General features: G+C 34.7%; 48 protein-coding genes and 3 tRNA genes (2 of these 51 cut by a window edge). 18 read left to right on the forward strand and 33 right to left on the reverse strand.

Annotation, left to right across the window (positions count from 1 at the left end; genetic code table 11):
• Both DR980_RS09740 and arsC read right to left on the reverse strand, forming a co-directional pair.
• Nucleotides 1-1,822: the 5' portion of an outer membrane beta-barrel family protein gene (locus DR980_RS09740; protein ID WP_113635552.1), read on the reverse strand. It extends 701 nt beyond the left edge of the window; the window shows 1,822 of its 2,523 coding nt (coding positions 1-1,822); its start codon is at nt 1,820-1,822; its stop codon lies off the left edge, out of view.
• A gap of 96 nt (nt 1,823-1,918) precedes the next feature.
• Nucleotides 1,919-2,263: an arsenate reductase (glutaredoxin) gene (gene arsC / locus DR980_RS09745; RefSeq protein ID WP_113635554.1), complete on the reverse strand. Its 345-nt coding sequence runs from the start codon at nt 2,261-2,263 to the stop codon at nt 1,919-1,921.
• 96 nt (nt 2,264-2,359) lie between these two features.
• On the opposite strand from arsC, the gene DR980_RS09750 reads away from it, so the two are divergent.
• Both DR980_RS09750 and DR980_RS09755 read left to right on the forward strand, forming a co-directional pair.
• Nucleotides 2,360-3,271 (forward strand): CPBP family intramembrane glutamic endopeptidase, encoded by a 912-nt coding sequence (locus tag DR980_RS09750; protein ID WP_113635556.1) that lies wholly within the window; start codon nt 2,360-2,362, stop codon nt 3,269-3,271.
• Nucleotides 3,272-3,311: 40 nt separating this feature from the next.
• Nucleotides 3,312-4,361, forward strand: a complete 1,050-nt coding sequence (locus DR980_RS09755) for an AMP-binding protein (RefSeq protein WP_113635558.1) — start codon at nt 3,312-3,314, stop codon at nt 4,359-4,361.
• A gap of 75 nt (nt 4,362-4,436) precedes the next feature.
• Here the strand turns inward: DR980_RS09755 and DR980_RS09760 are convergent, their stop codons facing one another.
• From DR980_RS09760 to prfB, 5 genes are all read right to left on the reverse strand, one after another.
• On the reverse strand, nt 4,437-5,069 hold the full coding sequence (locus DR980_RS09760; RefSeq protein ID WP_146779235.1) for a hypothetical protein: 633 nt from the start codon (nt 5,067-5,069) through the stop codon (nt 4,437-4,439).
• A 149-nt stretch (nt 5,070-5,218) separates the two neighbouring features.
• Nucleotides 5,219-6,847: an acyl-CoA carboxylase subunit beta gene (locus DR980_RS09765; RefSeq protein ID WP_113635562.1), complete on the reverse strand. Its 1,629-nt coding sequence runs from the start codon at nt 6,845-6,847 to the stop codon at nt 5,219-5,221.
• A gap of 166 nt (nt 6,848-7,013) precedes the next feature.
• Complete coding sequence (lpxD, locus tag DR980_RS09770; RefSeq protein WP_113635564.1) at nt 7,014-8,012, reverse strand: UDP-3-O-(3-hydroxymyristoyl)glucosamine N-acyltransferase; 999 nt, start codon at nt 8,010-8,012, stop codon at nt 7,014-7,016.
• 67 nt (nt 8,013-8,079) lie between these two features.
• On the reverse strand, nt 8,080-8,826 hold the full coding sequence (locus tag DR980_RS09775) for an energy transducer TonB (RefSeq protein ID WP_113635566.1): 747 nt from the start codon (nt 8,824-8,826) through the stop codon (nt 8,080-8,082).
• A 95-nt stretch (nt 8,827-8,921) separates the two neighbouring features.
• Nucleotides 8,922-10,017 (reverse strand): peptide chain release factor 2 gene (prfB, locus tag DR980_RS09780; protein ID WP_113635568.1). Its coding sequence is split into 2 segments (ribosomal slippage): nt 8,922-9,953 and nt 9,955-10,017, totalling 1,095 coding nucleotides; the frame shifts between segments, so codons are not numbered across the junction.
• A 191-nt stretch (nt 10,018-10,208) separates the two neighbouring features.
• Here prfB and DR980_RS09785 point away from each other — a divergent pair.
• The gene (locus DR980_RS09785) at nt 10,209-11,231 is read left to right on the forward strand and encodes a threonine aldolase family protein (RefSeq protein WP_113635570.1); all 1,023 of its coding nucleotides are present in this window, start codon (nt 10,209-10,211) and stop codon (nt 11,229-11,231) included.
• 91 nt (nt 11,232-11,322) lie between these two features.
• Here DR980_RS09785 and DR980_RS09790 read toward each other — a convergent pair whose 3' ends face one another.
• Complete coding sequence (locus DR980_RS09790) at nt 11,323-11,643, reverse strand: YbaB/EbfC family nucleoid-associated protein (RefSeq protein WP_113635572.1); 321 nt, start codon at nt 11,641-11,643, stop codon at nt 11,323-11,325.
• Between the two features lie 145 nt (nt 11,644-11,788).
• Here DR980_RS09790 and DR980_RS09795 point away from each other — a divergent pair, with 145 nt between their 5' ends.
• Together DR980_RS09795 and DR980_RS09800 are read left to right on the forward strand one after the other, a co-directional pair.
• Nucleotides 11,789-13,849: a S9 family peptidase gene (locus tag DR980_RS09795; protein WP_113635731.1), complete on the forward strand. Its 2,061-nt coding sequence runs from the start codon at nt 11,789-11,791 to the stop codon at nt 13,847-13,849.
• Between the two features lie 69 nt (nt 13,850-13,918).
• On the forward strand, nt 13,919-14,959 hold the full coding sequence (locus DR980_RS09800) for a PLP-dependent cysteine synthase family protein (RefSeq protein WP_113635574.1): 1,041 nt from the start codon (nt 13,919-13,921) through the stop codon (nt 14,957-14,959).
• Between the two features lie 83 nt (nt 14,960-15,042).
• On the opposite strand, the gene DR980_RS09805 is transcribed toward DR980_RS09800, so the two are convergent.
• The 5 genes from DR980_RS09805 to gcvT all read right to left on the reverse strand — a co-directional run bounded on the left by DR980_RS09805 (nt 15,043) and on the right by gcvT (nt 22,523).
• A complete protein-coding gene (locus DR980_RS09805; RefSeq protein WP_113635576.1) occupies nt 15,043-17,115 on the reverse strand; it encodes a hypothetical protein in 2,073 nt (690 codons plus the stop codon).
• A gap of 452 nt (nt 17,116-17,567) precedes the next feature.
• Nucleotides 17,568-18,281 (reverse strand): YebC/PmpR family DNA-binding transcriptional regulator, encoded by a 714-nt coding sequence (locus DR980_RS09810; protein ID WP_113635578.1) that lies wholly within the window; start codon nt 18,279-18,281, stop codon nt 17,568-17,570.
• A 61-nt stretch (nt 18,282-18,342) separates the two neighbouring features.
• Nucleotides 18,343-19,377, reverse strand: a complete 1,035-nt coding sequence (locus DR980_RS09815; RefSeq protein WP_113635580.1) for an LIC11966 family surface protein — start codon at nt 19,375-19,377, stop codon at nt 18,343-18,345.
• 14 nt (nt 19,378-19,391) lie between these two features.
• Entirely contained in the window at nt 19,392-21,434 is a 2,043-nt protein-coding gene (locus DR980_RS09820; protein ID WP_113635582.1) for a carboxy terminal-processing peptidase, read from the reverse strand.
• A gap of 6 nt (nt 21,435-21,440) precedes the next feature.
• The gene (gene gcvT / locus DR980_RS09825) at nt 21,441-22,523 is read right to left on the reverse strand and encodes a glycine cleavage system aminomethyltransferase GcvT (RefSeq protein ID WP_113635584.1); all 1,083 of its coding nucleotides are present in this window, start codon (nt 22,521-22,523) and stop codon (nt 21,441-21,443) included.
• 303 nt (nt 22,524-22,826) lie between these two features.
• Here gcvT and DR980_RS09830 point away from each other — a divergent pair, with 303 nt between their 5' ends.
• The 3 genes from DR980_RS09830 (at nt 22,827) to DR980_RS09840 (ending at nt 24,914) form a co-directional block, all read left to right on the forward strand.
• On the forward strand, nt 22,827-23,681 hold the full coding sequence (locus DR980_RS09830; RefSeq protein ID WP_113635586.1) for an NAD(P)H-hydrate dehydratase: 855 nt from the start codon (nt 22,827-22,829) through the stop codon (nt 23,679-23,681).
• Nucleotides 23,682-23,758: 77 nt separating this feature from the next.
• Nucleotides 23,759-24,553, forward strand: a complete 795-nt coding sequence (locus tag DR980_RS09835; RefSeq protein WP_113635588.1) for a HipA family kinase — start codon at nt 23,759-23,761, stop codon at nt 24,551-24,553.
• On the forward strand, nt 24,531-24,914 hold the full coding sequence (locus DR980_RS09840; protein ID WP_113635590.1) for a DUF3037 domain-containing protein: 384 nt from the start codon (nt 24,531-24,533) through the stop codon (nt 24,912-24,914). Before DR980_RS09835 ends, DR980_RS09840 begins: the two co-directional genes overlap by 23 nt.
• Nucleotides 24,915-24,992: 78 nt before the next feature.
• On the opposite strand, the gene DR980_RS09845 is transcribed toward DR980_RS09840, so the two are convergent.
• The 4 genes from DR980_RS09845 to DR980_RS09865 all read right to left on the reverse strand — a co-directional run bounded on the left by DR980_RS09845 (nt 24,993) and on the right by DR980_RS09865 (nt 29,497).
• Nucleotides 24,993-26,183: a BaiN/RdsA family NAD(P)/FAD-dependent oxidoreductase gene (locus DR980_RS09845; RefSeq protein ID WP_113635592.1), complete on the reverse strand. Its 1,191-nt coding sequence runs from the start codon at nt 26,181-26,183 to the stop codon at nt 24,993-24,995.
• A gap of 133 nt (nt 26,184-26,316) precedes the next feature.
• A complete protein-coding gene (locus DR980_RS09850) occupies nt 26,317-27,846 on the reverse strand; it encodes a S10 family peptidase (protein ID WP_113635733.1) in 1,530 nt (509 codons plus the stop codon).
• A 282-nt stretch (nt 27,847-28,128) separates the two neighbouring features.
• Nucleotides 28,129-28,632 carry an SRPBCC family protein gene (locus DR980_RS09860; RefSeq protein ID WP_113635597.1) on the reverse strand — a complete coding sequence of 168 codons (504 nt, stop codon included), beginning with the start codon at nt 28,630-28,632 and terminating at the stop codon, nt 28,129-28,131.
• A gap of 355 nt (nt 28,633-28,987) precedes the next feature.
• Nucleotides 28,988-29,497: a GNAT family N-acetyltransferase gene (locus tag DR980_RS09865; RefSeq protein ID WP_113635599.1), complete on the reverse strand. Its 510-nt coding sequence runs from the start codon at nt 29,495-29,497 to the stop codon at nt 28,988-28,990.
• 243 nt (nt 29,498-29,740) lie between these two features.
• Here DR980_RS09865 and DR980_RS09870 point away from each other — a divergent pair, with 243 nt between their 5' ends.
• On the forward strand, nt 29,741-30,280 hold the full coding sequence (locus tag DR980_RS09870; RefSeq protein WP_113635601.1) for a lipid-binding SYLF domain-containing protein: 540 nt from the start codon (nt 29,741-29,743) through the stop codon (nt 30,278-30,280).
• A 62-nt stretch (nt 30,281-30,342) separates the two neighbouring features.
• Here the strand turns inward: DR980_RS09870 and DR980_RS09875 are convergent, their stop codons facing one another.
• The 5 genes from DR980_RS09875 to thrA form a co-directional block, all read right to left on the reverse strand.
• Nucleotides 30,343-30,834 carry a hypothetical protein gene (locus tag DR980_RS09875; RefSeq protein ID WP_113635603.1) on the reverse strand — a complete coding sequence of 164 codons (492 nt, stop codon included), beginning with the start codon at nt 30,832-30,834 and terminating at the stop codon, nt 30,343-30,345.
• 389 nt (nt 30,835-31,223) lie between these two features.
• Complete coding sequence (locus DR980_RS09880) at nt 31,224-32,177, reverse strand: hypothetical protein (RefSeq protein ID WP_113635605.1); 954 nt, start codon at nt 32,175-32,177, stop codon at nt 31,224-31,226.
• A gap of 238 nt (nt 32,178-32,415) precedes the next feature.
• Nucleotides 32,416-33,705 (reverse strand): threonine synthase, encoded by a 1,290-nt coding sequence (thrC, locus tag DR980_RS09885; protein WP_113635606.1) that lies wholly within the window; start codon nt 33,703-33,705, stop codon nt 32,416-32,418.
• A 126-nt stretch (nt 33,706-33,831) separates the two neighbouring features.
• Complete coding sequence (locus DR980_RS09890) at nt 33,832-34,758, reverse strand: homoserine kinase (RefSeq protein WP_113635608.1); 927 nt, start codon at nt 34,756-34,758, stop codon at nt 33,832-33,834.
• A gap of 84 nt (nt 34,759-34,842) precedes the next feature.
• The gene (gene thrA, locus DR980_RS09895) at nt 34,843-37,290 is read right to left on the reverse strand and encodes a bifunctional aspartate kinase/homoserine dehydrogenase I (RefSeq protein ID WP_113635610.1); all 2,448 of its coding nucleotides are present in this window, start codon (nt 37,288-37,290) and stop codon (nt 34,843-34,845) included.
• Between the two features lie 705 nt (nt 37,291-37,995).
• Here thrA and hutH point away from each other — a divergent pair.
• The 3 genes from hutH to DR980_RS09910 are packed head-to-tail and all read left to right on the forward strand — an operon-like array spanning nt 37,996 to nt 41,582.
• Complete coding sequence (gene hutH / locus DR980_RS09900; RefSeq protein WP_113635612.1) at nt 37,996-39,510, forward strand: histidine ammonia-lyase; 1,515 nt, start codon at nt 37,996-37,998, stop codon at nt 39,508-39,510.
• 49 nt (nt 39,511-39,559) lie between these two features.
• Nucleotides 39,560-40,204 (forward strand): DUF47 domain-containing protein, encoded by a 645-nt coding sequence (locus DR980_RS09905; RefSeq protein WP_113635614.1) that lies wholly within the window; start codon nt 39,560-39,562, stop codon nt 40,202-40,204.
• A 31-nt stretch (nt 40,205-40,235) separates the two neighbouring features.
• Nucleotides 40,236-41,582 carry an inorganic phosphate transporter gene (locus DR980_RS09910; RefSeq protein WP_113635616.1) on the forward strand — a complete coding sequence of 449 codons (1,347 nt, stop codon included), beginning with the start codon at nt 40,236-40,238 and terminating at the stop codon, nt 41,580-41,582.
• Between the two features lie 70 nt (nt 41,583-41,652).
• Here DR980_RS09910 and DR980_RS09915 read toward each other — a convergent pair whose 3' ends face one another.
• From DR980_RS09915 to DR980_RS09940, 6 genes are all read right to left on the reverse strand, one after another.
• On the reverse strand, nt 41,653-41,934 hold the full coding sequence (locus DR980_RS09915; protein ID WP_113635618.1) for a GNAT family N-acetyltransferase: 282 nt from the start codon (nt 41,932-41,934) through the stop codon (nt 41,653-41,655).
• Nucleotides 41,935-41,940: 6 nt separating this feature from the next.
• Nucleotides 41,941-42,333: an OsmC family protein gene (locus DR980_RS09920; RefSeq protein WP_113635620.1), complete on the reverse strand. Its 393-nt coding sequence runs from the start codon at nt 42,331-42,333 to the stop codon at nt 41,941-41,943.
• A gap of 2 nt (nt 42,334-42,335) precedes the next feature.
• Nucleotides 42,336-43,220, reverse strand: coding sequence for a pirin family protein (locus DR980_RS09925; protein WP_113635621.1), 885 nt, complete (start codon nt 43,218-43,220; stop codon nt 42,336-42,338).
• A 60-nt stretch (nt 43,221-43,280) separates the two neighbouring features.
• The gene (locus DR980_RS09930) at nt 43,281-43,796 is read right to left on the reverse strand and encodes a DUF421 domain-containing protein (RefSeq protein ID WP_113635623.1); all 516 of its coding nucleotides are present in this window, start codon (nt 43,794-43,796) and stop codon (nt 43,281-43,283) included.
• An 85-nt stretch (nt 43,797-43,881) separates the two neighbouring features.
• Complete coding sequence (rimK, locus tag DR980_RS09935; protein ID WP_113635625.1) at nt 43,882-45,264, reverse strand: 30S ribosomal protein S6--L-glutamate ligase; 1,383 nt, start codon at nt 45,262-45,264, stop codon at nt 43,882-43,884.
• Between the two features lie 137 nt (nt 45,265-45,401).
• Nucleotides 45,402-47,948 carry an ATP-dependent Clp protease ATP-binding subunit gene (locus tag DR980_RS09940; protein ID WP_113635627.1) on the reverse strand — a complete coding sequence of 849 codons (2,547 nt, stop codon included), beginning with the start codon at nt 47,946-47,948 and terminating at the stop codon, nt 45,402-45,404.
• A gap of 256 nt (nt 47,949-48,204) precedes the next feature.
• Between DR980_RS09940 and gyrA the strand changes: the two genes are divergently transcribed.
• Complete coding sequence (gene gyrA, locus DR980_RS09945; protein ID WP_113635629.1) at nt 48,205-50,826, forward strand: DNA gyrase subunit A; 2,622 nt, start codon at nt 48,205-48,207, stop codon at nt 50,824-50,826.
• A gap of 46 nt (nt 50,827-50,872) precedes the next feature.
• Nucleotides 50,873-52,141 (forward strand): tetratricopeptide repeat protein, encoded by a 1,269-nt coding sequence (locus DR980_RS09950; protein WP_113635631.1) that lies wholly within the window; start codon nt 50,873-50,875, stop codon nt 52,139-52,141.
• A 49-nt stretch (nt 52,142-52,190) separates the two neighbouring features.
• On the opposite strand, the gene DR980_RS09955 is transcribed toward DR980_RS09950, so the two are convergent.
• Together DR980_RS09955 and DR980_RS09960 are read right to left on the reverse strand one after the other, a co-directional pair.
• Nucleotides 52,191-52,952 carry a C40 family peptidase gene (locus tag DR980_RS09955; RefSeq protein ID WP_113635632.1) on the reverse strand — a complete coding sequence of 254 codons (762 nt, stop codon included), beginning with the start codon at nt 52,950-52,952 and terminating at the stop codon, nt 52,191-52,193.
• A gap of 70 nt (nt 52,953-53,022) precedes the next feature.
• Entirely contained in the window at nt 53,023-54,201 is a 1,179-nt protein-coding gene (locus DR980_RS09960) for an acetyl-CoA C-acyltransferase (protein ID WP_113635735.1), read from the reverse strand.
• A gap of 228 nt (nt 54,202-54,429) precedes the next feature.
• On the opposite strand from DR980_RS09960, the gene DR980_RS09965 reads away from it, so the two are divergent.
• The 4 genes from DR980_RS09965 (at nt 54,430) to ddpX (ending at nt 55,459) form a co-directional block, all read left to right on the forward strand.
• Nucleotides 54,430-54,513: transfer RNA gene (locus tag DR980_RS09965), tRNA-Ser, on the forward strand.
• Nucleotides 54,514-54,535: 22 nt separating this feature from the next.
• A tRNA-Pro gene (locus tag DR980_RS09970) sits at nt 54,536-54,610 on the forward strand.
• A 21-nt stretch (nt 54,611-54,631) separates the two neighbouring features.
• A tRNA-Arg gene (locus DR980_RS09975) sits at nt 54,632-54,705 on the forward strand.
• Between the two features lie 94 nt (nt 54,706-54,799).
• Nucleotides 54,800-55,459 carry a D-alanyl-D-alanine dipeptidase gene (gene ddpX / locus DR980_RS09980; protein WP_113635634.1) on the forward strand — a complete coding sequence of 220 codons (660 nt, stop codon included), beginning with the start codon at nt 54,800-54,802 and terminating at the stop codon, nt 55,457-55,459.
• A gap of 4 nt (nt 55,460-55,463) precedes the next feature.
• On the opposite strand, the gene DR980_RS09985 is transcribed toward ddpX, so the two are convergent.
• The 3 genes in view from DR980_RS09985 to DR980_RS09995 are tightly spaced (at most 2 nt apart) and all read right to left on the reverse strand, a layout consistent with a single transcriptional unit that may run on beyond the window.
• Nucleotides 55,464-56,030, reverse strand: coding sequence for a hypothetical protein (locus DR980_RS09985; RefSeq protein ID WP_113635636.1), 567 nt, complete (start codon nt 56,028-56,030; stop codon nt 55,464-55,466).
• A 2-nt stretch (nt 56,031-56,032) separates the two neighbouring features.
• Nucleotides 56,033-57,217, reverse strand: coding sequence for a class I SAM-dependent methyltransferase (locus tag DR980_RS09990; RefSeq protein ID WP_394335937.1), 1,185 nt, complete (start codon nt 57,215-57,217; stop codon nt 56,033-56,035).
• On the reverse strand, nt 57,217-57,671 hold the end of the coding sequence (locus DR980_RS09995) for an AI-2E family transporter (protein ID WP_113635638.1). 637 nt of this gene lie beyond the right edge of the window; 455 of the gene's 1,092 nt are visible here — the last part of the coding sequence; the start codon falls outside the window, past its right edge; it ends in the stop codon at nt 57,217-57,219. The genes DR980_RS09990 and DR980_RS09995 overlap by 1 nt, the downstream gene beginning before the upstream one ends.

Here is a 57,671-nt window from a genome sequence, read left to right on the forward strand (position 1 = left end):
TTACGTATAAGGAAGTATTGAAAGTTAGTTTTTCCCATCTTTTAATGTAACCAAAATCAATTGCATCTGAAAATGCTGGATCTAAATCTGGATTTCCAACAAAAATATTGATGTTACTTGATAAGTTACTGAACGGATTCAACATCCTTCCTCTTGGTCTTTGAATTCTTCGGCTATAACTTAAAGAAGCGCTGCTTTCGTCTGAGATTTCATAAGTGAAAAATGCACTTGGAAAAAAGTTATTATACTTTTTAGTATTGAAATCGTTAGTTGCTAATTGATTGATTTCAATATTAGAATCTTCAAAACGCAATCCAAATAAAGCTGAAAATTTATTGATCTTCACTCCGTATTGAGTGTAAATCGCATTTACTTTTTCTTTATATTCTAATGTATTCGTGAAATTTTGATTGATTACGCCATCATTATCAACTCTGTAATCTGTAAGTAATTCGGAGAAATCACCACGGTAACCTGCTTCAAACTGACTTCCTTTTCCAAAAGGTAAAACATAGTCCATTTGAAGCAAATTTCTGCTTTGAGTTTGATTGTTGATCGTATTGTCAAATTTTACTACACTTGTGTTTGTTGCCGTGTCGGTAATCAAAGCATCATTAATGTCATCATTTGTAGAGAAAGAACCGTCAATTGTTAATTTATGACCGTCTTTTTTGAATTTTTTAGTGAAGTTAGTTGCAAATTCTACGTTTTCACTGTCACTATTTTCTAAATTTATACGGTTACGAGTGTAGTCATAATTAAATCCTGCATCATAGTTATTCTGGAAAACGTTATCCACATTGATTCCGTTACTTTTTCTGTAGTTGAAAGTATTAGTCCATGAAACGCTTTCGCTTAAATACCATTCCATTCCAAAGTTTCCATTGTAACCTTTATTGTCTCTTTCGTTTTCTCTAGTTTCATTTACATAATTTCGAGTTGTATTATCCTTATTTAAATATCTCGAATTTGTAAATGCATTTCCAGGATTACTACGGTCATTGTATCCTTGTGTTGTAAAAAGATTGAAATTCTTTGATTTATAATTTAAAGTTCCGCTTAAACCATAATTTTCAGGATATCCAGCAGACGCAATTATTGTTCCGTTTAAACCTTGATTTTTTCCTTTTTTAAGGATGATATTTAATAAACCTCCACCACCTTCAGCATCATAACGTGCAGACGGATTAGTAATTACTTCTACTTTTTCAATAGCATCAGCAGGAATTAATCGTAATGCTTCAGCAATGTTAATAGCATTTGAAGGTCTTCCATCAATAAGAACTCTTACATTTTCGTTTCCACGAAGGCTTATGTTACCTTCGACATCCACAGCAACAGAAGGAATATTATCCAGAACATCACTTACAGTTCCGCCTTTTACCATAAGGTCATTTCCTACGTTGTATACTTTTTTATCTAATTTGATTTCAACCGTTGTTTTTTCGGAACGAATGATAACCTCATTCAATTGATTGGCATCTTCTTCTAAACTGATTAGTCCTAAACTGGTAGTTTTTTGAAGATTTTTTTGTTTGAACTCATTTAATTTAAATGAGATAAACTCGATTTTTATGTCGTAAATACCTGGGTTAACTTCAATGTCAAATTCTCCAGTCGCATTAGTAATTCCACCAGCTACTGGTTTTGGATTATTAGGTGCTAAAAAAGTAATTGTAGCATATTCGAGCGGTTGTTTGCTTATTTTTTCTACTACTTTTCCAGAAATTTTGATTTTTGGAACAGCAGGACCTTGTTGGGCAAAACTGAATAGGGTTGTGAAAAAGAGAACAAGAATTAAAACGGATTTTATTTTTTTCATTTTTAAAAAAACTTTGGTTACAATCGTTAGATTGCAAAAGTAAGATTTGGTTTAATACTACAAATCACAAATAAATGTTAATTAAAAACCTGTTTTTTATGAAATAAATTCGGATACTCTCTCTAAATCTCTTCCTATAATTGCTTTATTTCCCACAATAACAATAGGTCTTTCAATCAAAATAGGATTAGATATCATGGCTTGAATAATTTGTTCGTCATTCATTTTTTGGTCTTTAAAATTTTCTATCCAAATTTTTTCTTTTTGACGAACTAATTCAATGGGTTTTATATTTAATTTTTCGATAATATCAGACAACTCTTCAAAAGAAGGTGGGTTTATCAAATAATTGATAACTTCAAACTCTTTTTTTGAGTTTTCCACAAAAGCGAGGCAATTTCTGGATTTTCCACAGCGGGAATTATGGTATATTTGTATCATATTTTAAATAAAATAATTTAGGATTGAAAGGATATTCAGTGTAGCAAAAATAACATTTGTTATACTAATTAGGTAAAAATATTAAACTAAAAATGCATGTTTATAGAACAAGGATTAAAATCAGAAAATAAGTTTTGGAAGTATATTGTTGGCTCCCTAATAATCATTTTCGCCTCATTTCTGGGTCAGTTACCACTCCTTATGGCATTACTTTATGAGACATTCGTAAATGGAAAACCTTATCCTAATAGCAATGAGGCAATCATGCGTTTTTTTCAACCCAATTTCACTTTATTCTTGATTATGATTTCGTTTGTATTTATAATGCTCGGAATCATTTTGGTCATAAGATATTTGCACCATCAAACGGTACTTTCTGTCACTACTTCGAGAGCAAAAGTAGATTGGAACCGAATCGTTTTTTCATTTATGATGTGGTCCGCAATAACAATTGTATCGACATTGTTATTTTATTATTATTCTCCAAGTGATTTTGTCATCAACTTTAAACCTGTTCCATTTGCTATTTTGGCGTTAATCGGTATATTTCTTATTCCAATACAAACCAGTTCCGAAGAATATATTTTCAGAGGCTATTTGATGCAGGGATTTGCTAATCTTGCTAAAAACAAATGGTTTCCGTTACTGATGACTTCACTTATTTTTGGGGGGATGCATTGGTTTAATCCAGAAGTCACTAAAATTGGTCCAATTGTTTTGGTTTATTACATTGGGACCGGACTGTTTTTGGGAATTATAACGCTAATGGATGAGGGAATGGAACTGGCTTTGGGCTTTCACGCGGCTAATAATTTAATTGGTGCATTGCTAATCACTTCTGATTGGTCTGCTTTTCAAACGCATTCTATTTTTAAAGATATTTCAGATCCTTCAGCAGGATTAGACGTTATTTTACCAGTTGTCATAATTTACCCAATACTTTTATTTATCTTTAGTAAAAAATACAACTGGACGAACTGGAAAGAAAAATTAACCGGGAAAATATAGTTGATTTAAGCATTAAATAATTTAAAAAAAATACTCACTCATGACCAATACAATAACTTATCAGAATGTTCATAATCTGTTTAAATTGAACGGATTTCATCTGAACCGAAATGATTTATGCCGAGTTGCGTATAGTTTTATCAAAGAAGGCGATGAGTATGAAAAGTCTGTTGGAGATTTTGTACTCGATTGGTTTGACAATAAATCCTATTTGGAACTGAATACATCCGGTACTACGGGAACGCCCAAAATAATCCGAATTGAGAAACAAGCAATGGTCAATTCAGCAATTGCCACAGGTGACTTTTTTGATTTACAACCGGGTGATAAAGCATTACATTGTTTGCCAACGAAATATATCGCTGGAAAGATGATGTTTGTTCGAAGCTTTATTCTTGGTCTTGATATCGATTTTGTAGCGCCAAGTTCGCATCCGATGTTGAAAAATGACACCAAATATGATTTTGTAGCAATGGTTCCTTTGCAAGCCCAAAACTCTTTAGCAGAATTAAATAATGTGAAAAAGATGATTGTTGGCGGAGCAAAGATGAACAATGCTTTAGAAAAAGGACTTTCTAAATTGAAAACGCAGGTGTACGAAACTTATGGTATGACTGAAACTATCACGCATATTGCAGCAAAAAAAATAGGGGAGAAGGCATTTTCAGTTTTGCCTAATATAAAAATTGCTAAAGATGACAGAAATTGTTTGGTTATTGATGCACCTAAAATTTCAGAAGAAGCTATTGTCACCAATGATTTAGTGGAATTAGTTGGTGAGAATCAGTTTGTTTTTTTAGGAAGAATAGATAATGTAATCAATAGCGGTGGGGTTAAATTAATTCCGGAGAAAATTGAAGATAAATTGTCTTCAAAGATTCAATCCAGATTTTTTGTAACTGGAATACAAGACGCTGATTTAGGCGAAAAATTAGTTTTAGTAATCGAGGGTGAAAATCAAACTTTAGAAGATAATATTTTTGATGGTTTAGATAAATATGAAAAACCAAAAGAAGTATTTTATGTAGCAAAATTTTCCGAAACTGAAAATGGTAAGCTGAAAAGAAAAGAAATACTGGAAAGTATATAAATTAGTATAAGTATCAAATTCAAAACAATCTTTTCTGGAAGACACTTTTGAATTTGATACTTTTTTTAATGTAAATCAGTTAATAAATCGGTAATTGAATCTCAAACCTAAACTGTTTTCAGCATGTCCAAGCGCCAGAAATTGGGTTAAATTCATGGAAACTCCAAATTTGTTTTTATTAGGGCTAATGATAAAATACCGACCTACATAAAGTCCAGAACATAAGCCAAATTGTTGATCGCTGGCATATTCTGACACAAAACCCATTCCTATTTTACTGTCCTCGTCGGATAAAACATATCCCACTCCCGTTTCTGCACCCCAAAACCAATGCGAATTCATATTGAATTGAATATTGGGTTTTAGGCTAAAGAGGCTAAAGTTATTGTGACTGGCTCTTTCTTGCAGTGTGCTTTCTGGGGTTAGAATTCGAGTGTTTTTTCGGATGAACCGGTAATCATAATCAAATCGGATTCCTAATTCAACTTTCTTTGAAATCAATTTTCCAGCTCTCGCATTCAAACCAATCGCCAGTCGGTGCGTTCGATACATCTCGATATGAACCGGTAAGGATGCATTCAGTCCCGATTCAAAATAAATAGGTTTCTTTTCTTTTTGAGCATCAGAATTGCCTAATTTGTTTTGTGCATAAATTGTGTGACCTATTAGTAACATTATACTAAATAGTAAAACCAAAATCTTTTTCATTTCTTATTCAAGTTTAAATTAATAAAATGAATTAGGTTAAGATTTTTGAGTATTGTATAATAAATGAGGCTGTTTTACAATTGCTGAAAAGCAAGAGTAAAACAGCCATAAATATACAAAATATTACTGTAAGTATTTGAAAATCAGTATTAAACTTGAATAACTCCTAAATTAAATTTTTTCTCAATTGGCGAGTGATTGGCCGCTTCAATTCCCATAGATATCCAAGTTCTGGTGTCTTTTGGATCGATAATGGCATCAGTCCACAATCTAGAAGCGGCATAATATGGCGAAACTTGTTCGTCATATCTGGCTTTTATTTTATCGAACAATTCTTTTTCTTTGAGTTCATCTACGACTTCACCTTTTGCTTTAAGCGATGAAGCTTCAATTTGTGCCAATACTTTTGCAGCCTGCGTTCCGCCCATAACGGCTAATTCTGCACTTGGCCAAGCAAAAATTAATCTTGGGTCATACGCTTTTCCGCACATAGCATAATTTCCTGCTCCGTATGAATTTCCTACGATTACTGTAAACTTTGGTACAACCGAATTAGAAACGGCGTTTACCATTTTGGCACCATCTTTTATGATTCCGCCATGTTCAGATTTAGATCCAACCATAAATCCGGTTACATCTTGTATGAATATTAAAGGTATTTTTTTCTGATTACAATTGGCAATGAAACGCGTGGCTTTATCCGCACTATCAGAGTAAATTACGCCTCCAAATTGCATTTCGCCATTTTTAGTTTTTACTACTTTTCGTTGATTAGCCACAATTCCTACTGCCCAACCGTCAATTCTGGCATAACCGGTAATAATAGTTTGACCGTAACCGTCTTTGTAGGCTTCAAATTCAGAATTATCAACCAGACGATTGATGATTTCCATCATGTCGTACTGCTCATTTCTGGCTTTTGGCAAAACGCCATAGATTTCATTTTCGTCTAATGCCGGTTTTTCAGCTTTAATTCGGCTGAAACCTGCTTTGTCAAAATCACCTATTTTGTCGACTATATTTTTTATTTTGTCTAATGCATCTTTATCATCTTTGGCTTTATAATCTGTAACACCCGAAATTTCGCAGTGTGTTGTTGCTCCGCCCAATGTTTCATTATCGATGCTTTCGCCAATGGCAGCTTTCACTAAATAACTTCCAGCTAAAAAAATACTTCCCGTTTTATCAACAATCATGGCTTCATCACTCATAATTGGTAAATAAGCACCTCCGGCAACGCAACTTCCCATTACAGCAGAAATTTGAGTTATTCCCATACTGCTCATCAGGGCATTATTTCTAAAAATACGTCCGAAATGTTCTTTGTCAGGGAAAATTTCATCTTGCAACGGCAAGTAAACTCCGGCACTATCCACTAAATAGATGATTGGCAACCTGTTTTCCATCGCAATTTCTTGTGCACGTAAGTTTTTCTTTGCGGTGATAGGAAACCAAGCACCTGCTTTTACGGTAGCGTCATTTGCCACAACAATACATTGTTTTCCTCGGATGTATCCTATTTTTACCACAACACCTCCTGATGGACAACCGCCGTGTTCCGCATACATTCCTTCACCAACAAATGCCCCAATTTCTATACATTTCGCCTTTGGATCCAATAAATAATCGATACGTTCGCGTGCAGTCATTTTGCCTTCTCCGTGTAATTTTTGGATGCGTTTTTCGCCGCCTCCCATTTTAACTACGCTTAATTTTTGACGCAAAGCGGAAAGTAAAAGTTTATTGTGGTCTTCGTTTTTGTTGAAGTTCAAATCCATGATGAAATAGTGTTAAAAAAAGTTTGCGCTAAAATACAAAATCCAACTAAATAAATTTTATTATTTTAAATTGTAAATAATGAAAATCGAATATTTGTTTACTATTAAAACAAAAAAACAGAAGCGAACTTCTGTTTTTTTGTGAATTCAATAAAAAAGCTAGTAATTATTTTTTAGATTCATTTACGAGTCTTTTCAAGATCGCCCATTGCTTCAATGCATCTCGAGCTTCAACAGCTGGATATCCTAACATGGTTTTTCCTGCCGGAATATCTCCTGTTACACCAGAACCGGCGCCTACTATGGCTCCATCACCTATAGTCGTGTGGTCTTTTATAGATGCGCTTCCGCCTATAATAACACCGTTTCCTAATGTCACAGATCCTGCCAGTCCACTATTTCCAGCCATAATACAAAATTTCCCTAATTTACTGTTATGACCTATTTGGACTAAATTATCAATTTTGCAACCATCACCTAAAATGGTAGAACTAAATTTACCTCTGTCAACGCATGTATTTGCGCCAATTTCGACATTGTTGCCAATAATCACATTTCCAATTTGAGGAATTTTCACCAAACCTCTTTGTGGGTCAGGTCTAAAACCAAAACCATCTGCGCCTATTGTAGCATTGGGGTGAATAATACAATCGCTTCCAATGTGACATCTTTCTCTAATAACGGTACCAGACCAAATTACAGTGTTTTTTCCAATGGTGCATTCATCAAGAATAGTCACGTTTGGATAGATTGTTGTGTTATCACCAACGACAACTTTTGGTCCAATATAAGAACCAGCTCCAATGCGGACTCCATTGCAAATAGTTGCTGTTTCGTCTATTATTGCGGTTGGATGAATATCAATGTTGAATAATGGTGAAGGAGGGGCAAAAAGTTCTAATACTTGTGACATCGCCAAATCAGCATTTTTTACTTTTATGAAAGCCCTGTTTTCTCCGGGTTCAATAGTAATATCTTCATTAACAACTGCAACACAAGCCTTTGAGGTAGCCCAAAATTTTTCATATTTCTTGTTTCCAATAAATGAAATTTCAGATTCATTAGCGGCCTCAAGTTGTTCAGGTGCAGTAATACTGTGAAAAGTATTTCCCACTATTTCTCCATTTAGAACTTCATTAATTTCTTGAATTGTGTAGGATTTCATTAAATATGTATCGGATTTGGTTGTTAAATATTTTTCAAATAAAAGAATTTACCCGTAGTTATCCTAATTAATCCTCCATTTTAGTTCTAACAATTTTTGATTGTTTTCCTTCGAATGATTGTAATGTAATCGGAAGTTTGTGCTTTGTTACGCTTGCCTTACCATCAATTTTTCCAGGTAGCCATTTTGGACTTCTTACTAATGTCTTGATCACTGCTAAATCAATTTCTTTGTTCACACTTTTTATTACTTCGAAATGATTTAAAGTACCATCCAATTCTACTGAAAACCCAATTATAACTTGGCCAACACTATTATTTGGTTTTTTAAAATCAGAGGCAATGAAGTCATAAAATGCTTTTTCTCCTCCGGGGAATTCTGCTTTTATGTAGTATGGGAAAAACGCTATTTCTGTTTCGTTTTCATCATAACATTTCCCGTCTACAAAATCCCCGTTTTTATAATTTTCAACTCTTTTAATTTTTCCCGACTCATAATAACGTGTTTGTGGACCTTCTTGTTTTCCTTTTACATAAATCGCCAGCATTTCTTTTGCGCCATTTTTATACCAACGTTCGGATGTTCCGTTTAAAATTCTTTTTTTGTAATTAGAATAATGATCTTTGGAAAAAAGAGAATTATCTAGATAGTACGTTGTTCGTAATGTTCCTTCTGGACTGTCTTCATAAATAGTATAATAAATCGCATTTTCTGGAGACGGTAGCTCTTTAAAGTCTTCAGTAAAGTATACTTTTTTCTGAGCATAAAAAGTTTCGGAGGATAACAAAACGAATAGAAGAAGTAATTTTTTCATTTGATAAAGAGTGATTTTAAAACAAAAGTAATAAAAAAATCCTACAATATAGCGATTTGCTTATTGTAGGATATTTTTTTAATAATAGGATAACATTACTCTTCTTTTTGTCCCATCATCATTAAATAGGCTTTCAGGAATTCGTCAATTTCTCCGTTCATCACTCCATCAACGTTACTGGTTTCATATCCGGTACGAACATCTTTGACTAATTTATAAGGTTGCATAACATAATTTCTGATTTGGGAACCCCATTCTATTTTCATTTTCCCTGCTTCGATATCCGCGCGTTGTGCCTGTTTCTTTTTTAATTCAATTTCGTATAATTGAGATCGTAACATTTGCATGGCACGTTGTCTGTTGTCTTGCTGGGAACGTGTTTCGGAACATTGTATTTGGATTCCGGTTGGTTTATGAAACAATTGCACTTTAGTTTCCACCTTATTTACATTTTGTCCTCCCGCACCGCTGGATCTCGAAGTCGTAATCTCGATATCAGCAGGATTAATCTCAATTTCTATACTGTCATCTACAAGTGGATAAACATATACTGAAGCAAATGAGGTATGACGTTTGGCATTACTGTCAAATGGTGATATTCTTACCAATCGATGTACTCCGTTTTCTCCCTTTAAATAACCAAAAGAATAATCACCTTCAAACTCAAGGGTTACAGTTTTTATACCTGCTGCTTCTCCTTTCTGGAAATTCAGTTCTTTGATTTTATAGCCATATTTTTCGCCCCACATCATGTACATGCGCATGAGCATTTCGGCCCAGTCGCAACTTTCAGTTCCACCGGCACCAGCGGTTATTTGTACCACTGCACTCAAAGTATCGCCTTCGTCCGAAAGCATGTTTTTGAATTCGATGGCTTCAATATGCGCTTGCGTAGCTGTGTAATGTTCGTCTAATTCTTCTCCCGTAAGTTCACCTTCTTTGTAGAAATCGTAAGCGAGCTGCAATTCTTCAGTCATTTCGACCGCTTTATTGTAATCTTCAATCCACTTTTTCTTGTTTCGGAGGTTTTTTACAATGAGTTCAGCTTCTTTGGCATTGTTCCAAAAGTCTGGTGCAAAAGTTTTCTCTTCTTCGTTTGAAATCTCAATTAGCTTGGCATCAACGTCAAAGATACCTCCTCAACGCACCAAGGCGCTCTACAATACCTTTGATTTGTTCGGTAGTTGTCATAAAATTATATTAATTTAATAGGTCTGATTTCAATATTTATCAAAAATGCCGTTGTGTACTACAATTAGTTTAGTTTTAACGGAACTAGTTGGAATTAACAAACGGTATTGTGTAAATTTGTGGCACAAAAATAGAAAAATTTTACGCAGGGGCAAGTCGTGATTTGCCCTTATCAAAAATAAAAAAATAATATGGAAATAAATTTAGTTAGCGATACGATTACAAAACCGTCACGCGAAATGTTGGTTCACATGTTAAATGCTGTAGTAGGTGATGACGTTTACAAACAAGATCCTACGGTTATTGAACTTGAAGCAAAGGTTGCAGAAATGTTCGGAATGGAAGCGGGACTTTTCTTTCCTTCAGGAACGATGGCAAACCAAACAGCGATAAAATTACATACACAGCCTGGAGAACAATTGATTGCTGACAAATATGCGCATGTTTATCATTACGAAGGCGGTGGAGTTTCCTTTAACAGTGGTGTTTCATGTTGTTTATTAGATGGAAATCGCGGAATGATAACTGCGGAACAAGTGGCTGGAGCGATTAATGATCCGGAATTTTACCACAGTCCGTTAACGAGTTTAGTTTGTGTTGAAAATACAACCAATAAAGGTGGCGGCGCATGCTACGAATTGGAAGATTTGCAAAAAATAAAGATGGTTTGTGATGCCAATAATTTAAAATTTCACATGGATGGTGCTCGAATCTGGAATGCTTTGGTAGCCAAAAATCAAGATCCAAAAGCATTTGGGAGACTTTTTGATACGATTTCGGTTTGTTTGTCTAAAGGTTTGGGAGCGCCTATTGGTTCAGTATTATTGGGTGATAAAGCCACGATTCATAGAGCGTTGCGTATCCGAAAAATATTAGGTGGCGGAATGCGTCAGGTAGGTTATTTAGCGGCAGCCGGAATTTATGCTTTGGATAATAATATAGAACGCCTTGCTGAAGATCATCGAAGAGCTAAAGAAATAGGGGAAGTTTTGAAAAACGTAAGCTGGGTTGCATCAGTGGAGCCTGTTGAAACTAATATTTTGATATTCACACTGGTTCCAAATTGTATCGAGAAGAACTTAATTGAATTGTTGAAACAAAAAAATATTTTAATAAGTTCCATGGGTCATGGAAAATTGCGAATCGTTACGCATCTTGATTATAAAGAAGTAATGCACACGTATGTTTTAGAAACGCTACAAAAGTTAGTGTAAGTCTTCTTAGGCAATTTGTTTAAAGTTTAAGGTTTAACGTTTTTATCGCAATCAAAAACGTTAAACCTTAAACTTTAAACTTTAAACTTTTTTATTTAAACAAATTATCCATTCCCGGAATCATTGGCATATCCATTTTTGCAACAGCATCAAGTTCTGCCTCATTGGATTTAGTTGCTTTTTCAATCGCTTTATTCATTACTAAAATCATATAATCCTCTAATTGTTCTTTGTCTTCCAATAATGAATCGTCAATAGTGATTGATTTTATAGTTCTGTTAGCTGTCAGCGTTACTTTCAATAAACCATCCGAACTTTGTTCGTCAATTAGAACAGTATCTAAACGTTTTTTTGTGTCTTCTATCTTTTGTTGGGTCTCTTTAAGTTTGCCCATCATTCCCATTAAATCCATGTTTTAATTTTTTAAATTAATTTGATTTACAAAATTACTATATTGCATAGTCATAATCAATAAAATATTCATGAAAAATAAACTCATCCTCAGTTGTCTTTGTGTTATTTTTGCAGCATCAAATACTAAAATTAAAGCACAAAAAATGTCAAAAAATATTCCAACTCCAATAGCTAAAATAATCCCAAAAACTTTAGAAAAACATAACGAAAAAAGAGTAGATAATTATTTCTGGTTAAACGACAGAGAGAATCCTGAAGTAATCGATTATTTGAATCAGGAAAATACCTATTATGACGCTATGACTGCGGATACGAAAGGTTTTCAGAAAGAATTATACGAAGAAATGAAAGCCCGCATCAAGGAAGAAGACCAATCAGTTCCTTATTTATACAATGGTTATTATTACATAACGCGTTTTGAAACCGGAAAAGATTATCCTATTTATTCCAGAAAAAAAGGAAGTCTTACCGCTAATGAGGAAATTTTATTCAACTGTAATGACTTGGCCAAAGGGCAAACTTACTTTCAATTGGGCGGTTTGAGCGTGAGTCCGGATAATAAATTTGCGAGCTTTGGTATTGATACTGTGGGAAGACGCATTTACACAATACAAATCAAAAATCTTGAAACAGGAGAAATTCTTTCGGATAAGATTGAAAATGCTACCGGAAGTTCAGTTTGGGCGAATGATAACAAAACGATATTTTACACCAGACAAGATAAAGTTACGTTGCGTTCTGATAAAGTTTTCAAACATAAATTAGCCACAGACGCTGCCGATGATGTATTGGTTTTTAATGAAAAAGATGATACATTCAACGTTTCTGTGGGTAAAGAAAAATCAAAAAAATACATTGTTATAGGTTCTGGAAGTACTTTAACTACTGAATATAGAATTTTAAATTCAGATAATCCAGACGGAGAATTTGTGGTTTTTCAACCAAGGGTTCGCGGATTAGAATACAGTATTTCTCATTTTGGTGATTCTTTTTACATCATGACCAATAAGGACAAAGCGACTAACTTCAAGTTGATGAAAACGCCGGAGAACGCTACTGCAAAAGAAAATTGGAAAGATGTAATCGCACATAGAAAAGATGTTTTACTGGAAGATATTGAGATTTTTAGTAATTATCTTGTTGTAGAAGAACGTTCTAATGGTTTGAATCACATTCGTATTATGCCTTGGAGTGGAGAAGGAGAGTATTATTTGCCTTTTGGGAGCGAAACATATAGTGCTTACACAACCACAAATGTAGATTTTGACACTGATATTTTACGTTACAGCTATCAATCATTGGCTACACCATCTTCGGTTATTGATTTTAATATGAAAACCAAGGAGAAAGAAATCAAGAAAGAGCAACAAGTTCTAGGAGGCAAATTTGATAAAAATAATTATATCGAAGAGCGTGTTTGGGCTACAGCAACTGATGGAACCAAAGTGCCAATTTCAATGGTTTATCGCAAAGGATTGAAAAAAGACGGGAATAATCCGGTATTGCTTTATGCGTATGGTTCGTACGGAGTGACAATGGATGCTTATTTTTCATCAACACGTTTGTCGATTTTGGATCGAGGATTTGTTTTTGCAATAGCACACATTCGCGGTGGCGAGGATTTAGGAAGACAATGGTATGAGGACGGAAAATTATTGAAAAAGAAAAACACATTCACTGATTTTATTGATTGTTCCAAGTTTTTGATTCAAGAAAAATATACTTCACCAAAGCATTTATATGCTGAAGGCGGTTCTGCAGGAGGATTGTTAATGGGAGCAGTAGTCAATATGGCGCCGGAATTGTATAACGGAGTGATTGCTCAAGTGCCTTTTGTAGATGTAATTACAACTATGCTTGATGACACTATTCCGCTTACAACTGGAGAATATGATGAGTGGGGAAATCCAAACGAGAAAAAATCGTACGATTATATGTTATCGTATTCGCCTTATGACAATGTAAAGGCTCAAAAATACCCAAATATGTTTGTTTCTACCGGACTACATGATTCTCAAGTTCAGTATTGGGAGCCTGCAAAGTGGGTTGCAAAGCTACGAACCCTAAAAACAAATGATACTGTTTTATATCTTAATACGAATATGGATGCCGGTCACGGTGGCGCTTCAGGACGATTTGAAGCTCTAAAGGAATTAGCAAAAGAATATAGTTTTTTATTAGATTTAGAAGGAATTAAAAACTAATTAGATTTTTTTTGTTAGATTTGCAACATTCGTGTTTAATGTAAAATTGCCACGACTAACTATTTTTTTATGAAAAAAGAAATAACAGCTTATAATAATGTCTTAGAATTAATAGGTAATACTCCACTTATTAAGCTAAATAAAGTTACTGAAAATTTAGAAGGAAATTTTTACGCTAAAGTAGAAGCTTTTAATCCAGGACATTCCTCAAAAGATAGAATAGCATTATACATAATTGAAGAAGCTGAAAAGAAAGGTATTTTATCTCCGGGTGATACCATTATTGAAACCACTTCCGGTAATACGGGTTTCAGTTTAGCAATGGTCAGTATCATAAAAGGCTACAACTGCATTCTTGCTGTTAGTTCTAAATCATCTAAAGATAAAATAGACATGCTTCGCAGCTTAGGTGCTAAAGTGTATGTTTGTCCGGCACATGTTTCTGCTGATGATGAACGTTCTTATTATAACGTAGCCAAACGTTTGCACGAAGAAACGAAAGGTTCTGTTTATATCAATCAGTATTTCAATGAGTTGAATGTTGATGCACATTATAAGTCTACCGGTCCGGAAATTTGGAAACAAACTAACGGAGCAATTACACACTTAATTGCTTGTAGTGGAACTGGAGGAACTATTTCAGGTACTGCAAAATACTTAAAAGAACAGAATCCCAATATTAGAATTCTTGGAGTGGATGCTTTTGGTTCTGTATTGAAAAAATATCATGAAACCAGAGAATTTGATAATGATGAGATTTACCCATACAGAATAGAAGGTCTGGGAAAAAATTTGATTCCATCTGCAACGGATTTTGATATTATTGATAAGTTCATGAAAGTGACGGATGAGGAAAGCGCTCATGCTGCCCGAGAAATCACTAGAAAAGAAGGTTTATTTGTTGGATATACTTCAGGAGCAGTAATGCAAGCGATAAGACAATATGCAGAAGAAGGTGAATTTGATGCCAACAGTAATGTAATCGCAATTTTTCCTGATCACGGTTCTCGTTACATGAGTAAAGTATTTAGCGATGATTGGATGAACGAACAAGGTTTCTTTGACAGCATCAACGAAGAAGAAGTTCAAAAAATTGAAATGATAAAATAAGTTAAAAATTATAAATGAAAAAGTCCCATCTGCTTTTGCGAATGGGACTTTTTTATTGAGTTTATATAAGAACACTTTTTTATTTAATCCAATAATTCAGGATTATTAAGTATCAATTCAATTTTTTTAATAGTGATTGTGATCTGACTCATTTGCAGTTCTATGTTTCTAAAAAAGAGGCTAATATCTCTATTGACCCAACTTTCAGAAATAACTCTTGCACCCAAACTAATTCTTAAAATAGCACTTTCAATTTCAGTAGTATATTTTACATTAACTGCTTGACCAATATGACATTTTTGGGCAGCAAGTCGAATGATTTCTAAAGAAGAACCTTCAAACTGATCAGATAAATCAGAATTTAATAAAGTGTATAATTTCTTTACTTTATCAACAGATAATACTTCATTGTTTTTAAAAATAAAGAAAGGAAAAATAGTACGGATATTTCTTATTCCAAATTCTTTACTGCTGTAGCTCTTGGTTTTTGTTTCGTCCCCATAAATAGGCTGTAAAAAAGTAGCTTCTTTTATGGAGTCATCCACAAAATTGCAAAACATCTCAATACCCATATTTCGATATAAAATAGGTGTTTTGTAATACCTGTCCATTTCAACCACGGCAGCGTTCCAGCGCATATAAGAACCATAGTTGTAGCCGTCAGATAATTCATTGGAACAAAACCAGGAAGTCGGCCAATCAGAACGATTATAATATTGGGTTAAACCTTTGGGTAATGTGTTTTTTACAGATTGAATTAATTTATTGACATTTTTAGGTAAAATTAATGCACCGCAGTATGGAGGGCCAGTGAAGAATTTACTCCCTGTTATGGTGACAATATATCCTTTATTTAAATAATTTTGTATGTCTTTTGGATCTAATCTTAGCTGTGAGCCATCTACAATTATTTGAATTGATAAATCTTCAAGTGTATTTAGTTTTTTAATAAATTCGTCGCTGGGAGATTGATATCCTAGTTTTGATTGGTCCATAGTATGTAACACTATATGCCTGCCTTGATTTTTGGTCTTTATAACGGCATCAAATACTTCCTGATCTAATTGATTAGAAGATTTTAATGCTCCATTTTGATCTCTAAAAGGAATTTGTATTAAATCAACATCTCTAAAACCTTCTATTTTAGTGTCTTTTTTAATTGGATGATTTAAAGCAGTAGTGTTTTCAAAATGACACCCTTTTAAGGCCGCCGCCACACCGCTACCAGTTTCATCAGAAGCAACGAGAATATGTGTAATTTCTTTGTCGGAAATAATTTGCGTTATGGCTGCTATTTGAAGAGAAGAATCAGTACCTGACGGTGAAAAAATTATTTCACATTCCTCATTTAATTTAAATATGTGTCTAAGGTTGTTTTTTAGCAATTCAGAAAACTCGATTGTAGTATCTTGAAAACCTTTTTTTAGGCTATTTCTAATCAATATACTTCTTACTTTATCTGTTTTATCAAAAGCAAAATTAGAAACGCTCGACGCCGTAGAAGAAGCAAAAGTAAATGCATCAGGTCTTGGGAATGGGCGACATCCGTATTTGTTTAGTAAATGAATTTCGTCGATATTCAATCGAAGATCACCACCAGACATCAACATATATTCTGTAGGTTTTGCAAGATTTTCGACAATAGGTTTCCAAGATTCTTTGAGTTCAGTGTTAGAATTTTTTAAACCATGAAAAGATTGAAGCTCTTCATTTATCAGTGAAGATTCAGCATTTAGATGGATGTCATTTTTGATTAAATTAATTAGAACATAATCAAGATTTTCTAATTTTTCTTTATCATCTTTTGGCAGTAAATTATAAAATATTCTGATTACTTCAAGAGCTGCAATATCACATAAAACAACATCTTTTTTCTCGGCGTTCAAAGCTTTGTACCATAGCTGCCATTCGATTCCATATCTTAAATAGACTAAAGCTAAAATAGGTTTGTTCAAAAAAGAGGAACCAATTATAATTGATTTATTAGGTACAATTTTGAAAATAGTAGGCTCACTGGTTGAAGTGATAATGTTAATGTTATTTATCTTTGGTACGGTATTGAATCTTTTTAAAATGCGAACTAAATAGTCTACATTTTCTTTTTCAAATAAACTGGTTCTTTTATATTGATTTTCAATTAGAATATTGTTTGTCATATATGTTATAATTTTAAGCGTTCCTTAGAACGATATTCTGTATTGGGAATAATTTGCTTTCTACTAAACTCATTCAATCAAGAATCATCTTTTGGAGAAAATTTTCACAAAAAATAATTGTGTTTCTAATGGTTTTATGTTTCGCTTGTTTTTGAGGCGTTGCATTTCGCAAAAGTTAGCAAAGATAAGAAACTTGGTAGCAGTAAAAAAGATATTAAAAAATACTCGTTTGCTAAATCCTTTGTTTTTAGTTAAAGTCTATTATTTAAAAGGTATTCATACAGTAATTTGAATGCAAAAGCTGATTAAAAATTGTTTTGAAATACTATTGATTTTTTTCTTGAAAACTTCAGAAAAAGTGAAATGGCAGAAGTTATATAGTTAGATCATAAATTGTGAAACAAAAAAAACTCCAGCCAAAGCTAGAGTTTTACGTATAATTGTAACGAATTTTAAGCTTCTTCCATCGTGTGATACACGTTCATTACGTCATCATCTTCCTCCAGTTTTTCAATTAGCTTTTCGATGTCAGCCATTTCTGCTTCCGATAATTTCTTTGTAATCTGTGGAATTCTTTCAAATCCAGAAGAAAGAATTTCCAATCCTCTGTTTTCTAATTCTTTCTGGATGGTTCCAAAACTTCCAAAAGGAGCATAAATCAAGATACCGTCTTCATCTTCAAAAACTTCCTCAGCACCGAAATCGATTAATTCTAACTCCAGTTCTTCAGGATCAATTCCGTTTGCAGGAATTCTAAAGTTGCAGGTGTGATCAAACATAAATTCTACAGAACCTTGAGTTCCCATAGTTCCGTTGCATTTGTTGAAGTAACTTCTAACATTAGCTACCGTTCTGTTATTATTATCAGTTGCAGTTTCCACTAGAATTGCGATTCCATGAGGCGCATATCCTTCAAATAAAACTTCTTTATAATTGGCTGTGTCTTTGTCAGTTGCTTTTTTTATGGCGCGTTCCACATTTTCTTTAGGCATATTTACTGCCTTAGAGTTCTGGATAACAGCTCTTAATCTGGAGTTGGCATCAGGATTTGGTCCGCCTTCCTTTACAGCCATTACAATATCTTTTCCAATTCTGGTAAATGCTTTGGCCATTGCTGACCAACGTTTCATTTTTCTTCCTTTTCTAAACTCAAACGCTCTTCCCATTTCTATTTCTTATTTTGAACTGCAAAAATACAGTTATTAGTTATTTTTTCAAATATTTTTGTTAATCAATTGGAACGTGTTTCGAAATAAAATTTGTTCCTGTCGCATTCCAGTTATTGATTGCATTGGAGCGCTCAGTATTGAACTTTGTATTCAGTTTGTTGTAAGTTCCAACTTCTTTATTCAAAGCATTTACAAGCGAATTAAAATTATCAATTTCTGCTTTAGATCTTGCATTCGCTGCTTTGTCGTCCATAATCTTTTTGCTTTCCTGAAATTTTTGGTTCAACATCATAAAAGCAACAACTCCAGGTGCAAATTCTAACGCTTCTTTTTTACTGAATTCCAATACTTTTTTGGTAGCATTTACAAGCATTAAGTCATTTTTATAAGGTTGAAATGTCTTTAGTTTTTCTAAACCTTCATTCGAATACTGTTCCAGTGCATTGCTGTTTTGTTGAATTGCGTTCAAATTGTTATCAGTAATCGCTTTCATCAATACTGACTCTGTGAAATTCACTTTGAAAAAGATCAGGTATAATTGAGTATGATTTTCGAAAACTTCATTGGATATTTTCATTTTCTTGCCCAATTCACTTTTATCCTCCCCAATTTGAATCCCATATTTGGTAGCAAATATTTTTTGGTTGGCATTCAATTTATCGACTTCCTCATTGATTTTAGCATTCACTAAATCTCTGGCCATAATATATGCTTCCATAAAGTCATAGGATTGTTCTGCAACTTCCTGCATGTTTATTATTTTGTCATATTCCTGATTGATTTGCTTTTCAGAAATTGCCAGATAGGCTAGAAGTTGATTTCTATATTCCACATCACCTTTGTAGCCGTCTTTAAGGGCTTCTATTTTTTTAGCTGCGGTTTGTATGCTTTTGACTAATGTTTTTCGAGTAACATCTATTTTTCGGGCATTCTTGCTGTGTGCCACTGCCGAAGTGTACTTCCAAGTTGTTCGGGCAATAATATCGGTTTCCTTACTGATATAATTCAAATAATCTACAGGCGTTTTGAATTCCTGAGCATTAGTAAAAGTTGTAATAAGCAAAAGTAAGAGCAAGGTAAAGGTTGGTTTCATATTTTAGAATTGGTTTATTTGGTTATAGTGTTGTAATCATTCAGTATTGCAATTGCTTCTTCCAGATAAGGACTGTTTTTTAAATTTTTGAGTTTATACGCATTGCTTTCCTGCTGAAAAGTGTCAAATTTTAAATTTTCTACATCATACGAAGTATTGGAAAGAGTAAAATCACTTTCACTTTCTACTATTTTTTTAACTTTTTCCCAAAGGGAATCAATTTCATGTACATCGTCAAACACATCTTTAAAAACTAATCGTGTTGGTTTTTTAGGATTGTTATAAAGTGCATTAATCTGTTCATTTGCTGTATTAATTTCATTAAAACGAACATTTGCTTTTACTCTTGTTTGGCTTAATGCTGTTAGTTGTGGGAAATAAGTTCGTGGCAACGGACTGAATCTCGCTTTGGTAGTAATGATGTCATTTTTTAAAGCCGTTTTGTAACTGTCTTCACGAGAAGTAATACTGTCAAATAAAATCGGTAGCGCAATATCTGGTATAATTCCTTGCATTTGATGGCTTTTACCGGAAACTCTGTAGAATTTTTCAATAGTTACCTTCACAAAATCCTGTTGTTTTTTTTCGTCCAAAGGCAAAATAGCCTGCATTGTAGCTTTTCCTAATGAGGTGCTCCCGATTATTATTCCGCGGTTGTAATCTTGGATAGCTGCTGCAAAAAATTCGCTTGCTGAAGCAGAATTCCCATTTATCAGCACTACCAAAGGACCATTGTAAACGCTGCCGCGATTAAAATCTTTCAAGATAGTTTGCTGGTCTTTGCTGTCGACTAAAACGGATAAAGGACCGATGTCGATAAACATTCCGGCTAATTTAATCGCTTCCTGTATAGCGCCACCACCATTATTCTGGAGGTCAATCACTAATCCTTTGATGTTGTCTTTTTGAAGTTTTACAATTTCTTTGGCAACATCATCAGCGCATCCTTGAACGGAATTTCCATCAAAATCCGAATAAAAACTGGGGATATTGATATAACCAATTTTAGCTTTTTTTTCGGCAATAAAACTATAGACGACATTATCCGTTGCTTTCATCACTTGCTTTCTAAGAAATACAGTCATGACAGCTCCATTTTTTTTCTGAATGGTTAATTCTATGTCTGTATTGGAATCTAAAAAAATCAATTCTCCAATTTTTTCAATAGAAGAACAGGAAACGGTATAGCTGATTCCTTTGGTATTGGAAACGGCTAGAATGATGTCATCTTTTTCAAACTTACCAGTTTTTGCAGCGGGACCGCCCGGAACTATTTCTTGCACAACGATTTCTTCTTTCTCATTAAAACCTACATTCAGCCCTAATGATAACGTGCTGGTGGACAAACCCGACATGAAGCTGGATTTTGCAGCTAAAGAAAAATAATTAGAATGCGGGTCAAAATAAGTACAAAACAAATTCAAAAAAGTGTTGTGTAAATCACTTTCTATTCGGCCTTTAATGTCCAAAATACTGTTTACCTGACACAAATTAGCATCAAATAACTTTATTTTAGTTGTTTTTTCGAGAGTGGCAAAATTTTGATTTAATGAATCTAAATTTGAACTTAGTTTCGAAATATCTTCCAGGATATCATATCGAATTCTCTTTTTCCAAATACGTTCTAAATCTGTTGCAACTAAATCAAAAGGAAATTTTTTCTTCGAAAATTTGACTGAATCATTGGAAGTGTAATCAAATGGTTCTTTCTGTATTTTCTCTAAAACTTTCTTTTTTCTGTTCAAAGCCAAAGTGTAGACGGCGACAAAATCATTCATGAAAGAACAATTATTTTGCAATAGATAATTGTCAAGTTGCAATCTGTGTTTGCATAATTTGTCGTACTCAATCTTCGTGAATAAGTTTCGGTTCGAATCCAAAGCATCCAAAAAACCATCAAAAACAAAAACCGATAAACTGTCGTCTACCGGTTTAGGTTGATAATGTTCACGTTGTAATAACGCGTTTATTTTAGAAAGTGTTTCACAAGTTTTTGCGTCATTTTGACCAAAAAGTGAAAATGTAGTAAGCAAAAATGCTAGTGAAAGTTTCTTCATTTATTTTTATTTCTTGTAAAAAGGTAATTTTACCACTTTGGCAGGAACATCATTTTTACGGATTCGGATAAAGATATCGCTTTCCAAGGCACTATTTTCAACAGTTACATAACCCATTCCAATTCCTTTATTCATGGATGGCGACATCGTTCCCGAAGTTACAATCCCGATTACATTCCCTGAAGCATCTACAATCTCGTAATCGTGTCTTGGCACAGCACGTTCTTGCATTTCAAATGCGACTAATTTTTTAGTAACTCCAGCTTCTTTTTGTTTTTTTAGATTTTCAGAATTCGTAAATTCTTTTGTGAATTTTGTGATCCATCCCAATCCAGCTTCCAGTGGAGAAGTAGTGTCGTTGATGTCATTTCCGTACAAACAAAAACCCATTTCCAATCGCAACGTGTCACGAGCCGCAAGACCAATTGGCTTGATACCAAAAGCCGCACCCGCTTCAAAAACTTTATTCCAAATTTGTTCTACTTCTGAATTTTTACAATAAATCTCAAAACCTCCAGAACCCGTATATCCTGTAGCCGAAATAATTACGTTTTCGATACCGGCAAAATCTCCCACTTCAAAATGGTAATATGGAATCGCAGATAAATCTTTTGAAGTTAACGATTGCATTGCTTCAACCGCTTTTGGTCCTTGAATGGCCAATAATGAATAATCATCCGATAAGTTTTTCATCTCCACACCCAAATCATTTTGAGCCGAAATCCAATCCCAATCCTTGTCAATATTCGACGCATTTACGACTAATAAATACTGCTCGTCTTTCATTTTATAAACCAGCAAATCATCCACAATTCCACCATCATTGTTTGGCAAACAAGAATATTGTGCTTTTCCAATAGTCAAAGTCGAAGCATCATTTGAAGTGACTTTCTGAATCAATGCCAATGCATTTGGACCAGTAAGCAGAAATTCACCCATGTGAGAAACGTCAAAAACACCCACGGCATTGCGTACCGTTTCATGTTCCGCATTGACTCCTTCATATAAAATAGGCATATTGTATCCGGCAAACGGAAGCATTTTTGCTCCCAAACTCTCGTGTATGTGCGTAAGCGCAGTATTTTTCATTGTGTTTTTATATAAAATTTGAAGTCGCTAATTTATTGATTTTATTTCGGGTGACAAAGGCGGAGCCTAGCAAAGTTTCAAGATTCAAACGTTTTCGCAACAATCTGTACTGTAGGATTTATAATAAGTATTTTTAGGAGCTATTTCCTGCTATCCGCTTTATTCCCGCTTAACAAAAACTACGGCTAAAAAGCCTTCTTTTTCTAAAGCGGGAGATGCCGCTATTATCAGGGCTAGGAAATTTCGGTTCCATTAACGAATTTGTTTCCTATAAAATCCGTAATTTTAACCAAACAAATTTCCATGACAAATCCTATTTACATAGACCAAAAAGAAATCCTGAAACGTTACAAACAACCTGATAAACATACACACAAAGGCATTCAAGGACACGCTTTGATTATTGGCGGAAGTTATGGCAAAATAGGAGCAGTGAGTTTATCTTCCAAAGCTTGCTTAAAAACTGGTTGCGGATTAGTCACCGTTTTTATTCCAAAATGTGGGTACACAATTCTGCAAACTGCAATTCCCGAAGTTATAGTTCTTACAGATATTCAGGAGGAAATAATTTCTGATATTACTTTCGAAATTACACCACAGGCCATCGGAATTGGTCCGGGATTAGGTCAAGCCGTAGAAACCCAAAACGCATTGTATCAATTTTTGAAAACGAATAGAATTCCTTTAGTAGTAGATGCTGATGCATTGAATATCATCTCCAAAAACAAAAAATTACTAGCTTTACTACAACCCAAAACGATCATTACCCCACATCCCAAAGAACTGGAACGATTAATTGGAAAATGGGATTCTGAAGAGGAGAAAATGAGGAAAGCAATCTCTTTCTCTAAACAATATCAAGTTATAATCGTGATGAAAGGCGCGCCAACTCAAATCATCGATGGCGAAACTGTCTATCAAAATACCACTGGAAATGCTGCGCTTGCAACCGCAGGAACTGGCGATGTTTTGACGGGAATGATTACCAGTTTGTTGGCACAATCCTATGAACCTATAGCCGCTGCAATTCTTGGCGTGTATCTTCATGGTTTAACCGCTGATATTGCTTTACCGGAAACGGGCTATCAATCGTTCATCGCTTCAGATGTTATTGCGAATATTGGGAAAGCCTTTTTGTCTTTAGAAAAATTGGAGTAAATAACATTCTTAAATGAATTTTACACCACTTATTTGTAAGTTTGTATCCAAGCAAAATTGCTTTATCCAATTCGATTATGGAAAAAACACCCCATCTTAGAACCGTAAATGTTACGCGATACATCACTCCGCTGCGGGAAGGCGGTTCTTTGCCTGCGTTAGCTGAAGCCGATGATGATTTTAAATATGTATTGAAATTCAAAGGTGCCGGACACGGCGTAAAAGCCTTAATTGCCGAATTAATTGGCGGAGAAATAGCCCGTGTTTTAAACCTAAAAATGCCCGAACTCGTTTTTGCAAATCTCGACGAGGCTTTTGGACGGAGTGAAGCCGACGAAGAAATTCAGGACTTGCTTCAAGGCAGCCAAGGACTTAATTTAGCTTTGCATTATTTATCAGGAGCCATAAATTTTGATCCTGTTGTCACGTTGGTTGATCCAAAACTGGCCTCGCAAATTGTTTGGTTGGATGCTTTTATTACAAACGTGGACAGAACGTTTAGAAACACCAATATGTTAATTTGGCATAAAGAATTATGGCTGATTGATCACGGTGCCAGTTTTTATTTTCATCATTCTTGGACCAATTGGGAAAAGCATGCACAAAGCCCTTTTGCACTGATAAAAGACCATGTATTGTTGCCTCAGGCTTCTTTGTTGCCAGATACAGACGTAAATTTCAAAAAAATATTATCTGAGGATGTATTGCAAAATATCGTAAATCTGATTCCGGAAGTTTGGCTTAATTGGGAAGATACCGATGAAACTCCCGAAGCCATTCGGGAAGTCTATTTTCAGTTTTTAAGAACACGTTTGAACCATTCCGAAATTTTTATAAACGAAGCACAAAATGCAAGAAAAGCACTTATATGAGTATGCCATAATCCGTGTTGTGCCAAGGGTAGAACGCGAAGAATTCCTCAATGTGGGTATTATTCTTTTTTGTAAAAAAGCAAAGTTTATTAAGGTTTTATATTCTGTTAATGATTCCAAACTCCAACTTTTTGCAGATGATTTGGATGTGGAACAACTGCATTTAAATGTAGAAGCATTTGCAAAAGTGGCTCATGGCGAAAAATCTGGCGGACCCATAGCGCAATTTGATATTCCATCGCGTTTTCGTTGGTTGACAGCACTTCGCAGTTCTGCCATTCAAACCTCAAGACCACATCCGGGTTTGTGTGATGATTTGGAACAAACCACACAACGGTTATTTGAGGAAATGGTATTGTAAATAAATTTTAAAACTGTTGGAAAGTCATTTCTCAAAAACAAAATATTTTTTTGCAGACGACAATGGAATATTAAAAAATTAAGAAACCTTATTCAGGTGACGTGCAAGATGCATCCCCATACTAAAGCAAGCTTGCAGCAGATAACCGCCAGTGGGCGCATCCCAGTCCAGCATTTCACCGATACAATAATTACTTTTTTTGTTTTTTAGTTGAAAATTTTCATCCACAGCACTCAGTTGAATGCCTCCTGTTGTGGATATGGCATCGTTCAAAAGGCTAGTATCGGTAATTTCTATAGGTAGTTTTTTTATGTTTTGCGCCAATAACTCCGGATTCAAATAAGTTTCTTTAGAAAGGTATTTTTTTAAAAGTCCAATCTGTGCGGAACTCAATTTTACTTCTTTCTGTAATGTTTCGCTGGTCTTTTTAAAGGTTGATTTTTTAATCTTTTGAAGCAAATCATCATAAAGTAAGGTTGGTTTCATATCCAAGAAAACTGTCGCTTTTTGTTGGCTCTCCAATTCCTCCCGTATTTGCGGACTAAGCGCATAAATAGCATTTCCTTCTAAACCAAAACGTGTGATTACCGCTTCGCCTTTTTGCTTTTTATTCAAACAGCTAATCGCAATATTTTTAAGCGGACTGCCTTCATGTTCTAAAATAAAATCTTCCGGCCAATTCACACGATACGCACAATTTGAAGATTGAAAAGGAACTACAGGAATACTTTGCATTTCAAATAAATCTAGCCAAGAACCATCAGAACCGGTGACTTTCCAGCTGCCTCCGCCCATAGCAAAAATGGTATAGTCGGATTTTATAGTTGTATCGGTATTGAAAACAATATCTTTTTCATTTGTCCAACCTTTCCAAGTGTGTTGGTATTCAATCGCAACACCTTGCTTATTTAGAACATTTAGAATTGCGTTGAGAACAGTTATGGGTTTGATACCACTTTCAGGATACACGCGTTTGCTACTGCCGATGTAGGTTGGAATACCAATCGAATCAATCCAATGTCTAAAGTCTTCATTATCAAAATCAAGTAATGCTTTTTCCAGAAAATGAGGCGGTGTATAGCGCGCAATCAATTCCCCAATGGGTTCCGAATGCGTTAGGTTAAATCCTCCTTTTCCGGCCACCAGAAATTTCCTCCCTAGTGTTTTATTTTTCTCGTAAACAGTAACCTTGAATTTATTACAATCCAATAATGCAGCAAGTATAAGTGCTGCGGGTCCTCCTCCAATAATTGAAACTGATTTTTTCACAGTACAAAAGTAGACTTTGTTTTACCCGTAAACGCCGATATGGATTTTTTATTAACCAATGTATTTCTAAAAAAACAAAAAAGTGCTGTCCAAAATCATTTTGAACAGCACTTTTATAAAAATTATACTAAAACTAATATTTTGCCGATTCTCCCGCTTTAGGCAAGGATTGTTTTATAAATTGTCTGATATCTTCATTGGCAGTTTCCAAATCTACTTTTCGCAAATACATCATGTGTCCACTTCTGTAGCCTTTCCAGGACATTCGGTCATTTAGTCTTCCGCTTGGATCCATTTGCCACATGTTGTATTTCGAATTGAAATAATCGCAGGCGCCGTCGTAATATCCGGATTGAACCATTACATGCAGATACGGATTTTGTGCCATCGCCTGACGCAGATTTTCCCCAGTCTTATCATTGGAATCGTCCCAAGGTCGCACAGAACCAAACATATTGTATTTAAAATCGGTTTTGTAATTCAAATTATTGCGCAAGTACATATTGATGGCTGGAGTAAAGGAGTGCAACCAAGAAGTAAGTTCCGCATTAAAATCAGGTCCGTCGCCAGCCGCTTTGCGGTCAATTCCTTTGTAGCGCGAATCTAATCTACCAACAGTAAAACCTTGATCTCGCAACAATTCTTTCCAGAAATAATCATATGGCACATCTAAATTATTTTGTAAAACCACTTTCTCAGAAAGACCGGAATAGCGCGCTATTTTAGCAGCAATTTCTTTTCTTTTTTGGTCGTCTAATGCGCCTCCTTTGCTCATTGCGGGAAGCAATTCATTGATGGTAAAGTCTTCCACTTCAGGCAACATGGTAGTTAAATCTTTATTTTGCAAATCAGAAGGCAGCATTTTGTGATACCAAGCCGTTGCTGCAAAATATGGCAGTTTCAGTGCGGCTTCAGAGGCGACTCCGCGAGTGATTCCCAGTTCAGTTGGTGAAACTAAAATAACGCCGTTCAGGTACATCCATTCGCTGTTTTGTAATTCTAGCGCCAGTCCGGAAACGCGTGTAGTACCGTAACTTTCACCAATCAAATATTTTGGTGAAGCCCAACGATTCGTTCTGGATACAAATCCATTAATCCAGTCGGCGAGGTATTTAATGTCGGCATTTACGCCAAAGAATTTAGTAGTTGGTATTTCTTTACTCGTAGCTCTTGAATATGCGGTATTGACCGGATTTACAAAAACAATATCGGCAACATCCAAAATCGAATATGGATTCTCCTTGATTCCATAAGGCTGTAACGGATATCCTTCATCGTCGATATTGATTAAACTTGGACCCGTATAGGCAATTTGCATCCAAACCGAAGCCGATCCTGGACCGCCATTAAAAGAAATTACCAAAGGGCGGGCGGCACGATCTTTTACATCGGAACGTTCGTAATACGTGTAAAATAAACCCGCAATTGCTTTTCCGTCTTCGTCCCAAACGGGCATCGTACCAGTTGTAGCTTTATAGGACACTTTTTGACCTTTGATAGTCGTAGCATGTTCCGTTACCACTTGCGAATCCGGATTGAAAATAAGATTTGCGGCTGAATTTTCTTCTTTTGGAGCGGCAGGTGTTGTAGCAGCTTTTTGTGGTTGGGCATGCAAAGCGGTAAAAAATCCAAGGAAGAGCAAGGATAGTATTGTTTTTTTCATAAAAGATTGGTTTGGGGCATTTTGATACCGTTTTTTGGATATAATTTTAACAGCACTAATATATTGCTTTTTAATAGAGTGGCAAAAAGTAGTAATCAGAATAGTAATTTCCAAAGTAGCAACCTTTTTTTGGCGTAACCCCAAAGCAGAAAATTCCCTTTTCTATTCCCGTATCTCCAACTTTGGGGTCGGGCTTTTGGCTGTATCCACGCTAAAAAGCGTGGGATGCCGCCGCAATCCCTTACGCGAGCTGCCAGAAGATTAAACGAAATTTTCTTATCGCTAGATCTTCTTTTCTTCAAATAACATTTCCAATTGTTCCAAACAAGCGGTAATGCCTTGTTCAAAGCCCATTTCAATCATGGTTTCAATCTCTTTTTCATCGGAATAAAACATCTTGAATTCGACCAAAGTCCCCGCATCAGTTGTGGTAAAAACAATTGTTCCTTTGGAAACCGGCAACGAAGTATTTACAGTTCCTTCTTCGTCACAAAAACTATCTTTAATTTCAAAACTTAAATGAGGTGTAATGGCTGTATAATCCATGCGTCCCCAATGTTTATCATTTTCAGGGCCCACCATGGCGTACAACCAATAACCTCCAACAGAAAAGTCCATCGATTTGGTTTCGGCTTTCCAGGGCTTTGGTGCCCACCATTGTTCTAATAATTCACTTTCGGTAAACGCACGCCAAACTTTTTCAACCGGCGCAGAAAATGTTCTGGAAACCAGAATTGATTTTTCTTCTAAATCTTTTACAACAAGAGTTTTGGGAGTAGTTGCCATTTTATTGAGATTTAAAATTGATACTTATAAAATATTGATTCAGTTGCTATTCCTTTGATGTATAAAAGAAAAACGAACTATTAAAGTTAGTTTATTTTATTTAAAAAAATACCAGTTGAATGCAATTATTCAAAATTTAGAATTCCGAAAAATGGATCAAAAATAAACACAAAGAAACATAGAAAAAAAGATAAGTATAGCCCAATGCTTGGGTTAACAAAGCTATGATTTACTACAAGTAAGTGAAACGCCTTCATAAAATATATGAAAACTATGAATCTATGTGTTTAAAAAAAACTTGAATTGAACCTATGAAGTTAATAAGTTTAATTATTTGAAAATCAATAAATAAAATTTATCTAATCTTTTTTTCTAAAACAATAAATTCCAAAGGCTCTTCCGTAATTGGAATATGAACATCGCTTGCGGGAAACGGTTCTTTTGCGCCAGTATCCTCATAACCGTTGCGTTTGTACCAAGCAATAAGTTCATCCCGAACGGAAATCACTGTCATAACAATTTTTGGTAATCCCAATGCTTGCGCATGAATTTCTGCCTGCTGCAATAATTTTTTTCCAACGCCACTGTTTTGCAATTCCGGGGAAACGGTCAGCATACCTAAATACAATTCCTTCTCTTTTTCAACCAATAAAACACAACCTATAATTTGGTCGTTGTCCGTAAATTTCAGAACCGTATTTTTTGGATTCAGAATCGTTTCTGATAATTCTTCCTCAGTCGTTCTAAGTCCATCTAAAATATTAGCCTCAGTAGTCCATCCTTTTTTAGAGGATTCCCCGCGATAGGCTGAATTAATCAAGGTATTTAATTGCGAAACGTTCTCTAGTGTTGCTTTTGTAATCATGTGAAGTAGTCTACGGTTTTGTGTTTTTCAAAGGTAGAAAAAACGAACTAACAATTACAGGTCCATTTCGTTCCTTTTTCGGTATAACTAGTTTTGTGATCAGCTTGTTTCTTTATTATTATCTAAACTTTTAATTTGGAAAAATACTAATTAAATAATTGATAATCAATATTTTGTATTTAATTAAATATTTTTTTTACCTTTAGATAAAGAAATAAATTCAACAATTTAATAGTTACAATTATGAAAAATTTAAATAGTATTTTGGTGATAATAATGGTTTGTGTATTAAACACAGCACCAATATTTGGGCAAACGACCGCCAAAAAGAATAAAATTATTGCCGATAGCGAAACCGCAAAATCCGAATTTATAAAAAGTGATCCTTTGATGAAGGCACTTTTTGATAAAGCGTACGGTTATGCCATATTTCCTAATGTGGGCAAAGGCGGACTTGGTATAGGCGGAGCAGCGGGTAATGGAGTGGTTTATGAACAAAACAAAAGAATTGGTATGGCCAAGTTATCGCAAGTGAGCATAGGATTTCAGGCTGGAGGACAAGCGTATCGAGAAGTGATATTTTTTGAATCCAAAAATGAAATGGACCGATTTAAAGAAAGCCGATTCGAGTTTTCCGCACAAGCTTCAGCGGTAGCAGTAACCGAAGGCGCTTCGGCAAATGTAAAATATACCAATGGCGTGATGGTTTTCACCATGCAGAAAGGCGGACTCATGTACGAGGAGTCAATTGGTGGACAGCAATTCAAGTTTAATAAATTGTGATACAACTAAAACGGCTGAGAAATTTCTCAGCCGTTTTGATTTTTAGAAGGTATTTTGAAATGCTATACTGATTTCTTTTTTGTATCGAATAAAATGTATTTTTTGAATACATATTTCCAAGGCACAAAGAGTATTGGTATTATAATTCCGGAGAACATATACGCCATTCCTTCGGCTGGCGAACCTTCAAGTGTACCTGCGGACCATAACGGATATGCCACGACGGCAAGCCAAAGGCCTTTATAAAAAATCATAAAAAGCATAATGGGTAACATGCGCAACGTATGGAATACGCCCAAAAGCGCCAGTGTGGAGTAAGCCGCCCAACAGCACCAAGCAACTGCTCTTGTTGGATCCCAATCCCCTTCATGAGTTAAAATAACGGTCCAAGAATCTGTGGCAACAAAAACAAACATTAATGCGAAAAACAACCGCATCACATAAATATTGATCCGGCGAACGCCTTCGTAGTTTTCGTAGTCCGGAAGAAAAATATTTTTGATTCGGAACTTGGTTTGTTTTTGCTCTGGTGACACTTGCTCTGTTGTGTTCATCGTTTTTCTGTTTGGTTTTTATAGTGCCAAGGTATAAAAAAAGCTAGATCCTTTTAAGTCAGTAGCTTATTTTGTTTTTTAGTATTGTTCTATAATTTAATTTGCTAGCGCGAGCGTCTCGCTCGTGACTATTACAATATAAATCATAGTATTTTATCTAAATCACTTTTTTTATACAATCGTTAGCACACTTTTGTAAACTGTGACCATTTCAATTTGCAACTAAAATCAGATCTAAATTATCTTTTAGCCTGTTTTGCAGTTGATGCTATGTAATTAGTTATATTTTTTACTAATTATCGCGGGTACAGTTTGCAAAACTGGGCTAACGATTTAGGTAAATTAGCGCAATCGGGTATCGTTATGTTTTATTTATGCTAACGAAGTTTTTATTTATTTCTCAATTCCATTAATTCTATAGGTTTGTATTTTTCGCAATATACTTCTAGACCAAACTTTATTATTAAAGCAATTATTGATGCTGCTATTAATTTTATTCCAATGCCAAGTGATGCTAAGCAAGTCGTAATAGCAATACTAATATAACCTTTTGATAAAACAGTACTCATTCCATTTTGAAACCAAACTTTATAGATTTCACTTTCTGGATTGCAAAGGGAATTGTAAGCAACCCGTTTGATCGATTGAAAAACAGTTTTACCTACCTCTGCATCTTTTATTTTCTGTTGAGGGCTAGGCAAAGCTAATCGTTCTGCTGAAGGTAATTGTTTTGTTGAGAATTCATGTACTTGAAAAAGTAGATATTTTGTGTTTTCAGGTACAGATTTACCAATTTGCTCAAAAATTTCGGATTCATTTTGCGAAGTTATTAGTCTAATAACTTCTGTCTCAAGTTCCTCATCACTAAAAGCTTCTATTCCAATTTCTTTAAGGGAGTATAAAGCAGTTTCTTCGTCAAATCTTTCGATAATTTCTGCTCTAAATTCTCGCCTTGTTCTTTCTGTTTTTATAAAAGAATAGTTTGTTAAGACTTCTTTTATCAATGGTTTTGCACTTTCAATATCTTTTTTTCTAAGATAACAAATTGCTAATAATGAAGTGGCTTCTAAATGTAATCTTGTATTTTTAGAAACAGAAGAACGATTCGAAATTAAACCACTAATTGAAAATTCTATTTGACCTAATTCTAATGTAAGTTCATATAAGCTATTTTTATTTTGAACAATTCTATTGAAATGTTTTGTAGGGCGTAATAACGTTTGAATATCTACAATCAAACTTTTTGCAGTTTCTAAATCTTTTCTTTTTATTGAATCTTTAAATTTAGGTTCTAAGATTTTTAATCTTTCTTTTTGTTTTTCACTTAATTTAATTCCTGTCATTGTTTTTAATGTGGTTTTAAAATGTTTTATATTCGTTTTGTGCTATGAACATAAGTATAAACTCTTAATTCATTTGACTTTGACATGTAAATAGAATATTTTATTATATCAAACGTAATAAATTTACTTACGGAAAACTAATTTAATAATGAAAAAAAAATCTGACGAATTCCTATAAAAAAAACCGACTAAAAATCACTTCTCAGTCGGTTTGTATTTAAAAATAAACATATAATTTTTACGCCAAAAAAGCTTTCAAATCCTCATACGTTTTAATTTTTACGCTTACTTTTTCCTTTCCTAATACGCTTTCAATTTGGGTTGGAATCGGCAGAGTTACGCTTAATGTTGGTTCAACCGTATCCAAAAACTTTATTGGGTGGGCAGTTTCTAAGAAAATACCAATTGCATTAGGGTGATTTTGTAATTCTTTTTTCAATCCTAAATAACCAACAGCTCCGTGCGGTTCTGCAATGTAACCGTCAGTATTGTAAATGGATTTCATGGCTTCTAAAGTCTGTGCATCAGAGAACGTAAACGAAGAAAAATCTTTTTTGAATTGCTCCAAATCATTATGATACATTTCCTGAATTCGGATAAAATTACTTGGATTCCCCACATCCATCGCATTCGAAATCGTAGCGATAGAAGGTTTTGCGTCGTAAATTCCGTTTTCTAAAAATCTCGGAACGGTATCATTCACATTCGTGGAAGCTACAAAATGTTCGATGGGCAATCCCATTTTTTTAGCAATAATTCCCGCGCAAATATTCCCAAAATTCCCACTTGGACAAGAGAAAACTAATGGTTTGTTCTGTTTTTTTAATGCTTTGTACGCAAAGAAGAAATAAAACATTTGCGGTAACCAGCGTGCAATATTTATCGAATTCGCCGAAGTCAGGTTTTTATGTTTTAAACTTTCGTCCAGAAATGCTTTCTTTACCATGTCCTGACAATCATCAAAAACGCCGTCCACTTCTAGCGCTTTAATATTTTGTCCTAAAGTCGTCAATTGTCGTTCTTGAATATCACTCACTTTCCCGGAAGGATAAAGGATGATCACTTCAACGCCTTTTACGCCAAGGAAACCACTGGCCACAGCTCCGCCCGTATCGCCGGAAGTCGCTACCAAGACTGTGTTTTTACTGTCGGCGTTATCTTTATTAAAATAACCTAAACAACGCGACATGAAACGCGCGCCTACGTCCTTGAAAGCCATCGTTGGGCCATGAAACAATTCAAGGGAATAAATGCCTTTTTCGACTTCGACCACAGGGAAATCAAAACATAAGGTTTCGGCAATGATTTGTTTTAAAGTGTCTGCCGGAATTTCGTCGCCCACAAATTGTTGAATCGCCTCAAAAGCAATTTCTTCGTTACTTAAATTTTCGATAGTGTCAAAAAAATCTATTGGTAATGGTGTGATTTTTTCCGGAAAATACAATCCTTTATCAGTTGCTAATCCTTGTATTACGGCTTCTTTAAAAGAAACCTGGGGTGCGTTATGGTTTAAACTGTAATATTTCATTGTGTTTAGTAATTGTAGAATCCTAACCCAACCCTCCCCAAAGGGAAGGGACAAGAAACTGGATTCAGAGTGTGTTGTTGTAATTTTAAAATCAATAATCGTATTCCTTTTATTCCCCCTTCGGGGTTAGGGGGATACTATTTTCATCCCCTCATCATTCACCTTAGAAACGTGAATTTCGTACGGTAAATTCATTTCGTCGTACACGGCGCTCATGGCTTTTGCGATTTTATCCGCGGTCTCCTTTCCTTTGCTCAAAGCAAAAATTGAAGGACCGGAACCCGAAATCCCAGAGCCTAAAGCGCCATTTTCATAGGCTGTTTTCTTGATTAAATCAAATCCGGGAATTAAAACACTTCGCAACGGTTCCACGATTTCATCATGCAACGAACGTCCTATTAAATCGTAATCTTTAGTGTATAATCCAGCGATTAATCCGCCCACATTTCCCCATTGCGTAATCGCACTCTTCAAGGAAACAGTTTGTTTCAATACGGAACGCGCATCGGAAGTTTTCAACTCAATTTGTGGATGAACCACGGTGGCGTACAATTCTGATGGACTTTCTATTTTGATAATGTCCAAAGGATTCGAACTTCTCACCAACGTAAAACCACCCAAAAGGGCAGGAGCAACGTTATCGGCATGGGCGTTTCCACTGGCTAGTTTTTCGCCTTGCATAGCAAATAAAACCAACTCTTTTCGGGTAAATGGTCGTCCCAGTAATTCATTAATTCCAAAAACAGCTCCGGCTGAACTTGCGGCACTGCTTCCAATTCCGCTTCCGGCTTTGATGTTTTTGTAGATTTCGATTTCGAATCCAAATTCGGTTTCTACCGCTTCCAACATCGCCAAAGCGGATACTCCGGCAACATTTTTTTCGGTTTCCAAAGGCAGGTCGGCACCCACAATTTTAGTGATGCGAATCCCTTTTACATCTGATTTCCGAATAATCATTTCGTCACCGGCAGTTTCTAAACACAGCCCAAGGACATCAAATCCGCAGGAAAGATTGGCGATTGTGGCGGGGCAAAATATTTTTATTTCGTTCATGTTGTTTTGTTTCAGGTTTAAAGTTTAAAGTTGTTGCCAGTTTTTGAACTTGAAACTCTAAACAAAGAAAACTTTAAACTATTTTTATATGTTTCCAATTCTAATCACATCAGCAAAAATTCCGGAAGCTGTAACTGCAGCTCCGGCGCCAGCACCTTTTATCAATAAAGGTTGGTCCACATAACGATCGGTGAAGAATAATACAATGTTGTCTTTTCCTTCTAAATTGTAAAACGGATGGTCTTTAGGGATGAATCTTAAACCAACATTTGCTTTTCCATTTTCGAATTGCGCTACGTATTTCAAACGAGATTCTTTACTCAACGCTTCATTATAAATAGTTTCAAAATGAGCTGCATGTGTTTGTAAGGATTCGAAAAACGCTTCGTTTGAAGTAGTATCCAAACATTCAGCAGGCATGAAAGATTCGTTTGTGATTTCATCGATTTCCATTTTGTAACCACTTTCACGAATCAAGATTAATATCTTTCTAGCAACGTCAATTCCGCTCAAATCTATCTTTGGATCCGGCTCTGTAAATCCTTGTACACCAGCTTCTTTAACGACATTATGAAAAGTGTTGTTTTCATCGAAATTATTAAAGATAAAGTTCAGACTTCCAGATAAAACGGCTTGAATTTTATTGATTTTATCGCCCGAAGCAACCAGATTTTTTACGGTATCGATGATTGGTAATCCAGCTCCCACATTCGTTTCAAAAAGAAAAGGAGCATTAAATTGTTGCGATAATTTTTTCAGTTTTTTATAATTATCATATTCGGAGGCGCAGGCAATTTTGTTGCAAGTCACTACGGCAATATTTCTTTTTAAAAACTGTTCGTAGGTTTTAGACACGCTTTCATTTGCAGTAATATCCACAAAAATACTGTTGCGTAAATTGAGTTGTTTTACATTATTAATAAACTGTTCTTTATCCGCAGGTTCTCCTGTTTCCAGTAAAAACTGCCATTCTTTTAATGAGATTCCATCTTCATCGAAATACATTTTTCGGGAATTAGACAATGCAATAACACGCAAGTTTATTTTTAGATTTTCTTTTAGGAATTTCTTTTGTTGGTGAATTTGCTCGATGAATTTTTCTCCCACATTTCCAACACCCATTACAAATAGGTTTAATTGTTTTGTATTTTCCTCGAAAAAGTTTTCGTGTAATGTATTTAATGCTTTTTTTACATCTCTTTCGTTGATTACTGCCGAAATATTTCTTTCGGAAGCACCTTGCGCAATCGCTCGGATGTTGACGTTGTTTTTACCTAAAGTGCTGAACATTCTTCCGCTCAAACCTTGATGATTTTTCATGTTTTCGCCCACCAAAGCAATGATGCACAGGTTTTTTTCAACGATACAAGGTTCTACTTTATTTTGTGAAATTTCTACTTCAAACGCTTTATTAATGGAATCTTCCGCCACATCAGCATCCGAATTTAGAATTCCGATACAAATAGAATGTTCGGATGAGGCTTGAGTAATGAAAATTACGTTAATGTTTTTATTGGACAATACTTCAAAAAGCCTTTTGGAAGAACCGGAAACACCAATCATTCCGGAGCCTTCAAGCGTAATCAATGTGATTGCATCAATGTGTGTGATTCCTTTTACAGGATTGGATTGTGCAAAAACCTGATTGGAAATATACGTTCCTTCAGCTGCTGGTTCAAAAGTATTTTTGATTAGAATTGGAATATTCTTTCTCAATACCGGTTGGATTGTTGGCGGATATAAAACTTTGGCACCAAAATGAGATAACTCCATCGCTTCTTGATACGAAATGTAAGCTATAGGTTGGGCTTGTTTTACAATTTTTGGATTGGCAGTAAACATTCCGTTGACGTCAGTCCAAATTTCCAAATCACTGGCGTCAAGAGCGCCTGCAAGAATAGCGGCAGTATAATCCGATCCTCCGCGTCCTAAAGTTGTGTTGATTCCGTCAAGCGAAGCAGCAATAAATCCGGGCATAACAACTACCTGATTTTCATTAGAAGCAAAAAAGTCTACAATTAATTCATTGGAAACATCAAAATTCACGACAGCTTTCCCAAAATGATTATTGGTTTTTATCAATTCACGGCTGTCTTTATAACTGCTGTTTTTTAGGTTTTGTTTTAAAGCTTCTGCGATGATATACGAAGACAACAATTCACCAAAACTCAAAATTGTATCCGAAGTTCTAGATGATAATTCACCCAAAAGATAACATCCATCCAATAAGGTTTCCAGGTGATTGACGATTCTTTTGATGTGGCTCAAAAGACTGCTTTGTTCGCTGACAGGAATTAGTTCTTTTAAGGCGTCTAAATGTTTTTTCTCGATTTCGGCAAGAATATCTTTGAAACTTTCATCTCCGGCAGCTGCTTTTTGCGAAGCAAGTTGAAGTAAATCAGTGATTTTGCTGAAAGCGGAAACGACAACAATTAATTTTTCTTCTCGTGCTTTATCGCTAACTATAGCTAAAACCAGTTTTATATTTTGTGCATTGGCAACGGAAGTTCCGCCAAATTTTAATACTTTCATATCAAGTTATTTTAATGTAATGATAAATCGCTATTTAGTTGTTGCAGACGATTTAATGGTGTGTGTTGTTTTTTTGAAAATGCAATGTTTATTATATACCCAAGAACTTTCTTTCTTCCGAAAAAAATATAATAATAGGATTATATGTTGAAAATTTACCCCAAAGGGGTAGTTGTAGTTGTTGTAGTAAACGTAACAGCAGTGCCAACCCAGATTTGAGTTGTTATCGAAGAGTGATATGTAGCTTTATTGTTTACCATTTTGATGTTCCAAAAGTACAGTTTTTTATAAAAAATAGCGCCTTTAATTGTGTTTTTGCGAATATTTGAAAATATCCGATGCTATTTGATGATTATGAAATATTGTGTGATTTATCAAGTCTATGATGAAGCTATTCGTAGAAATCAGCAAATTTTTCAAATTGCTTTAGCGCGCAAGTATCTTTTTTATTGAATTGAAAGCATGAATTTCACCTCTAATTACTTTCAAAACAGGCAAAATCAGTTTATTAGTTTGTACTCTCATTTTGGTTTCTAAAAAGACCGTGAAAAGTGACTATTAAAAATTAGTGTTTTGTAGGTGTATAAGAATATTTGCATGAAATCTATTTTTTGGTTTTGTTTAACTATTAAATTTAAATTATTATCAATAATTGTTGTGTAATTATAAAGATTTATTCAATTTTACCTTTTAAACACTATCAAAATGGATAATACGCATTATATTAGTACTGAACTGCTTAGCCTGGAAACATTAGCTGAAATTGTTTCTCACCACAAATTATTGGCTTTGTCTGATGAGGCGAAAATAAATATTCAAAAATGCCGTGATTATTTAGACAAAAAAATGGCTTCGCATTCAGATCCTATTTACGGTATAAATACAGGTTTTGGGTCGCTTTGTAATGTTAAGATATCTAATGAGAACTTGTCAAAATTGCAAGAGAACTTAGTGAAATCACATTCTTGCGGGACAGGCGAAGAAGTGCCAACTGAAATTGTGAAACTGATGTTGTTGCTTAAAATCCAGTCGCTCAGTTATGGACATTCAGGAATTCAATTGCAAACGGTCGAACGATTGATTGCCTTTTATAATAATGACATTCTGCCGGTAATTTATACACAAGGTTCACTGGGAGCTTCGGGAGATTTGGCTCCTTTGGCGCATTTATCGTTGCCGCTATTAGGCGAAGGAGAAGTATATTTTGAAGGCAAAAAAGTGCATTCGAGCGAAGTTTTGAAACATTTTAATTGGGAACCGATTGTTTTGCAATCAAAAGAAGGATTAGCTCTGTTGAACGGAACGCAATTTATGAGTGCGTATGGCGCGCATATTTTAATGAAAGTTAGCAAATTTTCTTATTTAGCGGATTTAATAGGAACCATTTCTCTCGAAGGATTTGACGGAAGAATAGAACCTTTTAATGAGTTAATCCACTTTATACGACCTCATAAGGGACAAATTGTTACGGCAAACCGCATAAAAGGATTTTTAGAGGGAAGCGAGATTATCGAACAGGCAAAAAATCACGTTCAGGATCCTTATTCGTTCCGATGCATGCCTCAAGTACATGGCGCTTCAAAAGATGCAATTGATTATGTGAAAAAAGTGTTTAAGACTGAAATTAATTCAGTTACGGATAATCCTAATATTTTTATTGAAAGTGACCAAATCATTTCCGGAGGGAATTTTCACGGACAACCTTTGGCTTTAGCCTTAGATTTTATGGCTATAGCTTTGGCTGAATTGGGAAGTATTTCGGAGCGAAGAACGTATCAATTGATTTCAGGAACTAGAAATCTTCCGGCATTTTTAGTAGATAATCCAGGTTTGAATTCGGGTTTGATGATTCCACAATATACCGCTGCCAGTATCGCCAGCCAAAATAAACAACTAGCAACTCCCGCCAGTGTGGACAGTATTGTTTCCAGTAACGGGCAGGAAGATCATGTCAGTATGGGTGCCAATGCCGCTACGAAAGCATTACGTATTTTGGATAATTTGGAACGCATTTTGGCAATCGAATTAATGAATGCTTCGCAAGCGATTGAATACAGACGGCCACTGAAATCGAGTGATTTTATTGAAATGTTTTTAAATGCATATCGCGAAGAAGTTCCTTTGATTAAAGAAGACCGAATATTGCATTATGATATTGAAAAGACGGTTTCTTTTTTGAACACTTTTCAAATAGAAAACGATTTGTTAATGTTAGCTTAACATTAGCGGTGAATAATGAAGTAATTTTGCCGGACTAAATTTTAATGAAATGAATATAAATAATTTTTTCCAATTTTTGGTTCCTAAAGATAAAAAGTTCTTTCCGCTTTTTGAACAAGCATCAAGTAATTTAATTGAAATTGCTACAAATTTGCATGAAGCTGTAAACCTTCCTTTGAAAGAGCGTGAAGTTCTTTTTCAGAAAATCGATGTTTTAGAGCAAAAAGGGGAGGATATAACCCGTCAAACCAATCTTGAGTTGAGTAGAAATTTTATTACTCCGTTTGATAGAGAGGATATTTATTCATTAATAACTTCAATAGACAATGTAGCGGGTAATCTTCATGGTGCTGCGAGTAGAATGCGTTTGTATCAAGTGGATAAAATTACAAAATCTATCAGAAAATTGACCGAAATTAATCTTGAGGCTTGTCAAAATATTGATGTGGCGGTAAGAGAATTGAGAGATTTGAAAAAAATGAAGAATATTACTGATGCTTGTCTTCGAATTAATAAGTTGGAAAATAAATCAGATAATGTTTATGATAAAGCAGTACTTGATTTATTCGAAAATGAAACAGATGCAAAAAATATTATCAAGTACAAAGAAGTATTGTCAGTTTTAGAAACAGCAACTGATAAGTGTAAGAGCGTAGCAGGTGTACTAGAATCTATTTCTGTAAAACATTCTTAATTCAATCAGTTTTATTCTGAAATTATAATTTATGGAATTTACTCTACTTATAGTTATTATAGTACTGGCTTTGATCTTTGATTACATCAATGGTTTTCATGACGCTGCTAATGCTATAGCAACAGTTGTTGCCACAAAAGTATTAAGTCCGTTTCAAGCAGTTGTCTGGGCAGCTTTTTTTAACTTTTTGGCCTATTGGGTTTTTGGTTTTGGGGTCGCAGATACTGTGGCAAAAACTGCCAATACTTTAGAAATTGATTTAGTTGTAATCCTTGCTGGAGTTATAGCTGCAATTATTTGGAATTTGTTCACATGGTGGCAAGGGATTCCATCCAGTTCTTCACATACTCTAATTGGAGGATTCGCTGGAGCAGCCATTGCACACGCTATTGCAGTCCATGGTTTTTTTGGATATGCAGTAATCGAAGGAACAGAAGTTCATACCGCATATTGGTATGATACTGTAAACTGGTATACCGCAGGAAAAAATGGTGGATTCCCTTCTGGGGTTTTAATCATTATTGCCTTTATTGTTTTGGCTCCTTTAATTGGTGCTTTAATGTCGTATCTAATCTCTATTTGGCTTCTTAATGCTTCTAAAAGAAGTATCTATCCTAAAATCTTTACAGTTGGATTAATGCTGTTAACTATTTGGTTTGTAGAAAGTCAAATGATATACTTTGATGAAATCAAGAAACCACGTTTCGACTCCCATCTTTGGAGTGTTGTTTTTGAATCACACAATATAAAGTGGTTTTTAGTTGCATTTATTGTATTGTCAATAAGTTCTTTTTGTTTGATTTTTAGTAGTCTAAATCTACATCAGTCAACATATTGGTTAAAGAAAATGCAATTATTGTCATCAGCTGCTTTTAGTTTAGGGCATGGTGGAAATGACTCCCAAAAAGTTATGGGTATTATAGCTGCTGCTGTTACCGTTTATATTCAAACTAGTGGTATCGCACAGGAAAGTTTACCGGATTGGTTAGATGTTGTCCTTCCGGATGAAAATGGAGCTTTCAAAATGCCAGATTGGATTCCACTAGCATGTTACTCTGCAATTGCTGCAGGTACTTTGAGTGGTGGTTGGAAAATTGTAAAAACAATGGGTTCTAAAATTACAAAAGTAACTTCTTTCGAAGGTGTTGCAGCAGAAACTGCAGGAGCATTGACCTTATATTTTACAGAGCATTTTAAAGTTCCTGTAAGTACAACGCATACAATTACTGGATCTATCATTGGTGTTGGACTTACTAAAAGAGTTTCAGCCGTACGATGGGGAATGACCGTAAGTTTATTATGGGCTTGGGTTTTAACTATTCCAATTTCAGCAATATTAGCAGCAATAATTTATTATATTTTCAGTATTTTTATTTAATGCTAAAATAATATTCATAAAAAAAAACCATTCTCAGAATGGTTTTTTTATGCTCTAAAATTTCTATTTTTTAAAACAATAGATCTTGTATTTCTTTAGTTTTATCAAATACGCTTTTCGCAAAAGGACATAGAGGCAAAATTTTAAGATTGTTTTCTCTTGCGTATTGTACGGCTTCCAAGACCATTTTTTTACCCACACTTTGTCCGGCAAAATCAGGGTTTACTTCGGTATGGTCAATAATAAACTTATCTGTTCCTGCCCAAGTATAGATCATTTTTCCGGCTTCAATTTCATTAGCAATTGCTTTAAAATGACCGTTTTTTGTTTCGTTGAAATGTTCTATTGTCATGGCTTTCTAATTTAATGCGGTAGTTATTTCAATAGGATTGGTTAAAATTTTGTGTATCGGACATTTATTGGCAATGATTAATAATCGCGCCTGTTGATCCTCATCTAAATTTCCAAGTAATTGAATATCGCGAACTATTTTGAATTTGTTTTCCAAAGAGTCTGTTTCAAAACTTACTACAACTTTAACATCGGTTAATTCCCAACCTTTTCTATTCGCATACATGCGCAAAGTGATTGCTGTACAAGCTGCTAATGAGGATGCCAATAATTCATTTGGCGCAAAGCCTAAATCTTGCCCTCCGCTACTTTTAGGTTCATCAGAAATAATCAAATTTGTTTCTGATTCTATTTCCGTTTTGTACAGTTCAGTGCCAATATTTGCTGTGATATTATTCATATTTATTGTTTTTTAATTTGCTCCGGAAGTGGAACAAATTCAGTTTCACCAGGAACTCTATCAAACGTTTGTGCCAACCATTTTTCTTTGGCTTGCTCAATCAATTCTTTGGTTGAAGCCACAAAATTCCAGTAGATAGTTCGTTCTTCTGGGAAGGGTTCTCCTCCAAAAATATAAATAGTCGTGTTTGCGGCCATTTCAAACGTACAGAGTTTGCTGTCTTTGGCAATTAAAATTTGCTTTGGACCAAAAACATTTTCTTCACTTTCGATGCTGCCTTCTAAAATATACAAAGCGCTTTCGCCAAATAAATGCTCGCCAATTGTTACTGTTTGTGGCGTGGTACTTTTTAATTCTAAGAGGTAAAGTGGACTGTAAACAGGGACAGGAGATTTTCTGCCAAGTATTTCTCCCGCGATTAGTTTATAAGCGATGTTGTCTATTTCCCATTCTGGAATTTGGTTTTCAGGAACGTGAAAAAAAGAAGGTTCCATTTCTTCCAGCTCTTTTGGTAATGCCACCCAAATTTGAAGTCCGTGCAACATTTTATCAGAACTTCGCAAATACTCCGGTGTTCGTTCTGAGTGAACGATTCCTTTTCCTGCAGTCATCCAGTTGATTTGTCCGGGTTTAATTTCCATTTCCGTTCCCAAACTGTCTTTGTGCATAATGCTTCCTTCAAACAGATAGGTTAGCGTGGAAAGCCCAATGTGTGGATGCGGCGGAACATCTAAATTTTCGTATTCGCTCATGCAAGAAGGTCCCATGTGATCAATAAAGGCAAAAGGTCCAACCATTCTTTTTTCTCGAAAGGGAAGCAATCGCCCAACCATAAAGTTACCAATATTACTCGGACGTTCTTCTATAATTAGTTTTATATTCGACATATTAAGTGTTTTTTTTAAATATAGAAATAACGAAAATTGACTTTGTGTTTGCTATTTCCTTTAGTTTATTCCGCTTAAACTTTTGTGGATGTGTTTGCGCTTGTGATAGGTTTGTTTAAGATTTTGATTGCCGGAAATGATGCTGATATTTCCATCAATTTCTAACATTGCGAGTTTTACATCTTTAAAATATTCGATTCCATGTTCGCGCATCGCTTCTTTCAATTCATCAGATGTGATATTTAATTTGCTTAAAGTTTTAAAATCAAGATTTCCATCGTGTATCAGGATTTCTGGTTTTTCTTGCATGAAATCGCTAAATTTAGGATATTTAAACATTAATTTTTTTAAAATAAAATTAATAGTAAAAAGGACCGAAGCCGCGGCTAAGCCTCCCCATAAACTGGTATCATTTCCTACCATTGCATTTTGAACGGAGTTGCTGATGAGCAGAATTAATATCACATCAGCAGTGTTCAGTTGAGACAATTCTTTTTTGCCAAAAAGTCGCAAAGCGATAACCATAAAAAAATAAACGGCACTACTGCGAAGAATTATAGCAAAGTACTCGTTCATTTTTTTAGGTTTACTATTTTGTTTTTAAATTCAACAATAACCAAAACTTGGGTAAGTTTTTTACAAATTAAAGGTTAGCATAATGCTATTTTAAATCTGTTTTTTGTTTGAAGTTTTTTTCAATTGCTTTGATCATTTCGCCGGCAATATCTTTATTGGTAGCGCCTTCAATTCCTTCTAATCCTGGTGATGAATTTACTTCCAGTAACAAAGGCCCTTTAGAAGAACGAATGATGTCAACACCTGCTACTTTCAAATCCATAGCTTTCGTAGCTTTTATGGCAATACGTTTTTCCTCTGCGGTTACTTTTATAACTGATGCTGTCCCTCCAAGATGAATGTTGGCTCTAAATTCGCCCGGCATTGCTTCACGCTGAATAGCGGCAACAACTTTTCCATCAATAACAAAACAACGAATGTCTTTTCCATTAGCTTCTTTGATGAATTCTTGAACTAATATATTGGCATTTAAGCTTTTGAATGCATTGATTACACTTTCTGCCGCCTTTTTTGTTTCTGCTAATACGACTCCTTTTCCTTGTGTTCCTTCGAGTAATTTCACGATTAAAGGAGAACCTCCAACCATTTTTATCAAGTCATCAGTATCTAAAGGAGAATTAGCGAAACCAGTCGTAGGAATTTCTACACCATGATTTAATAACAATTGCAATGAATACAATTTATCGCGTGATTGTGTAATGGCATTTGATGAATTCAAACAATATACTTTTAAGGCTTCAAATTGTCGTGTCAATGCACAACCGTAAAAAGTGATACTAGGTCTTATTCTAGGTATGATGGCATCAAATTGATTTAATATTTTACCGCCACGATAATGAATTTCTGGTGTTTTTGCATCCAGTTTCATGTAGCATTCCTTAATGTTTAGAAAGTGCATTTCGTGACCACGCATTTCACCAGCTTCCATAATACGCTTGTTGCTGTACAATTCAGGATTACTTGCTAAAAGTCCGATTCGTAAACCAGAACTTGCTTTTTCCGAATTTTTATATAATTCTTTTAAAGTGTCAGTTGTAGGTTGTCCCAAAAGATACTTTTGTTCAGGATCAACCAGAACTCTACCGCTCATGGCTTCACGTCCTAAAAGCATTCTGAAACCCATAGAATCTCGATTTGTCAACGTCATTTCTATTGGCCACTTGGAACTTCCAATTTGAAGATTTGTTTGAATTACATAACGTTGTTCTCTAAAACCACTGGAACTTTTAACAATCCGTTTATCAATTAGTGGTGCTTCACAATGGATTACCGTTTTTAAATTATTTTGAATCGGGTTAATGTCAAATTTTACCCAGTTGCTTTCATTTTTAATGAATGGAGCAATGTTTATAGCATGTAGAGCAGATGTTTTTGCACCCGAGTCCACTCGGGCTTTAATGGTAGGAATCCCTAATTCTGGAAAAGAACACCATTCTTCGCTACCTAGAATAACTTTGTTATCTGACATATATTAATTTTATTAAATCTTTTTTTAAAACTCAAATGTAAATATTTGTTTTTAAAAAAAAGGGTATTTGCCGTAAAGAATAAACCCGTTATGTTATAAAAACGTAACGGGTTTATATCAAGATAATTGTTTAATAATTATGGATTTGTTGGTTCTCCCGCCTTATGAACTTGTACTGTTAATTCTTGAGCGCCATCTTCAATATCCATGAAAATCTCATCTCCAGAACTAATTTTAGAAGTGATGATTTCTTCAGCAAGCGCATCTTCAACATATTTCTGAATAGCTCTTTTAAGAGGTCTTGCGCCAAATTGTCTGTCGAAACCTTTTTCCGCAATAAAAGCTTTTGCTTTATCAGAAAGATTTAATTGGTAGCCTAGTTCCGCAACACGAGCAAATAATTTTTTTAATTCGATTTCGATAATCAAATCGATATCATGTTTCTCCAAAGCATTGAAAACAATTACATCATCAATTCGATTTAGGAATTCAGGAGCAAAAGTTTTTTTCAATGCGTTTTCGATAATACTTTTCGAATTATCGTCAGCCTGAGCTACTTTGGCAGCAGTTCCAAAACCTACTCCTTGTCCAAAATCTTTTAATTGTCTGGCTCCAACATTCGAAGTCATGATAATTATAGTGTTTTTGAAATCAATTTTTCTACCTAAACTGTCTGTCAAATAGCCATCATCCAAAACTTGCAATAGCATATTGAAAACATCAGGATGCGCCTTTTCAATCTCATCCAATAAAACAACACAATATGGTTTTCTGCGAACTTTTTCTGTTAATTGACCACCTTCTTCATATCCTACATATCCCGGAGGAGCTCCAACTAAACGAGAAATCGCAAATTTCTCCATGTATTCACTCATATCAATACGAATCAAAGCATCTTCAGAATCGAATAATTCTTTAGCCAAAACTTTAGCCAATTGGGTTTTACCAACACCAGTTTGTCCTAAGAATATAAAAGAGCCAATTGGACGATTCGGATCTTTTAATCCGGCACGATTTCTTTGAATAGAACGAGCAATTTTCATTACTGCTTCTTTTTGTCCAATTACTTTCCCTTCAATTAGTTCTGGAAGTTTAGCAAGTTTATTGCTTTCTGTTTGTGCAATACGATTAACAGGAATTCCGCTCATCATCGAAACAACATCAGCGACATTGTCTTCTGTAACTTCAATTCGGTTGTTTTTAGCATCTTCTTCCCATTGTTCTTGGGCGATAGCTAAGTCTTTTTCAATGCGTTTTTCGTCATCACGAAGTTTAGCAGCCTCTTCATATTTTTGTTTTTTCACTACAACATTCTTCAATTCACGAACATCCTCTAGTTGACGTTCGAGATCTAAAATTTGTTTAGGAACTTCAATATTGGTAATGTGGACTCTTGAACCTGCTTCGTCTAACGCATCTATAGCTTTGTCCGGCAAGAAACGTTCAGACATATATCTATCCGTTAATTTTACACACGCCTCAATTGCTTCTTGCGAGTAGGTAACATTATGATGGTCCTCGTATTTGTTTTTGATGTTATTCAAAATAGTAATCGTTTCGGAAACTGATGTAGGTTCCACAATTATTTTTTGAAAACGTCTTTCTAATGCACCATCTTTTTCTATGTATTGTCTGTATTCGTCTAATGTTGTTGCACCAATACATTGAATCTCTCCACGAGCTAATGCAGGTTTGAACATGTTAGAAGCATCCAGTGAACCAGTTGCGCCACCAGCACCCACAATAGTGTGAATTTCATCTATGAAAAGAATGATATCGTCATTTTTTTCAAGTTCATTCATTACCGCTTTCATGCGTTCTTCAAATTGTCCGCGGTATTTTGTACCCGCAACCAGACTGGCTAAATCCAAAGTAACTACACGTTTATTGAATAAAGTACGAGATACTTTTTTCTGAATAATTCGCAACGCTAAACCTTCGGCAATAGCTGATTTTCCCACTCCAGGTTCTCCAATAAGTAATGGATTGTTCTTTTTTCTACGGCTCAAAATTTGAGAAACACGTTCAATTTCTTTCTCGCGTCCTACAACAGGGTCTAGTTTTCCTTCTTCAGCCATTTCGGTTAAATCTCTTCCAAAATTATCTAAAACTGGTGTTTTAGATTTTTTATTAGATTTATTGGCCGGATTGTTAAAGGTTCCTTCTTTGAGACTGTCATCTTGTCCTGAATCGTCATTATACGATTCATTTCGTGGCAAGTTTTCTATAAAATCTTCTTCGTTTGGAGTCATGTTTAGATATTGTTCTTTAGCTACATCATAATCAATTTTAAGTTTATTCAATAGCTTGGTTGTTGGATCGTTTTCGTTTCTTAATATGCACAACAACAAGTGTGCGGTGCTAATAGAAGAGCTTTGAAATACTTTAGCTTCCAGGAAAGTAGTTTTCAATGCTCTTTCTGCTTGTCTTGTCAAGTGTAGATTTTTCTTTTCAACATTTACTTCTAAGCTTGGACTGGCAGGGCTAAGGATTTCCACTTTTCTACGTAAGTGGTCTAAATCAACATCCAGATTATTCAATATTTGAATTGCTTTACCATTTCCGTCTCTTAAAATACCCAACATTAAGTGTTCTGTTCCTATAAAGTCATGTCCTAGTCGCAAAGCTTCTTCCTTGCTGTAAGTAATAACGTCTTTTACTCTTGGTGAAAAATTATCATCCATAATATATATTTGATATCGTAAATTTAGTGAATTAGTGATAGAAAAACAAAAACCGTTCCTGTAAGAAGTCGTGTCAGCTAAGAGACAAAAATAATCATAATATTAAAGTTAAATTTCCCTTAAATTATTAACGAAAAGCGAAGTTTATTTTGTTAATAAATCATTGAAATAAGTGTTTTAAAATTGGTTTAAAAATTTCAAAAAAGCGTATATTGGCACGTTTTGAAACTAATATAATTATTTAATATAACAACTTATGTCTGAAGGAGAAAAGTTAATTCCTATTAACATTGAAGATGAAATGAAAACGGCTTACATCGATTATTCGATGTCAGTAATTGTATCAAGAGCGCTTCCAGATGTTAGAGATGGCTTGAAACCAGTACATCGAAGAGTACTATTTGGAATGCATGATTTAGGAGTTAACTCCAGATCAGCCCACAAAAAGTCTGCAAGAATTGTTGGGGAAGTTCTTGGTAAATATCACCCTCACGGTGACACCTCAGTTTATGATGCCATGGTTCGTATGGCTCAGGAATGGAGTATGCGTTATTTATTAATAGATGGTCAGGGTAACTTCGGTTCTGTAGATGGTGATAGTCCTGCAGCAATGCGTTATACAGAGGCTAGAATGCGTAAGATTTCGGAAGAAATTTTAGCGGATATAGATAAAGAAACGGTTGATTTTAAATTAAATTTTGATGATACGTTAGAAGAGCCAACTGTTATGCCAACGCGTGTTCCTACCTTATTAATAAATGGGGCAACAGGAATTGCGGTAGGTATGGCGACAAATATGCCACCTCACAACTTAACGGAAGTGATTAACGGTACGTTAGCTTTCATGGATAATAATGATATTGAGGTAGACGAGTTGATGACGCATATCAAAGCTCCTGATTTTCCTACTGGTGGTATAATATATGGATATGAAGGCGTTCGTGAAGCTTTCAAAACTGGAAGAGGTAGAGTCGTAATGCGTGCCAAAGTTGGTTTTGAAGAAGTAGATGGTCGTGAGTGCATAATTGTTACCGAAATTCCGTATCAAGTCAATAAAGCCGATATGATTAAGCGTACAGCTGATTTGGTAAATGACAAAAAAATTGATGGAATTGCGAATATCCGGGATGAATCGGATAGAAACGGGATGCGTATCGTTTATATTTTAAAACGTGATGCTACACCAAACGTAGTTTTGAATACACTTTATAAATTTACACAATTACAATCTTCGTTTAGTGTAAATAATATTGCCATTGTAAAAGGGCGTCCGCAAATGTTGAATCTGAAAGATCTGATTCATTATTTTATCGAGCACCGTCACGATGTAGTAACTCGCAGAACGCAATTCGAATTGAAAAAAGCGGAAGCAAGAGCGCATATATTAGAAGGTTTGATTATTGCTTCGGATAATATTGATGAAGTAATTGCTTTAATAAAAGCTTCAAAAAGTACTGAAGAAGCAAGAGAAAAATTAATCGAAAGATTTAAATTATCAGATATTCAATCTCGTGCTATCGTAGAAATGCGTTTACGTCAATTAACCGGTCTGGAACAAGATAAGTTAAGAACAGAATACGATGAAATCATGAAGTTAATAGAGCATTTGAAAGCTTTATTAGCAGATGTAAACTTGAGAATTGCTTTAATTAAGGAAGAATTGACTGAAATCCGTGATAAATATGGAGATGAACGTCGTTCTCAAATTGAGTATTCTGGTGGTGATGTAAGTATTGAAGATTTAATTGCCGATGAAAATGTGGTAATTACCATTTCACATGCAGGTTATATTAAACGTACGAACCTTACGGAATACAAAACTCAGAACAGAGGTGGAGTTGGACAAAAAAGTGCAGGAACAAGAGATCAGGATTTCTTAGAGCACATGTTTGTGGCAACGAATCATCAATATATGATGTTCTTTACTCAAAAAGGAAAATGTTTCTGGATGCGTGTTTATGAAATACCGGAGGGAAGTAAAACGGCTAAAGGAAGAGCAATTCAAAACTTGGTTAATATTGAAAGTGATGATAAAGTAAAAGCGTTTATCTGTACTCAGGATTTAAAAGATCAAGATTACATAAAAAGCCACAACCTTATTATGGTAACCAAAAAAGGTCAGGTTAAGAAAACATCTTTAGAGAAATATTCTAAACCTAGAGTTAATGGAGTTGCTGCAATCACTATTAAAGAAGGCGATGAATTATTGGAAGCAAAATTAACCAATGGTGAAAGTCAAATTATTTTGGCCGTGAAATCTGGAAAATTAGTTCGTTTTGAAGAAACTAAAACGCGTCCGATGGGAAGAACAGCTTCAGGAGTTCGCGGAATTACACTAAAAGATGATACTGACGAAGTTATTGGCATGGTTACTGTAAATGACATGAACAGCGAAATATTAGTAGTTGCTGAAAATGGATACGGAAAACGTTCTAGCCTTGATGAGTACAGAATCACAAATCGTGGTGGTAAAGGAGTTAAAACCTTAAATATTACCGAGAAAACAGGTAAGCTGATTTCGATTAATGCGGTTACTGATGCGGACGATTTGATGATTATTAATAAATCTGGATTAACAATCAGAATGGCTGTTGAAGATTTAAGAGTAATGGGACGTGCAACGCAAGGTGTGAAATTGATCAACATTAAAGGAAACGATTCGATTGCTGCTGTTACAAAAGTAATGAAAGACGATGTAGCGGAAGTAGTTGTTGATGAAGACGGAAATATTGTTGAATCTGAAGCTATCGAAAGAGTGAAGCCGGTTCTGGAAGTTCTTGAGGACGAAGGTGTAGAAGAGGACGATGATGAAGATGAAACCGAAGAAGATGACGCTGAGGATGAAACTGAAGAAGACGATTCTGACGACGAAGCATAATTAAAAAAGAAGAACAAGAATAATTATTAAACAAACAGAGAATATTATGAAAGGTAAATATGTATTACTAGCATCAGCGTTATTGATATCAGTAGCTACTTTTGCTCAAAAAGATCAAATTAAAGCAGCTGAAAAGGCGCTTAAAGGTGGAAAATCTCAAGAGGCGGTGACCATTTTGATGGAAGCAGAATCTTTAATAGCTAATGCTCCAGATGCTGAAAAAGCACAGTTTTTCTTTGTAAAAGGAAATTCTTTATTGGATTTAGCAAACAAGAATGTTGATGCCAATACGAATCTTTCGCTTGCTGCAAAAGCGTATCAAGATTTAATTGCAGCTGAAAAAGCTTCTGGGAAAGTAAAATTCTCAACACAAGCTGCAGCTTCAATTACAGATATTAAATTCAAATTAATTAATGGTGCAATTGCTGATTCAAAAGTGGATAAACATTCAGATAGTGCTAAAAAATTATATGATGCTTATTTATTAGACAAAAAAGACACTATCAATTTGTATTATGCAGCTTCAACGTATGTTAATGCGAAAGAATATGACAAAGCACTTGAGTTGTATGATAATTTGAAAACGTTAAACTATTCTGGAAAAGGTACCAGTTATTTTGCTGTAAATAAATTAACTACACAAGAAGATTTTTTTACTACTGCTCAAGAAAGAGATAAAATGGTAAAATTAGGAACTCATGAGAAGCCAAGAACTGAAGTTGTTCCTTCTAAAAGAGGTGAAATTTATAAGAATATGGCTTTGATTTTAGTGGAAAAAGGTAAGACTGAAGAAGCTAAAAAAGCAATTTCTGAAGCGAGATTAGCAAATCCTGAGGATACTTCTTTGACTTTGACAGAGGCTAATCTTTATTTAGAAACTAAAGATTTTGACATGTACAAGAAGTTAATTGCTGAAGTATTGGAAAAAAATCCAAACGACGTAGAATTGATTTTTAACCTTGGAGTATTAAGTGCAAATGCTAAGAATACTGCCGAAGCGGAGAAATATTACAAAAGAGTTATTGAAATTAACCCTAAATACATCAATGCTTATATCAATCTAGCTGCAATGAAGTTAGAGAATGAGAAAGTGATTATTGATGAAATGAACAAATTGGGGACTTCTGCAAAGGATATGAAGCGTTATGATGAATTAAAAAAGAAAAGAGAAGAGCTTTTTAAAGCAACGATTCCTTATCTTGAAAAAGCAGTTGAATTAGATTCAAAAAATTCAGATGTTTCCAAAACTCTTTTAGGAGTTTACAGCGCATTAGAAATGACTGCAGAATACAAAGCATTGAAAGCGAAAATGTAATATTTGCTTTAAAGTACAAAAAAACCTGTCTAATTTTAGACAGGTTTTTTTATACAATTTTTTTAATGACTCTTAATTTGTGTGTATGCTTATTTGTCTCTGCATTAAAAATTCCTAAATGATCCAAACGATCTATTCGAACTTTTCCACTGGCATGAATGATGTAATTATCAGCCATTATAATTCCTACATGGATGATATTACCTTCTTCATTGTCAAAAAAAGCTAAATCGCCAGGTTCACTTTCTTCAATAAAACTTAAGGCTTCTCCTTGTGAAGATTGTTGTGAAGCATCACGAAGTAATTTGAATCCATTGAGCTTATATACCATTTGAGTAAAACCCGAACAATCGATACCAAAAGGAGTTTTTCCTCCCCAAAGATATGGAGCATTCAAATACATGAAGGCAGTATTTATCAAGCTTTCTTTGCTTTTTTCTCCACTGGTTTTAGTTCCTTCAAAATCAAAATTAGAAGTGTTTATCTCGTTATGATTCAGAAAAGATAAAGAAGAACCAAGAGGAATTGGTATCAGCTGATTATTTGGTGTACTGATATATTCAATTAAGTCTGCATTTAAAATAATAGCTTCGCTAGATAATTGATGGTAACTAGTTTCTGAAATCAGTTGTAATTGTTTGGAATCTATCCAGCCTTCATAGCTGTCGTATTGTGTCCTGATTCTGGACCATTGTCTCAATTGTTCTAAAATTTCAAAATGTTCACCAAATAAAACTTGAGAAACGATTTCGCTTCTGTCACTCGGTTCAAAGCGAAGCGGGATTATGGCTAAATTACAAATTCCGAACATTTAGGTTTTTTTAGTAGTTAAAAAGTAAGAGTTACAAGTTTATAATTTATAACTCTTACTTTATAAATGTTTAAGCTCTTTCGATTACAATTGCAGAAGCACCGCCACCGCCATTGCAAATTGCAGCTGCACCGATAGTTCCATTATTTTGTTCTAAAACATTGATTAAAGTAACAATTATTCTAACTCCTGAACAACCAAGTGGATGCCCTAAAGATACAGCGCCACCATTTACATTTACTTTCCTGTCCTCTAATCCTAAAATTTTAGAATTAGCCAGACCTACAACAGCAAATGCTTCATTAAATTCAAAATAATCAACATCACTAATCGCTATTCCTGCTTTTTCCAATGCTTTTGGAATTGCTTTTGCAGGGCTTGTAGTAAACCATTTTGGTTCTTGAGCTGCATCAGCATATCCTTTGATGTATGCCAAAGGTTTTAATCCTAAAGCGTTAGCTTTTTCCTCACTCATTAGGATTACTGCTGCTGCACCATCGTTTATTGTAGATGCGTTTGCGGCAGTTACTGTTCCGTCTTTTGTAAAAACAGCATTCAATGAAGGTATTTTGTCTAATTTTACATTAGAGAATTCTTCGTCTTTAGAAACGATGATAGGATCACCTTTTCTTTGTGGAACTGGAACAGGAACAACTTCATTGTCAAATTTCCCAGATTCCCATGCTTTAGCACTACGCTCATACGATTGAATTGCGAAGTTATCTTGATCTTCGCGAGTAAAGTTATATTCTGCAGCACATAAGTCAGCACACACTCCCATAGCGCTGTTATCGTAAGCATCAGTAAGTCCATCTTTCTGCATTCCGTCAATCATGGATGCAGGACCAAATTTAGTTCCATTTCTTAAATGCATATAATGTGGAATTAAACTCATGTTTTCCATACCACCGGCAACCACAATTTCGGCATCACCACATTGAATCGCCTGCGCGCCCAACATAACTGCCTTCATTCCTGAAGCACATACTTTATTTACTGTGGTGCAGGCAACGGTATTAGGTAAACCGGCAAAAATTGCAGCTTGTCTGGCAGGAGCTTGTCCTACGCCAGCTTGAACTACATTACCCATAAATACTTCATCAATTAAATTTGGATCTAATTTTATTTTGTCCAATGCGCCTTTAATAGCAACTGCACCTAATCTTGGAGCGGTAACTGTAGACAATCCCCCCATAAAACTTCCGATAGGTGTTCTAACGGCAGAAACGATAACAACTCTTTTGTTCATGACTTTCATAATGTTAGTTTATGTAGCAAATTTAAACTTTTTTATACAATTTCATATTTTGATACTGAGTTTATCTTTTTTATATTTATTTTTATTCTATATGTTTGATTGTGAAGCTTTTTTATAAAAATGATAAAAAAGATTAAAAAAAAGCCTTCAAATAGTTGTGAGAAGTCTAAAGATGTCTTAAATTTGCAACCGCAAAACAGGACACGTTTTCTTGAGCTTGGAGGGGTGCCAGAGTGGTAATGGAGCAGTTTGCTAAACTGTCATCGAGTAATCGGTGCCAGGGTTCGAGTCCCTGTCCCTCCGCTTTTTAATTTTTTGTTTTTTTCGGGGTGTAGCGTAGCTCGGTTATCGCGCCTGCTTTGGGAGCAGGAGGCCGCAGGTTCGAATCCTGCCACCCCGACTAATTTTTTCCAAGAGCAATGGAGGCATAGCTCAGCTGGATAGAGCACCTGCCTTCTAAGCAGGCGGTCGAAGGTTCGAATCCTTCTGCCTTCACTTAAACCGATACTTTTATTAGTATCGGTTTTTTTGTTTTTTATAGTTTCTAAAATCCCAAAAAAATGTTTTATTTTTATAAAAAATAGTATTCATGACTTCCTACTTAAAACCATTTATAATTCTATCTTCTCTTTTTTGTATTGTTTCTTGCAAGTCGCAAACTATCATTGTGGATACTCAAGAAAAAAATAGTGTGATTATCAATGATACTACATTTGTAAATTTAAAAGAGTATAGTCAAGATTTTGAATATGACATGAAGTATGCGACGGATGATAATTTCCTGAAATCAAAAGTGTACGACTGTGCGGAATGTTTTTTAAGATTAAAAACGGTTACAGCGCTTGTGGAAGCAAATTCGAAATTCATGGAAAAAGGATATAAAATCAAAATTTTTGATTGTTATCGTCCTTTAGATATTCAGAAAAAAATGTGGAAAATTGTTTCAAACCCAAAATATGTAGCAAATCCGGCAAAAGGCTCGATACATAATAGGGGTGGAGCCGTTGATATTACTCTTGTTGACCGTAACGGAAAGGAACTGGATATGGGAACTTCCTTCGATTTTTTTGGAGAGGAAGCAAGCCATAATTATCCAAATGTTTCAGAAGAAGTGAAGCAAAATAGAATCCTTTTAAAAAATATTATGACAACTACTGGATTCAATTCTTTTGATTCCGAATGGTGGCATTACAACTTAAAGTTGGGATTGAATGATGCGGTCTCAAATGTTAAATGGGAATGTAAATAAGTATCTATTCAATACATTTTAAGGACTCAATGAAATAGGTTTCGGGATTGTAAGTTTCGTTTGTTAGTTCAGATTTAAACTCTTTTTTGAAGACATAATCTTCGGTATCTGTCAAATATTTAATTCGCATCAGTGATACAGGAGATTTTTTCAGTTCTTCAAAGCTGTCTTTCATAAACATGAAAATACCGGAATTAATTCTGTTGTCAAATCCTTTTTCATCACGTATCATGGTACCGCAATTTTCTTGATCAATATGAATCAACGTGATTATTTTTCCATTATTTAACTGTAAAAATAATTTCGAATTTTTATCAAAACAATTCGCTTTCAAAAAGTCTTTACTTTTTTGGATGATTTGAACGCTTAATGTTGGTAAATCATCTGTTAATGCCAAAGAATAAAAAATATAACTGGAATTTCCGGCAAAATTTTTCTCGCTAATCATGTAGTCCTTCGTTGATTTGTAAGTACCTAAAGAATCGGTGACATTTGTACTGTAATCACAAGGTTTTTGAGCAAATATATTTAAGGAGAATAACAATAAAGTCAGTGCAATTAGATGTTTCATTTTTATGATATTTTGGTGCAAATTAAAACAATTTTATGATTATTTTCATCGGTTGTGAAAAAACAATAGCTATTTCCTCCCTCTTTAATTTTCCATTTTTTCCGAATACTTTCTACACTATCTGGAAAATTCCGTGTGGTTATATTTGCTTGTGTGTTTTCTAAAAAGGATTTCATTTCCGATTTGTTGTACGAGAAAATTTTTTGAATTTCAAAAACACGCCCTGGAAAAGATTTGATTTCAGTCGAAGTGTATAAATGGGAGTGTTTGTGCAGTTTATTTAAGTTGTAAAAGGAACTCACAGCATCGAATCCGCCGGATTTCATTATCGCGCTATTGGGTTCGTAAAGATATTTTTGTGGCAAACTGAACGTTGAAGAATTAGATTCTTCATTCAAAATAAATTCAAAAGTGTGTGATTTATCTTTTGTTTTGTTTATTGTTTTTATAGTTGTATTGCCAGAAAAAGATTTGTGGATTTCCCATAATAACTCTTTAACTTCGTTATCGATGGCTATAATATGAATCGTTTTTACATGTTGTAATTCAGATAATCCGGCTGAAATATCCAGCAATGGAGCAGTTTTTATTAAAATTGCCTCAGTATTTTTAAAATAAAAATCTAAATTTTCAGGAACATTAGGCAAGCAATCTTTAAGCAGAAATACTTTTCCTTTGGCATCATTTCGTCTGGATGGATCAATGTAAATCCAGTCCCATTTTTTATTTAAAATTTGTAAAATATCTAAACTATCACCTGAATAACAAGTAATATTTGAAACATTTAATTGTTCAAAATTATGTTTTACAACAGTTGATAATTCAGAATTGATTTCGCAATGGGCGACATTCTTTATTTTTTCTGCAAAATAATAATCGTCTACACCAAAACCTCCCGTTAAATCAATTAAACTTTCGCCAGAAACAATGGAAGCTTTATATTGAGCTGTTTTTTGAGATGAAGTTTGCTCTATCGAAATTTTACTGGGATAAATAATATTTTTGGTGTTGAACCAAATCGATAATTTATCTTTTGCTTTTGTTTTAGCTTCAATTTGGTTCAAAATACGAATCCAATCCACCTCAGGAAATGGATTTTTTTGAAGTGCTAATTTCGAAATGCTTGTGCCAATATTCGCATTGATAAATGCTTGTATTTCGGGATTTAGAAGCAGTAAATCCAACATTAAATATCTTTAGTTAATAACATGATAATCTTGTTTTCCGGAAAAAATTCTTTACCCATAACTTTAATGATCGTGTATAAAGGAACTGCTATTACCATTCCTAATATTCCAAATAGGAATCCTGCAATTAAGATAACCAAGAATATTTCCAGCGGATGTGAACTTACACTTTTAGAAAAAATGATGGGCTGGGATAAATTGTTATCGATAATTTGGACAATCCAAAATCCAATTAAAACGTAAATGGTGGTAGGTAAAATTTCAGATTGAAAATCACTTCCCAGATTGCTTAACATGGTTAGAATTGCAGCCAGAAAGGATGCTATAAGCGGTCCAATATATGGAATAATGTTCAAAACCGCACATAAAAAGGCAATAACAAGCGCATTTGGAACTCCAAAAATGAATAGCACAATAAGGTATAAAAGGAATACGATGAATAATTGAATCAGTA

The sequence above is a fragment of the Flavobacterium psychrolimnae genome, assembly GCF_003312425.1.
GTDB classification, from domain to species: domain Bacteria; phylum Bacteroidota; class Bacteroidia; order Flavobacteriales; family Flavobacteriaceae; genus Flavobacterium; species Flavobacterium psychrolimnae.

What these genes read in the sequence shown, in the direction of transcription:
- arsC (WP_113635554.1), bottom strand. Translation starts at nt 2,263, where the DNA reads ATGATACAAATATACCATAATTCCCGCTGTGGAAAATCCAGAAATTGC.
- DR980_RS09750 (WP_113635556.1), top strand. Translation starts at nt 2,360, where the DNA reads ATGTTTATAGAACAAGGATTAAAATCAGAAAATAAGTTTTGGAAGTAT.
- DR980_RS09755 (WP_113635558.1), top strand. Translation starts at nt 3,312, where the DNA reads ATGACCAATACAATAACTTATCAGAATGTTCATAATCTGTTTAAATTG.
- DR980_RS09760 (WP_146779235.1), bottom strand. Translation starts at nt 5,069, where the DNA reads ATGAAAAAGATTTTGGTTTTACTATTTAGTATAATGTTACTAATAGGT.
- DR980_RS09765 (WP_113635562.1), bottom strand. Translation starts at nt 6,847, where the DNA reads ATGGATTTGAACTTCAACAAAAACGAAGACCACAATAAACTTTTACTT.
- lpxD (WP_113635564.1), bottom strand. Translation starts at nt 8,012, where the DNA reads ATGAAATCCTACACAATTCAAGAAATTAATGAAGTTCTAAATGGAGAA.
- DR980_RS09775 (WP_113635566.1), bottom strand. Translation starts at nt 8,826, where the DNA reads ATGAAAAAATTACTTCTTCTATTCGTTTTGTTATCCTCCGAAACTTTT.
- DR980_RS09785 (WP_113635570.1), top strand. Translation starts at nt 10,209, where the DNA reads ATGGAAATAAATTTAGTTAGCGATACGATTACAAAACCGTCACGCGAA.
- DR980_RS09790 (WP_113635572.1), bottom strand. Translation starts at nt 11,643, where the DNA reads ATGGATTTAATGGGAATGATGGGCAAACTTAAAGAGACCCAACAAAAG.
- DR980_RS09795 (WP_113635731.1), top strand. Translation starts at nt 11,789, where the DNA reads ATGTCAAAAAATATTCCAACTCCAATAGCTAAAATAATCCCAAAAACT.
- DR980_RS09800 (WP_113635574.1), top strand. Translation starts at nt 13,919, where the DNA reads ATGAAAAAAGAAATAACAGCTTATAATAATGTCTTAGAATTAATAGGT.
- DR980_RS09805 (WP_113635576.1), bottom strand. Translation starts at nt 17,115, where the DNA reads ATGACAAACAATATTCTAATTGAAAATCAATATAAAAGAACCAGTTTA.
- DR980_RS09810 (WP_113635578.1), bottom strand. Translation starts at nt 18,281, where the DNA reads ATGGGAAGAGCGTTTGAGTTTAGAAAAGGAAGAAAAATGAAACGTTGG.
- DR980_RS09815 (WP_113635580.1), bottom strand. Translation starts at nt 19,377, where the DNA reads ATGAAACCAACCTTTACCTTGCTCTTACTTTTGCTTATTACAACTTTT.
- DR980_RS09820 (WP_113635582.1), bottom strand. Translation starts at nt 21,434, where the DNA reads ATGAAGAAACTTTCACTAGCATTTTTGCTTACTACATTTTCACTTTTT.
- gcvT (WP_113635584.1), bottom strand. Translation starts at nt 22,523, where the DNA reads ATGAAAAATACTGCGCTTACGCACATACACGAGAGTTTGGGAGCAAAA.
- DR980_RS09830 (WP_113635586.1), top strand. Translation starts at nt 22,827, where the DNA reads ATGACAAATCCTATTTACATAGACCAAAAAGAAATCCTGAAACGTTAC.
- DR980_RS09835 (WP_113635588.1), top strand. Translation starts at nt 23,759, where the DNA reads ATGGAAAAAACACCCCATCTTAGAACCGTAAATGTTACGCGATACATC.
- DR980_RS09840 (WP_113635590.1), top strand. Translation starts at nt 24,531, where the DNA reads ATGCAAGAAAAGCACTTATATGAGTATGCCATAATCCGTGTTGTGCCA.
- DR980_RS09850 (WP_113635733.1), bottom strand. Translation starts at nt 27,846, where the DNA reads ATGAAAAAAACAATACTATCCTTGCTCTTCCTTGGATTTTTTACCGCT.
- DR980_RS09860 (WP_113635597.1), bottom strand. Translation starts at nt 28,632, where the DNA reads ATGGCAACTACTCCCAAAACTCTTGTTGTAAAAGATTTAGAAGAAAAA.
- DR980_RS09865 (WP_113635599.1), bottom strand. Translation starts at nt 29,497, where the DNA reads ATGATTACAAAAGCAACACTAGAGAACGTTTCGCAATTAAATACCTTG.
- DR980_RS09870 (WP_113635601.1), top strand. Translation starts at nt 29,741, where the DNA reads ATGAAAAATTTAAATAGTATTTTGGTGATAATAATGGTTTGTGTATTA.
- DR980_RS09875 (WP_113635603.1), bottom strand. Translation starts at nt 30,834, where the DNA reads ATGAACACAACAGAGCAAGTGTCACCAGAGCAAAAACAAACCAAGTTC.
- DR980_RS09880 (WP_113635605.1), bottom strand. Translation starts at nt 32,177, where the DNA reads ATGACAGGAATTAAATTAAGTGAAAAACAAAAAGAAAGATTAAAAATC.
- thrC (WP_113635606.1), bottom strand. Translation starts at nt 33,705, where the DNA reads ATGAAATATTACAGTTTAAACCATAACGCACCCCAGGTTTCTTTTAAA.
- DR980_RS09890 (WP_113635608.1), bottom strand. Translation starts at nt 34,758, where the DNA reads ATGAACGAAATAAAAATATTTTGCCCCGCCACAATCGCCAATCTTTCC.
- thrA (WP_113635610.1), bottom strand. Translation starts at nt 37,290, where the DNA reads ATGAAAGTATTAAAATTTGGCGGAACTTCCGTTGCCAATGCACAAAAT.
- hutH (WP_113635612.1), top strand. Translation starts at nt 37,996, where the DNA reads ATGGATAATACGCATTATATTAGTACTGAACTGCTTAGCCTGGAAACA.
- DR980_RS09905 (WP_113635614.1), top strand. Translation starts at nt 39,560, where the DNA reads ATGAATATAAATAATTTTTTCCAATTTTTGGTTCCTAAAGATAAAAAG.
- DR980_RS09910 (WP_113635616.1), top strand. Translation starts at nt 40,236, where the DNA reads ATGGAATTTACTCTACTTATAGTTATTATAGTACTGGCTTTGATCTTT.
- DR980_RS09915 (WP_113635618.1), bottom strand. Translation starts at nt 41,934, where the DNA reads ATGACAATAGAACATTTCAACGAAACAAAAAACGGTCATTTTAAAGCA.
- DR980_RS09920 (WP_113635620.1), bottom strand. Translation starts at nt 42,333, where the DNA reads ATGAATAATATCACAGCAAATATTGGCACTGAACTGTACAAAACGGAA.
- DR980_RS09925 (WP_113635621.1), bottom strand. Translation starts at nt 43,220, where the DNA reads ATGTCGAATATAAAACTAATTATAGAAGAACGTCCGAGTAATATTGGT.
- DR980_RS09930 (WP_113635623.1), bottom strand. Translation starts at nt 43,796, where the DNA reads ATGAACGAGTACTTTGCTATAATTCTTCGCAGTAGTGCCGTTTATTTT.
- rimK (WP_113635625.1), bottom strand. Translation starts at nt 45,264, where the DNA reads ATGTCAGATAACAAAGTTATTCTAGGTAGCGAAGAATGGTGTTCTTTT.
- DR980_RS09940 (WP_113635627.1), bottom strand. Translation starts at nt 47,948, where the DNA reads ATGGATGATAATTTTTCACCAAGAGTAAAAGACGTTATTACTTACAGC.
- gyrA (WP_113635629.1), top strand. Translation starts at nt 48,205, where the DNA reads ATGTCTGAAGGAGAAAAGTTAATTCCTATTAACATTGAAGATGAAATG.
- DR980_RS09950 (WP_113635631.1), top strand. Translation starts at nt 50,873, where the DNA reads ATGAAAGGTAAATATGTATTACTAGCATCAGCGTTATTGATATCAGTA.
- DR980_RS09955 (WP_113635632.1), bottom strand. Translation starts at nt 52,952, where the DNA reads ATGTTCGGAATTTGTAATTTAGCCATAATCCCGCTTCGCTTTGAACCG.
- DR980_RS09960 (WP_113635735.1), bottom strand. Translation starts at nt 54,201, where the DNA reads ATGAACAAAAGAGTTGTTATCGTTTCTGCCGTTAGAACACCTATCGGA.
- ddpX (WP_113635634.1), top strand. Translation starts at nt 54,800, where the DNA reads ATGACTTCCTACTTAAAACCATTTATAATTCTATCTTCTCTTTTTTGT.
- DR980_RS09985 (WP_113635636.1), bottom strand. Translation starts at nt 56,030, where the DNA reads ATGAAACATCTAATTGCACTGACTTTATTGTTATTCTCCTTAAATATA.
- DR980_RS09990 (WP_394335937.1), bottom strand. Translation starts at nt 57,217, where the DNA reads ATGTTGGATTTACTGCTTCTAAATCCCGAAATACAAGCATTTATCAAT.